The 40,391-nt window shown below is 70.5% G+C and carries 39 protein-coding genes, 1 other RNA gene, 1 pseudogene and 1 riboswitch; of the genes and pseudogenes, 11 read left to right on the top strand and 30 right to left on the bottom strand.

Translation table 11 applies throughout. The features are described 5' to 3' along the window. Positions 1-281 precede the first annotated feature (281 nt). Both OXS49_RS18295 and OXS49_RS18300 read right to left on the bottom strand, forming a co-directional pair. On the bottom strand, positions 282-2,033 hold the full coding sequence (locus OXS49_RS18295) for a bifunctional protein-serine/threonine kinase/phosphatase (protein WP_267426004.1): 1,752 nt from the start codon (positions 2,031-2,033) through the stop codon (positions 282-284). Continuing rightward, the gene (locus OXS49_RS18300) at positions 2,030-3,568 is read right to left on the bottom strand and encodes a YifB family Mg chelatase-like AAA ATPase (RefSeq protein ID WP_267426006.1); all 1,539 of its coding nucleotides are present in this window, start codon (positions 3,566-3,568) and stop codon (positions 2,030-2,032) included. The genes OXS49_RS18295 and OXS49_RS18300 overlap by 4 nt, the downstream gene beginning before the upstream one ends. Before the next feature lie 138 nt (positions 3,569-3,706). Here OXS49_RS18300 and OXS49_RS18305 point away from each other — a divergent pair, with 138 nt between their 5' ends. The 4 genes from OXS49_RS18305 to OXS49_RS18320 all read left to right on the top strand — a co-directional run bounded on the left by OXS49_RS18305 (position 3,707) and on the right by OXS49_RS18320 (position 6,420). Then, on the top strand, positions 3,707-3,967 hold the full coding sequence (locus tag OXS49_RS18305) for a PepSY domain-containing protein (protein WP_267426008.1): 261 nt from the start codon (positions 3,707-3,709) through the stop codon (positions 3,965-3,967). 55 nt (positions 3,968-4,022) lie between these two features. Next, positions 4,023-4,121: signal recognition particle sRNA small type (ffs, locus tag OXS49_RS18310), an RNA gene on the top strand. 34 nt (positions 4,122-4,155) lie between these two features. Continuing rightward, on the top strand, positions 4,156-6,018 hold the full coding sequence (locus OXS49_RS18315) for a DNA polymerase III subunit gamma/tau (RefSeq protein ID WP_267426009.1): 1,863 nt from the start codon (positions 4,156-4,158) through the stop codon (positions 6,016-6,018). A 78-nt stretch (positions 6,019-6,096) separates the two neighbouring features. Next, a complete protein-coding gene (locus OXS49_RS18320; RefSeq protein ID WP_244003261.1) occupies positions 6,097-6,420 on the top strand; it encodes a YbaB/EbfC family nucleoid-associated protein in 324 nt (107 codons plus the stop codon). A 368-nt stretch (positions 6,421-6,788) separates the two neighbouring features. Here the strand turns inward: OXS49_RS18320 and OXS49_RS18325 are convergent, their stop codons facing one another. From OXS49_RS18325 to OXS49_RS18340, 4 genes are all read right to left on the bottom strand, one after another. Further along, complete coding sequence (locus tag OXS49_RS18325; RefSeq protein ID WP_244003263.1) at positions 6,789-7,508, bottom strand: glutathione S-transferase; 720 nt, start codon at positions 7,506-7,508, stop codon at positions 6,789-6,791. Positions 7,509-7,541: 33 nt separating this feature from the next. Continuing rightward, positions 7,542-7,988, bottom strand: a complete 447-nt coding sequence (locus tag OXS49_RS18330) for a hypothetical protein (protein ID WP_267426011.1) — start codon at positions 7,986-7,988, stop codon at positions 7,542-7,544. A 239-nt stretch (positions 7,989-8,227) separates the two neighbouring features. Continuing rightward, the gene (locus OXS49_RS18335) at positions 8,228-10,111 is read right to left on the bottom strand and encodes a methylmalonyl-CoA mutase family protein (RefSeq protein ID WP_267426012.1); all 1,884 of its coding nucleotides are present in this window, start codon (positions 10,109-10,111) and stop codon (positions 8,228-8,230) included. Between the two features lie 423 nt (positions 10,112-10,534). Next, a complete protein-coding gene (locus OXS49_RS18340) occupies positions 10,535-11,338 on the bottom strand; it encodes an undecaprenyl-diphosphate phosphatase (protein ID WP_244003270.1) in 804 nt (267 codons plus the stop codon). Between the two features lie 252 nt (positions 11,339-11,590). Between OXS49_RS18340 and OXS49_RS18345 the strand changes: the two genes are divergently transcribed. The 3 genes from OXS49_RS18345 (at position 11,591) to OXS49_RS18355 (ending at position 14,595) form a co-directional block, all read left to right on the top strand. After that, a complete protein-coding gene (locus OXS49_RS18345) occupies positions 11,591-12,283 on the top strand; it encodes a glutathione S-transferase family protein (protein WP_244003272.1) in 693 nt (230 codons plus the stop codon). A gap of 29 nt (positions 12,284-12,312) precedes the next feature. Beyond that, positions 12,313-13,530, top strand: a complete 1,218-nt coding sequence (gene queG / locus OXS49_RS18350; protein WP_267426039.1) for a tRNA epoxyqueuosine(34) reductase QueG — start codon at positions 12,313-12,315, stop codon at positions 13,528-13,530. A 201-nt stretch (positions 13,531-13,731) separates the two neighbouring features. After that, positions 13,732-14,595, top strand: a complete 864-nt coding sequence (locus OXS49_RS18355) for an SDR family oxidoreductase (protein WP_267426013.1) — start codon at positions 13,732-13,734, stop codon at positions 14,593-14,595. Here OXS49_RS18355 and OXS49_RS18360 read toward each other — a convergent pair whose 3' ends face one another. The 3 genes from OXS49_RS18360 to OXS49_RS18370 are packed head-to-tail and all read right to left on the bottom strand — an operon-like array spanning position 14,596 to position 16,414. Further along, positions 14,596-15,420: a metal ABC transporter permease gene (locus tag OXS49_RS18360; RefSeq protein ID WP_244003348.1), complete on the bottom strand. Its 825-nt coding sequence runs from the start codon at positions 15,418-15,420 to the stop codon at positions 14,596-14,598. A 47-nt stretch (positions 15,421-15,467) separates the two neighbouring features. Next, on the bottom strand, positions 15,468-16,283 hold the full coding sequence (locus tag OXS49_RS18365; protein WP_244003276.1) for an ABC transporter ATP-binding protein: 816 nt from the start codon (positions 16,281-16,283) through the stop codon (positions 15,468-15,470). After that, entirely contained in the window at positions 16,280-16,414 is a 135-nt protein-coding gene (locus tag OXS49_RS18370) for a hypothetical protein (RefSeq protein WP_267426014.1), read from the bottom strand. The genes OXS49_RS18365 and OXS49_RS18370 overlap by 4 nt, the downstream gene beginning before the upstream one ends. A gap of 133 nt (positions 16,415-16,547) precedes the next feature. Here OXS49_RS18370 and OXS49_RS18375 point away from each other — a divergent pair, with 133 nt between their 5' ends. Further along, a complete protein-coding gene (locus OXS49_RS18375) occupies positions 16,548-17,033 on the top strand; it encodes a transcriptional repressor (RefSeq protein WP_244003278.1) in 486 nt (161 codons plus the stop codon). A 16-nt stretch (positions 17,034-17,049) separates the two neighbouring features. Here the strand turns inward: OXS49_RS18375 and OXS49_RS18380 are convergent, their stop codons facing one another. Continuing rightward, a complete protein-coding gene (locus OXS49_RS18380; RefSeq protein ID WP_267426015.1) occupies positions 17,050-18,555 on the bottom strand; it encodes an exopolysaccharide biosynthesis polyprenyl glycosylphosphotransferase in 1,506 nt (501 codons plus the stop codon). 462 nt (positions 18,556-19,017) lie between these two features. After that, the gene (locus tag OXS49_RS18385; protein ID WP_244003284.1) at positions 19,018-19,368 is read right to left on the bottom strand and encodes an antibiotic biosynthesis monooxygenase; all 351 of its coding nucleotides are present in this window, start codon (positions 19,366-19,368) and stop codon (positions 19,018-19,020) included. Positions 19,369-19,746: 378 nt separating this feature from the next. Between OXS49_RS18385 and OXS49_RS18390 the strand changes: the two genes are divergently transcribed. Then, positions 19,747-20,154, top strand: a complete 408-nt coding sequence (locus OXS49_RS18390) for a helix-turn-helix transcriptional regulator (RefSeq protein WP_267426042.1) — start codon at positions 19,747-19,749, stop codon at positions 20,152-20,154. A 39-nt stretch (positions 20,155-20,193) separates the two neighbouring features. Here the strand turns inward: OXS49_RS18390 and OXS49_RS18395 are convergent, their stop codons facing one another. From OXS49_RS18395 to cbiE, 4 genes are read right to left on the bottom strand one after another with little or no spacing between them, the layout of a single operon-like run. Further along, positions 20,194-21,513, bottom strand: a complete 1,320-nt coding sequence (locus tag OXS49_RS18395) for a cobyrinate a,c-diamide synthase (RefSeq protein ID WP_267426016.1) — start codon at positions 21,511-21,513, stop codon at positions 20,194-20,196. Continuing rightward, a complete protein-coding gene (gene cobM / locus OXS49_RS18400) occupies positions 21,510-22,286 on the bottom strand; it encodes a precorrin-4 C(11)-methyltransferase (RefSeq protein WP_267426017.1) in 777 nt (258 codons plus the stop codon). Before cobM ends, OXS49_RS18395 begins: the two co-directional genes overlap by 4 nt. Then, a complete protein-coding gene (locus OXS49_RS18405; RefSeq protein WP_267426019.1) occupies positions 22,283-22,687 on the bottom strand; it encodes a cobalamin biosynthesis protein in 405 nt (134 codons plus the stop codon). Before OXS49_RS18405 ends, cobM begins: the two co-directional genes overlap by 4 nt. Beyond that, positions 22,684-23,916 (bottom strand): precorrin-6y C5,15-methyltransferase (decarboxylating) subunit CbiE, encoded by a 1,233-nt coding sequence (cbiE, locus tag OXS49_RS18410; RefSeq protein ID WP_267426021.1) that lies wholly within the window; start codon positions 23,914-23,916, stop codon positions 22,684-22,686. The genes OXS49_RS18405 and cbiE overlap by 4 nt, the downstream gene beginning before the upstream one ends. Before the next feature lie 13 nt (positions 23,917-23,929). Between cbiE and OXS49_RS18415 the strand changes: the two genes are divergently transcribed. Beyond that, entirely contained in the window at positions 23,930-24,709 is a 780-nt protein-coding gene (locus OXS49_RS18415) for a cobalt-precorrin-6A reductase (protein WP_267426023.1), read from the top strand. Here the strand turns inward: OXS49_RS18415 and cobJ are convergent. The 11 genes from cobJ to OXS49_RS18470 all read right to left on the bottom strand — a co-directional run bounded on the left by cobJ (position 24,679) and on the right by OXS49_RS18470 (position 34,783). Then, the gene (gene cobJ, locus OXS49_RS18420) at positions 24,679-25,449 is read right to left on the bottom strand and encodes a precorrin-3B C(17)-methyltransferase (protein ID WP_267426024.1); all 771 of its coding nucleotides are present in this window, start codon (positions 25,447-25,449) and stop codon (positions 24,679-24,681) included. The two genes, OXS49_RS18415 and cobJ, sit on opposite strands and share 31 nt — an antisense overlap. Next, positions 25,446-25,862: a type II toxin-antitoxin system VapC family toxin gene (locus OXS49_RS18425; protein WP_244003298.1), complete on the bottom strand. Its 417-nt coding sequence runs from the start codon at positions 25,860-25,862 to the stop codon at positions 25,446-25,448. The genes cobJ and OXS49_RS18425 overlap by 4 nt, the downstream gene beginning before the upstream one ends. Next, positions 25,859-26,134, bottom strand: coding sequence for a transcriptional regulator (locus tag OXS49_RS18430; protein WP_267426025.1), 276 nt, complete (start codon positions 26,132-26,134; stop codon positions 25,859-25,861). Before OXS49_RS18430 ends, OXS49_RS18425 begins: the two co-directional genes overlap by 4 nt. Before the next feature lie 55 nt (positions 26,135-26,189). Next, on the bottom strand, positions 26,190-26,969 hold the full coding sequence (locus OXS49_RS18435) for a precorrin-2 C(20)-methyltransferase (RefSeq protein WP_267426026.1): 780 nt from the start codon (positions 26,967-26,969) through the stop codon (positions 26,190-26,192). Beyond that, a complete protein-coding gene (locus OXS49_RS18440; protein WP_267426027.1) occupies positions 26,969-27,694 on the bottom strand; it encodes a precorrin-8X methylmutase in 726 nt (241 codons plus the stop codon). The genes OXS49_RS18435 and OXS49_RS18440 overlap by 1 nt, the downstream gene beginning before the upstream one ends. Continuing rightward, complete coding sequence (locus OXS49_RS18445) at positions 27,691-28,953, bottom strand: precorrin-3B synthase (RefSeq protein ID WP_267426029.1); 1,263 nt, start codon at positions 28,951-28,953, stop codon at positions 27,691-27,693. The genes OXS49_RS18440 and OXS49_RS18445 overlap by 4 nt, the downstream gene beginning before the upstream one ends. A 74-nt stretch (positions 28,954-29,027) precedes the next feature. Then, a complete protein-coding gene (gene cobN / locus OXS49_RS18450; RefSeq protein WP_267426031.1) occupies positions 29,028-32,375 on the bottom strand; it encodes a cobaltochelatase subunit CobN in 3,348 nt (1,115 codons plus the stop codon). A gap of 46 nt (positions 32,376-32,421) precedes the next feature. Beyond that, positions 32,422-33,456 (bottom strand): cobalamin biosynthesis protein CobW, encoded by a 1,035-nt coding sequence (gene cobW, locus OXS49_RS18455; RefSeq protein WP_244003308.1) that lies wholly within the window; start codon positions 33,454-33,456, stop codon positions 32,422-32,424. Next, complete coding sequence (locus OXS49_RS18460) at positions 33,453-33,854, bottom strand: DUF1636 domain-containing protein (RefSeq protein ID WP_267426034.1); 402 nt, start codon at positions 33,852-33,854, stop codon at positions 33,453-33,455. The genes cobW and OXS49_RS18460 overlap by 4 nt, the downstream gene beginning before the upstream one ends. Then, entirely contained in the window at positions 33,847-34,584 is a 738-nt protein-coding gene (locus OXS49_RS18465; RefSeq protein ID WP_244003313.1) for a CbtA family protein, read from the bottom strand. The genes OXS49_RS18460 and OXS49_RS18465 overlap by 8 nt, the downstream gene beginning before the upstream one ends. A gap of 16 nt (positions 34,585-34,600) precedes the next feature. Then, complete coding sequence (locus OXS49_RS18470; RefSeq protein ID WP_244003315.1) at positions 34,601-34,783, bottom strand: CbtB domain-containing protein; 183 nt, start codon at positions 34,781-34,783, stop codon at positions 34,601-34,603. 33 nt (positions 34,784-34,816) lie between these two features. Then, positions 34,817-35,011, bottom strand: a riboswitch (cobalamin riboswitch). Between the two features lie 148 nt (positions 35,012-35,159). Here OXS49_RS18470 and OXS49_RS18475 point away from each other — a divergent pair. Next, positions 35,160-36,182, top strand: coding sequence for a DUF4424 family protein (locus OXS49_RS18475; protein WP_267426044.1), 1,023 nt, complete (start codon positions 35,160-35,162; stop codon positions 36,180-36,182). A gap of 84 nt (positions 36,183-36,266) precedes the next feature. Here the strand turns inward: OXS49_RS18475 and OXS49_RS18480 are convergent, their stop codons facing one another. The 4 genes and pseudogenes from OXS49_RS18480 to OXS49_RS18495 form a co-directional block, all read right to left on the bottom strand. Beyond that, positions 36,267-37,847, bottom strand: coding sequence for a peptidase S10 (locus tag OXS49_RS18480; protein WP_267426046.1), 1,581 nt, complete (start codon positions 37,845-37,847; stop codon positions 36,267-36,269). After that, positions 37,844-38,296, bottom strand: coding sequence for a DNA polymerase III subunit chi (locus OXS49_RS18485; protein WP_267426047.1), 453 nt, complete (start codon positions 38,294-38,296; stop codon positions 37,844-37,846). Before OXS49_RS18485 ends, OXS49_RS18480 begins: the two co-directional genes overlap by 4 nt. 58 nt (positions 38,297-38,354) lie before the next feature. Further along, positions 38,355-39,983: a CTP synthase gene (locus OXS49_RS18490; protein WP_267426037.1), complete on the bottom strand. Its 1,629-nt coding sequence runs from the start codon at positions 39,981-39,983 to the stop codon at positions 38,355-38,357. Between the two features lie 134 nt (positions 39,984-40,117). Beyond that, a pseudogene (locus OXS49_RS18495) lies at positions 40,118-40,391 on the bottom strand (preprotein translocase subunit SecG); the annotation flags it as partial.

Here is a 40,391-nt window from a genome sequence, read left to right on the forward strand (position 1 = left end):
CAAAATAGGAACATTGTCAAGTCTTGGCGTGTGGTGGTCCGCTTTGCGCGCACGGTGTTCACGCCCGTCGACTCGACGCGCTCTCCTCCTCTGGCGACCCCGGGCTTGCCCGGGATCGCTCAAGCTTGCGGGGAGGAGCCGGAGGTGGGGGTGGTGCAGACGGCACCGTCACGCTCGATCCTGAACCACCCCCACCCCTAACCCCTCTCCGCAAGGGGGAGGGGAAACGCGCTTCTCTTGAAGGGCGTTGAGCTCCGGCTGAGAGGTCTAAATCCCTGCACTCATCTCGGCGCATGCGCGATCAGGACGCCCGCCAGCGTCAGCGCGACAATCCCCAAAACCAGCGACAGCAGCCGCCAGAACAGGAGCGGATCGCGCTCCAGCAGGGCCGGCCGGCGGGTTTCGGTGAAGGCCGGGTTCGGATGCCGTAGGTCATGCACGAATTCCGACAGCGTCGCGTAGCGCTTGAGCGGATCGGGATGCACCGCCTTGCGCAGCGCGCCATCGACCCAGAGCGGGAGCAGCGGCCGTACAGGGAGCGCCGAAGCGTAGCGCAGCCGGCGCTGGGCCGCGGCCGTGCGCGCCCGCGGCACCGCATCGCCGTAGGGCAACCGTCCGGTCAGCATCTGATAGGCGATGACGCCCACCGAGAACACGTCGGAAGCGGCCGTGGATGCGACACCCAAAAAACATTCCGGTGCCGTGTACTGCACCGTCCCGAGGATCTCGGCGGGATCGATCCGCGGATCGCCCTCGACGACGCCGGCGACCTGGGTGGCGCCGAAATCGATCACCTGCACGATCCCGTTTGAGTCGATCAGGACGTTGTCGGGCCGGAGGTCCTGATGGACCATCTCCTTCCGGTGGAAAGCCTGCACGCCCTTGACGAGTTGCTCCACGAGGCCGCGCACATTCTCCAACTCCGGCAACGCGTGGTCCCGCATCCACTGGGTCAGCGTCTGACCCTCGACGTAGCGCATCACCGTGTAGAGGTGGCTGCGGCGGCGCGCCGGCGGATGGGCCTTGAGCACATGCGGGTTGTCGATCCGCCGGGCGATCCACTCCTCCAGAGCGAAGCGTTTGCGCTGGGCCGGATCGTCGCGCAGATCGAGGGACAGCACCTTCAGGGCGACCCGACCCCCGGTCTCTCCGTCCTCCGCGAGATAGACGCGGCTGCGCGCACCGGAATGGAGGATCCGCAGGAGCCGGTAGCCGTCGAATTCGGCCGGCGGATCGAGCAGCGGTGCCGGATCGAGCCCCTCGACATCCCCGAGGAGGTCGGTGGCCTCGCCCTCCGGCACGGCATCGACCCGGACGATCTGGATCGTCAGGTTGTCCGGGCTGCCGGCCGCGAGCGCCGCCTCGACGATGGTCCGGGCTGCCGCGTAGAGATCGTCCGCCGCCGTGATCGCGGCCACGATCTCCCGGGGACGGACGTGCTCGTGGACCCCGTCCGTTGTGAGCACGAAGATGTCGCCGGCCGCGATGGCAAGGTTTTGGTAGTCGATCTCCGCCCGGCCGGTCACGCCGAGGGCCCGGCCGAGATAGGATTCCGCCGCCGAGACCACCACGCGGTGATCCTCGGTGAGCTGTTCGAGGGACCGGCCCGAGACCCGGCAGATCCGGGCATCGCCGACATGGAAGATGTGGGCGCTCCGCCCCTTCAGGATCAGCGCGTCGAAGGTGGTGACGTAGCCGCGGTCGGCATCGTTGGGATCGAGGCCGCGCCGGGTCTGGGCGTAGAGCCAGGAATCGGCCGCCGCGATCACCCGCTGCGCGGCATTCTTCACCGACCACGTGTCGGGGGTGGCGTAATAGTCGCCGAGGAAGCTCTTGACCGCGGTCTCGCTCGCCGCCGCGCCGGCCGCGCTGCTGCTGATCCCGTCGGCGAGCGCCACCGCGATGCCTTTGAGGCCGAGGGCCGGCGGCGACGGCACCAGGGTGCCGTGGAAATCCTGGTTCTCGGCCTTGCGGCCGGCGGCGCTGTGCTGGCCGATCGTGACCGTGAGGGCGCTGTCCGGTTCCGCGCTCAAGCCGCCGCCGCCGCGCTGTCACCCCGGCCCCGGTAGGACAGGGCCTCGGCAAGGTGCAGCCGGCGGACCCGCGCCTCGCCGTCGAGGTCGGCCAGCGTCCGTGCGACGCGCAACGTGCGGTGGAAGCCGCGGGCCGAGAGGCGCATGCTCTCGGCCGCCTGCCGGATCAGCGCCGTCCCATCCGCGTCTGGGCTCGCGACCTGTTCGATCAGGTTCGCCGGGCAGGTGGCGTTGGTGGTGGCCGCCGGCAGCCCGCGCTCGCCGAAGCGCGCTGTCTGGAGGGCGCGGGCCGCGGCGACGCGGGCGGCCGCTTCACGGGATCCCTCCGCAGGCGGAGGCAGGATCAGGTCGGCCGCGGTCACCGTCGGCACCTCGATGCGCAGGTCGATCCGGTCGAGCAGCGGGCCGGAAATCCGCGCCTGATACTGGGCCATGCAGCGATCGTTCGGCCCGCGCCGACAGGCATAGCCCGGCTCCAGGCCCTGCCCGCAGCGGCACGGGTTCATGGCGGCGACCAGCTGGAAGCGGGCCGGATACGTCACCCGGTGATTGGCCCGGGCGATCATGATTTCACCCGTCTCCATGGGCTGGCGCAGGCTGTCGAGCACCTGCGGGGTGAATTCGGGCAGCTCGTCCAGGAACAGCACGCCGCCATGGGCCAGCGAGACCTCGCCGGGACGCGCACCGAGGCCGCCGCCGACGAGCGCCGCCATCGAAGCCGAATGATGCGGCTGCCGGAACGGCCGGCGGTTCGAGAGGGCGCCGTCCTTCAACGCGCCCGCCACCGACTGGATCATCGAGATGTCGAGCAGCTCGCGCGGCCCGAGCGGCGGCAGGATCGAGGGCAGGCGGGCGGCCAGCATCGACTTGCCCGAGCCCGGCGGCCCGTTCATCAGCAGGTTGTGTCCCCCCGCCGCGGCGATCTCCAGGGCGCGCTTGGCGCCCTCCTGGCCCTTGATGTCGGCGAGATCCGGCAGGGGACCGGCCTGACCCGCCACCGAGGGTTCCGGCCGGGCCATGATCTGGCTGCCCTTGAAGTGGTTGGCGAGCTGGATCAGCGAGCGCGGGGCCAGCACGTCGAGATCGCCCCCGGCCCAGGCGGCCTCCGGGCCGGTCGCCGCCGGGCAGATCAGCCCGAGCCCGCGCGCCGCCGCCGCGATGGCCGCCGGGAGCACGCCGTTCACCGCCGTGATGCTGCCGTCCAGCGCGAGTTCGCCGAGCACGCAATAGCCGCCGAGCGCGTCCGCCGGGATCGCGCCGATCGCCGCCATCACGCCGAGCGCGATCGGCAGGTCGTAATGCGAGCCTTCCTTGGGCAGGTCGGCCGGGGCGAGGTTGACGGTGATGCGCTTGGCCGGCAGCGCGAGGCCGGAGGCGATCAGTGCGCCGCGCACCCGCTCGCGGGATTCGCCCACCGCCTTGTCGGGCAGGCCGACCACGTTGAACACCACCGAGCCCGGGATGATCTGGACCTGCACGTCCACCGCCCGCGCCTCGATGCCTTCGAAGGCCACGGTGGCGACGCGGGTGACCATAGGTGACGAATCCCCGACGCACGCAATGGCCTAGCTGTGCGGGAGAATCGCAAGGCGCTCAAGAGGATGTCCGGCCAAGCGGAACAGGACTGCCGCATTCCTGTTCAAACTCGACGATCAACCCGATGGAGAACGCCCATGCATCGCGCCACGCCCTTTCTCGCCCTCGCGATTCTGGCCGGCCTCGGCGTCGCCGCCCGGGCCGACGAAAAGCTGCCGCCCGATCAGCAGGCCAAGGTCGAGGCCATGCTCCGCCAGGAAGGCTTCACCAAGTGGGACGAGATCGAGCTCGACGACGGTATGATCGAGGTGGACGACGCCATCGATGCCAACGGCAAGAAGTTCGACCTGAAGCTCGATCCGAAGACCCTCGCCATCGTGAAGCGCAAGGCCGAGTAGCCGGCGCAGAGAGGCGGCGCTTGCGTTCGGGCCGAGGCCCGGCCATATAGCCGGCCGGGGGGTTGGCGAGGGACGTTTCACTCGCCAACCGGGTCAGGTCCGGAAGGAAGCAGCCCTAACGAGACCGAGCGGGTCTTCGTCCAGCCTCCCACCTCATTCTCGCGCGCGGCAGCTCGATTCCGACCGGCATGGACGCTTCGACCGGCACGCCTGACGACGAGCCGGGCCTGCCCGGGTTTGCAGCGCCCGCCGCCGCGGCGGCGCCCTATCGGGTCCTCGCGCGCAAATACCGCCCCACCCATTTCGGCGACCTGATCGGCCAGGAGGCGATGGTCCGCACCCTCGCCAACGGGTTCGCGGCCAACCGCATCCCGCAGGCCTGGATGCTGACCGGCGTGCGCGGCGTCGGCAAGACCACGACGGCCCGCATCCTCGCCCGCGGCCTCAATTACGCGCTCGCCGGCCAGCCCGAGACCGGCCCGACCGTGTCGATGCCGGAACTCGGCCTGCACTGCGCGGCCATCATGGAATCCCGGCACATGGACGTGCTGGAGATGGATGCCGCCTCGCATACCGGCATCGACGACGTACGCGCGATCATCGACGGCATCCGCTACGGACCGGTCTCGGCGCGCTACAAGGTCTACATCGTCGACGAGGTCCACATGCTCTCCGAGAAGGCGTTCAACGCCTTCCTGAAGACGCTGGAGGAGCCGCCGCCCCACGCGAAATTCGTGTTCGCCACCACCGAGATCCGCAAGGTCCCGGTGACGATCCTGTCCCGCTGCCAGCGGTTCGACCTGCGCCGGGTCGAGGCGCCGGTGCTCCACGCCCACCTCGCCAAGGTCTGCGCCGCCGAGCGGGTCGAGGCGGAGGAGGAGGCTTTGGGGGCGATCGTGCGCGCCGCGGAAGGCTCCGTGCGCGATGCGCTCTCGCTCCTCGATCAGGCCATCGCGCACGGGGCCGGCTCGGTCACCGCCCAGAGCGTGCGCGACATGCTGGGGCTGGCCGACCGTGCCCGCATCCTCGACCTGTTCGAGGCTGTGATGCGCGGCTCCGTGCCGGCGGCTTTCTCGGAGCTGCGCGCGCAGTACGATGCCGGAGCCGACCCGTCGGTGGTGCTCTCGGACCTCGCGGCCTTCACGCATCTCGTGACCCGCCTGAAGGTGGTGCCCGAAACCGCCCAGGATCCCACGCTCAGCGAGACCGAGCGCGTCCGCGGCGGCGCGTTCGCCGAAAAGCTCTCGATCCGCGCCCTGTCGCGGGCGTGGCAGATCCTGCTCAAGGCGATCCCCGAGGTGCAGGCCGCGCCGCGCCCCCTGGCGGCGGCCGAGATGGCGATCGTGCGCCTCGCCTACGCGGCCGACCTGCCGACACCGGACGAGGCCCTGCGCCAGCTCAAGGCCGACGCCGCCGCAGCGCCCGCCGACGAGCCGCCGGCTTTGGCGCGCCCGGCGCTGCCGCCGATCCCGGACCTGCGCGGCGGCGGTTCGGCGGCTCTGGCGGCCTCCCCCCGGACGATAGCGGCGGAACCGATCCTCGAGGCTGCTCCGGTTGCGATGGCCGCGCCCGTCGCGCCACCCGCCCCCGTCGCGCCGCCGCCGCCGCGGCTCGGCCAGTTCGAGGATCTGATCGCGCTGGCGGATGCCAATCGGGATATCCTGCTGCGGACGGCGCTTGAGCGGGATGTCCATCTGGTGCGCTTCGAGGAGGGGCGGATCGAGTTCCGCCTCGCTCAAGGGGGGCGGGCGAGCCTCGCCACCGACCTCGCGGCCGCGATCGAGCGTTGGACCGGCCGGCGCTGGGTCGTCGCGCTCTCGAAGGAGGCGGGCGAGCCGACCCGCGATGCGGCGGCCCGGGCCGTGGTCGAGACCCGCCGGGAGAACGCCGCCGCCGATCCGTTCGTGCGCGAGGTGCTGACGCGCTTTCCCGGCGCCGAGATCGTCGACGTGCGCGACACCGCCGCCGAGGCTTTGCCCACCCCCGAGCAGGAGATCCTCGGCGAGGGCGACGCCGCCCAGGTGGATGAGGTCGAGGACGACGAAAGCTGATGCTCCAGCCCGGCCATCGCTGGCGGGCCGGGCGGCGCGTACCCAGATCAGACGACGACAGAACGGGGAGGGATCCGCATGCGTGACCTAATGGGCATCATGAAGCAGGCCCAGGCCATGCAGGAGAAGATGGCCAACCTGCAGGCCGAGATGGATCAGATCGAAGTCACCGGCGCCTCTGGCGGTGGCTCGGTCCGGGTCACCATGACGGCCAAGGGCCAGATGAAGGGGATCACGATCGATCCGTCCCTGATGGTGCCCGACGAGCGCGAGATCCTGGAGGATCTGGTGGTGGCGGCCTGCAACGATGCCCGCGGCAAGGCGGAAGCGACGATGCAGGAGCACATGGCCGAGCTGACCAAGGGTCTGCCCCTGCCGCCCGGGATGAAGCTGCCGTTCTGAGCGGTGTCTGTTCGGTCGATAAATGGCGCCATGGGCGACGCATCTCCATCACCATAATGGGCGATGGGGCGACACAGATTTGAGGTTCCAGCGGGCTCACGCGTCGGTTTGAACAGGCGCGTATCCCCTCTCGCGAGCGCGAGAGGGACAGGGTCCAGAACTTTCAGGAAAAGACAGCACCTGAACGCGCGTCGATGACGTGCCCTATGCAGAGCGTTCTCGTCCCTCACCCCAACGCTTTCCCGCACGGGAGAGGGGGCCTGTCGCGCTCAGCCATGAGCCGTGGGCCTCAAACCTGCTTAGCCAGAGGCAAGGTGCAGGTCACATTCGGATCGCCCTATCCCGCAGACAGTCAGAGCCAGGACGCGCTAGCCGTCGAGTTCGGGATAGCGTCGGAAGATACCGTCCTCGTTGAACGGGATCCGGCGCTCGCTCGCCAGATAGGCGGCGATCCGCGGGCGTTGCGCCACGGTGTCGTGCAGCCGCTCCACAGAGGGCGCAGCCTGTAGCGCCGCCGATGTCGCTCTCGGGAAGGCGTAGTGCAGCCCATCGACGAGCTGAAACAGCGACAGGTCGGCATAGGTCAGATCCGCGCCGACCAAGTGCGCACCGCCATTGGCGGCCAGAACGCGCTCGAAATAACTGAAGAACTTCGGCATCCGGGTCGTCCGGAACCCGGCCGCCCGGCGCAGGGCCTCGGGCTTCTGATCGGTGTAATAGAGATCGACGCCGAGCGGATGGTGTGTGTCGTGCACCTCGTCCACGGCATCCGCGATGGTGAGCTGGAGTTGGTGCGTCCAGATCCGGTCCCGCTCGCCGGTGCCCGCCAGCCCGAGGCGCTGGCCAAGATGCAGCAGGATCGCGGCCGTCTGTCCGATGACGCGATCACCGTCGCGCAGGACGGGCGGCGCGAAGGGCGGGCGTGGGTTCGCAGGGTCCGACAGGCGATCCAGCATCGGACCGATTCCACCGGCATCGTCGTCCTGGCGCGCGACGTCGACGTAGTCGGCGCCAGCTTCTTCCAGGGCGAGGCGGACGAACTCGCCGCGCCCCTGGATCATCGGCCAGTAGTGAAGCTCGTAGGGCATCGCCGACTCGCTTCCAACCTGAGAGGTGCCGGCTCAGTTGCCCGCGGCACTGTCCTCGGCGGTCTTATCGACCGGCGGCTCGGCGCTGGCGACGGCCTTGTGCAGGAGCATCGGCTGGAGCCGCTCGGCGAGCTGCTGGTCGAGGTGCTTGACGTAGGCACTCTTGAAGTAGCGTTCGCCGGTCTTCGCTCCATAGAGCCGGTCATGCGCTTGGATCATCGCGGCGACCTCCGGGCGGCACAGGAAGCCCGTGATGCCCACGGCCTCGAACCAGCGGCCGGCCCGCGCCTCGGCGGTGGCCTTGGGGTTCGACAGGACCGTATCGGCGAAGCAAACCGTCGCCGCCTGCCGCAGCGGAGCCAGCGTCTTCTCGGCCTCGGCCTGGTTCAACGTCGGTACGGCCGGGTGTCGATGCGGACGCGCCTGCGCCGTCGAGACGAGCGCGAGGAGGGTGAGGGACGCGAGGATCGAAGTTTTCATGCGGCGGCCTCGTCGGTGATCCGAACCGCGTTCAGCATTCCCTCATGATTGCGTCGGGAACGCGGCTGGCTCGGCATTCGCGCAGCCGCATTTCGGGCCGGAGCGCGATCGTTCCATGACACGAGGTCGCAGCCTCGTCCGAGGCGCCCGCGCTCCGATGGCCGCGGTATTCGCGTGTGCCGGCTTCGAACCCGTCCCAGCCGAGCCGCCTGCGCAGCGTTGTGGGAACGGCGCCGGGATCAGGCAGTCCGCGACGGCGGCCTCATGGCCGTGCGCAAAGCCCCATTCAGCACGGTGAGCAGGTCGCACCCGGCATGCAGGAAGGTCTGCACGCCCGCCTGCTTCAGCGGCTCGGCCAGATCAGCCGGTTTTCCGGCGAGGTAGATCACGCCCGCGCCGGCCCGCGCCAAGGCCTCCGCGGTCTCGACCGCGCGTTCGGCATAGATCGCGTCGGTCGAGCAGATGCAGGCGAGCGGAACTCCGGATTCCCGGAACGCCACCGCTGCGGATTCGGCATCGGGGAAGCCGTCATTCGACAGGGCTTCGATACCGCCGGCCGCGAACGCGTTGGCCGCGAAGGTCGCCCGGGCGTTGAACGCCGCCACCGAACCCAGATTGGCCAGGAACACGGCCGGCCGGCGGCCGGTCGAGGCGTGATAGGCGTCGGAGGCGTCGCGCAAAGCCTCGTAGGGTTCCGCGAGGCGCTGGGACGGCAGGGCATCGCAGGCGACCGCCGAACCGGGCCCGAAATTGGACCCCTGGGGCGGCGCGACCTTCGGCACGTCGAGCACCGTGACCGGCTTCTCGGCGAGGTTCGGAAATTCACTGGCGCCCGTGAGCGCTTCCCGGCGGGTCGCCACGGCTTTCGCGCGCGTCTCGCGGATCGCTTCGATCCGCCGCTGCAGCTTGCCGACGCTGAGGGAGGCGACGATGCCGCCCTCGGCCTCGATCGCTTGGAACGCCGCCCAGGCGGCCTCGGCGATCTCCGCGGTCAGCGCCTCGAACCCACCGGCGCCCGCCGCAGGATCGCTGACGCGGGCGAGGTGCGATTCTTCGAGCAACACGATCTGGCTGTTGCGCCCCACGCGCCGGGCGAAGGCATCCGGCAGCCCGAGCGCCTGCGTGTAGGGCAGGACCGCGACGCTGTCGGCTCCACCCATCCCGGCTGAGGCCGCCGCCATTCCGGTGCGCAGGATGTTCACGAACGGATCGCGCTTGGTCATCATCCGCCACGCGGTCTCTGCGTGGAGACGCAGCGGCTTCGGCGCAAGCCCGCAGGCCTGCTCGACCCGCGCCCAGAGGCGCCGCAGCGCGCGGAACTTCGCGACCGTGACGAACTCGTCGGCATCGGCCGCCAGCAGGACCGCGATGCGCGAACGGGCCGTGTCGAGGTCGTGTCCGGCCGCTTCGAGGGCGCGGAGATACGTCACCGCGGTGGCGAGCACGGCCCCCAGCTCCGCCGCCTCGCCGGCCCCGGCCTCGTGATACGGGCGCCCATCGGCCAGGAAGGCCCGGCCGCGGAAACCCGCCGTCTCCAGCTCCGCCGCGATCCCGGCCAGCCGCGGAGCGATCTCGCTCCAGACGGCGCCCAGGCCGCCGGTTGCCGCCAGCACGCCGACGGGATCGATCCCGAGATCGACATCGTAGGTCGACAAATCCTCGCCACGCCGCTCGGCCAGCGCCTTGACGAGGTGGGCCGCTTCGAGCCCCCGGCCGCCGGCATCCACGCGCAGGTTGATCAGGGGCAGCATCACGCCCGTCAGCGCGGCGTCGAGGTCGTCGACGTTCGCAACCGTCAGTCCATAGCCGCGTGCGCCTGGGGCGCCCGCAAAGGCCAGGACAAGCGCGTCCGCGCCGCCTTCGAGATCGGTCAGCGCCTGGGCGTTGGCGGCGGCGATAGCCGGATGATCCATCCGCTGGGCGATCCGCCACGGACCGGGCTCGCGCACCGGTTGGGCGATCGGCGCCGCCGGGCTGTAGAGCGGCTCGATCCGGAGCCCATCCGCCGTCCGGGAGACCAGCCGTTTCTCGAAATCGGCGCCCTTCAGGACGCCTTCGACGAGGCCGAGCCAGCGCGCCCGGTCTGCGGGCTCGAAGAGATCGGCGAGCGGTCTGTCTTCCATCGGATCGTCCCAGAACGCGGCGTCTTGTGCGCCGCTTCCAGGGGTTTGCCTCGCATGCCGCCTCGCCGGTGGCAATCGCCCGATGGTTGAGGAAAGCTTGAGCCCGGCGTGAGCGGGTTTTGAAGTGCGCGGAGACTAGCCGCCGAGGCGACGAGACTCACACTGACGCGTCTGCGTCCAATATCCTGAAAAAGGCGTGCTTTACATCCCCGCCGGGACTGCACGGGTTTGAGCCGCGGCTTGTCACAGAGCGTGACTTTCCCCCTCTCCCGCTCGGGAGAGAGGGGACCCGCGCCCTTTCAAGCCGACGTGTGAGCTCCCCGAGATCGCACATCGATCACGCCTGACACAGCAAGGGGCCGGAGAGAGCAGTCCGGCCGACAATTTGCGGGCATCGGCCGAAGCAAGGCACGCGAAGAACGATCAACCGAAAATGATCAATCCCGCAAAACCCAGTGCGCCGACGATGATCCGCCACCATGCGAACAGCCAGAAGCCGTGCCGGGAGACGTAATCGAGCAGCAGCCGCACCACGAGCAGCGCCGAGACGAACGAGACGACGAAGCCGATCGCAATCAGGCCGACATCGTCGCTCGACAGGTATTTGTAATTGTCCAGCAGATCCTTGGCGAAGGCGCCCGCCATGGTGGGCATGGCGAGGTAGAACGAGAACTCGGTGGCCGAGCGCTTGTCGGCCCCCATCAGCATCGCCCCCACGATGGTGGCGCCGGAGCGCGACACGCCGGGGATCATCGCGAGGCACTGGAAGATGCCGATCTTCAGATCCATCGGCAGCGAGAAGTCGTAGACGTCGGTCTTGCGCACCTTCAGGTCGGTGTCGTCGATGACGAGCAGCACGAGGCCGCCCGCCACCAGGGTCGCGCAGACGATCCAGGGGTTGAACAGATACGCCTTGATCACCTTCGAGAAGAGGCCGCCGATAATCGCCGCCGGCAGGAACGCCACCAGGATGCCCAGCACGAAGCGGCGGGCCTTGGGATCGTTCGGCAGCGCGGTGGCGATGCCCAGCAGGCGGCGGAAATAGACCAGCAGGATCGCCAGGATCGCGCCGAGCTGGATCAGCACCTCGAAGGTGTTGTTGGGCGAGTGGAACCCGATGAAATGGCCGACCAGCAGCTGGTGCCCCGTGGAGGAGACCGGGATGAACTCGGTCGCGCCCTCAACCACCGCGAGCAGGACTGCCTTGCCGATGCTGACCGGATCCATCGTCACGTCCTGCTGCCGCGGGCGCGCGCCGGCCCGTGCCGAGCAGGTCGCGCCATCTAAGGGTTGGCCGGAGGGTTCGCCCATCAGGATTGACGGGCGGTTACCGATACCGGCTGCGCGTGTTAAGGGCTCGGCAACGGTCGGGCAATAACGCTCGGTCCGAAGTCCTGCGCGCCGAAGACCTGCGCTTCAGGACCCTCGCCGAGCGCGGGACCGACCGCGCTGCCCGACCGAACGTCCCAAACGGCCTCGATGGCGACCCTCTACCACTTCCCCTTCTGCGCGAATTCCCGGTTCATCCGTCTCGTCCTCGCCGAGATGGGCATGGAGCCGACTCTGTTCGAGGAACGGCCCTGGGAGCGCCGGGATGACTTCCTGCTGATCAATCCGGCGGGCGTGACGCCCGTGCTGCTGGAGCAGAACGGCCTCGTGGTGCCCGGCGCGGGCGTGATCGCCGAATACCTCGATGAGACCCGCGGGCTCGGCCTCACCGGGCGTCGCCTGTTGCCGGACGATACCGTGGAGCGGGTCGAGGTGCGGCGGCTGCTCGACTGGTTCCTGGTGAAGTTCGAATCGGAGGTGACGGGTTACCTCGTCAACGAGAAGATCTCGAAGCGCTTCATGGCGTCCAACCAGGGCGGCGGTCCGCCCGACATGAACGCGATCCGGGCCGCACGGGCCAATGTCCGCTATCATCTCAAATATATCGGCTACCTGATCGCTCGCCGCCGCTGGATCGCGGGCGACAACCTGACCTATGCCGACCTCGCGGCGGCTGCCCATCTCTCCTGCGTCGATTATCTCGGCGACGTGCCCTGGGACGAGGACGAGATGGCCCGGAACTGGTACGCCCGGGTGAAGTCGCGGCCCTCGTTCCGGGGCCTGCTCGCCGACCGGGTCGCCGGCATGCCGCCCGCCGCCCACTACGCGGATCTGGATTTCTGAGCCCCAGGCGGACTTATATCGGCGCCGACCTGCGCCGCCTCGTCGAGACCCGGGCCCGGTCGCTGGGCTTCTGCGGCCTGCGCGTCACCCGGCCCGACCGCCTGCCGGATATGCCCGATCGCCTCGCGACCTGGCTCGCCGCGGGCGCCCACGGCACCATGGACTGGATGGCCGAGCGGGCCGACCAGCGCGCCCGTCCGACCGGCCTGTGGCCGGGCCTGCGCAGCATCCTGATCCTGGCCATGAGCTACCGGCCCGAGCACGATCCGCTGGCCCTGGTGGCGCAAACGGAGCGCGGCGCGGTCGCCGCTTATGCCCAGCGACGGGATTATCACGAGGTTTTGAAGGGCAAGCTCAAAGAACTCGGCGGGTATCTGTCCGCCAAGGGCGATGTCCGGGTGAAGGTCTTCTGCGACACCGCACCGGTCATGGAGAAGACGCTGGCCGAGGCCGCCGGGCTCGGCTGGCAGGGCAAGCACACGGTGCTGATCTCCCGCGAGCACGGCAACTGGCTCCTGCTCGGGGCGATCTACACGAGTGCGGAGTTCGAACCCGACACGCCCGGCCGCGACCATTGCGGCTCCTGCCGCGCCTGTCTCGATATCTGCCCGACGGACGCGTTTCCCGCGCCCTACCGCCTCGATGCGCGGCGCTGCATCTCGTACCTGACCATCGAGCATGCCGGCCCGATCCCCGCGGCGCTCCGCCCGGCCATCGGCAACCGGGTGTTCGGCTGCGACGATTGCCTCGCGGTCTGCCCGTGGAACAAGTTCGCCCGCACGGCCGCCGAGACCCGTCTTTCCGCCCGGGCCGACCTCGCCGCGCCGCGTCTTGCGGATCTCGCGGGCCTCGACGATGCGGCGTTCCGGAGCCTGTTCGCCGGCACGCCGGTCAAGCGGACCGGCCGCGACCGCTTTCTGCGCAACGTGATGATCGCGATCGGCAATGCCGGGTCGCCCGAGCTGGCCGAGATGGCGATCGCACGGCTTGCCGATGCTTCGCCCTTGGTGCGCGGCATGGCAGTCTGGGCCTGCGGGCAGTTGCTGGAGCCGGGGGCGGTCCGGGCCCTGCATCGCCTGTACGGGCTTGGCGAGTCGGATGCCCATGTCCGTGAGGAGTGGGAGGCCGTAATCGGCGCGACCGAGGACGGCTTCGGTTCGATGCGCGACGATCATGACCGAGCGCGGCGCGCCCCCTCTCCCGTGCGGGAGAGGGCTGGGGTGAGGGACGAGAAGGTGCAGGATTGATCGCGCCTGCGAGGCGCGGTTGGGGCGTGCCTCATTCGGACAGTTCTCATCCCTCACCCTGCTTTCTGCGAAAGCAGACCTCTCCCGCACGGGAGAGGGAACCCGCGCCCTTCCAAGCCGACGGATCGGAGCGCCATCTCATCAAGACAGAGTCGCCATTCGCGGCTTGACGGGAGCCGGCCCCGGCGAGACATCCGGCGCATGAATCTCTTCGTCTTCGGCCTGGGCTTCACCGGTGGACGCTTCGCCGAGCGCGCGCGCGACCGGTTCGACACCGTCCGCGCCACCGTTACCGAACCCGCAGCGGCCGAGCGCCTCGCGGCGGAGACCGGTTTCGCCATGCGCGCCTTCGGACCCCGGGCCGACGATCCGCGCATCGCCGCCGATCTCGCCGAGACCGACGTGCTCCTCGTCTCGGCGCCCCCCAGCGAGCACGGCGACCCCGTGCTCAACCGCTACGAAGAGGCGATCAAGGCGAGCCGGATCGGCTGGATCGGCTACCTGTCGACCATCGGTGTCTATGGCGATCAGCAGGGCGCCTGGATCGACGAGGCCACCCCCGCCGACCCACGCAGCACCCGCTCGAAGGTTCGGCTCGACGCCGAGGCCGCGTGGCTGGCGCTCGGTGCCGCCACCGGCAAGGCTGTGCAGATCTTCCGCCTGTCGGGCATCTACGGGCCGGGGCGCAACCCGATCGTCAAGCTGCGCGAGGGGCGGTCCCAGCGAATCGTGAAGGCCGGCCAAGTCTTCAACCGTGTCCACGTCGACGATATCGCCACGACGCTGCTGGCCTCGATCGACCGGCCCCGGGCCGGGGCGATCTACAACGTCACCGATGACGAGCCGACCGCGCCCCAGACGGTCACCGAGCATGCCGCCGCCCTGACCGGGCTGCCGCTGCCCCCGGTAATCGATTTCGAGACCGCCGACCTCTCGCCGATGGCGCGAAGCTTCTACGGCGAGAACAAGCGCGTGCGGAACCGGCTGATCCGCGCGGAACTCGGCGTCGATCTCGCCTTTCCGACCTACCGCGAGGGTCTTGCGGCGCTGAAGGACCAGTCCTGATCAGGCTTCGAGGTGGCGCGGCCGGATGAGGCGGCGGAGCAGCCCGCCGCGCGGACCGGCCAGCATCGAGGCCAGGTAGAGCGCCCCGGCGGCCAGCACGATGGCCGGACCACTCGGCAGGTCGTATTGATACGACAGGCTGAGCCCTGAGACGCTCGCGAGCGCCGCGATCAGCATCGAGACCGGGATGAGCCCGCCGAGATCGCGAGCCCAGAACCGGGCCGCCACCGCCGGGAGCAGCATCAGCCCGACCGCCAGCAGGGTCCCCAGGGCTTGGAACCCGCCCACGAGGTTGATCACCACCAGGGCCAGGAAGGCGAGATGGACCGGGCCGCCACTGCGGCTCACCGTGCGCAGGAACAGCGGATCGACGCATTCCATCACCAGCGGCCGATAGATCACCGCGAGCGCCACCAGGGTCAGGGTGCTAATGCCGCCGAGCAGCCACAGGGCAGCATCGTCCAACGCCAGGACCGAGCCGAACAGGAAATGCATCAGGTCGATCTGCGAGCCGCGCAGCGAGACCAGCAGCACGCCGCCCGCCAGGGAGATCAGGTAGAAGGCCGCGAGGTTGGCGTCCTCCCGCACCGTCGTGACGCGGGTAACGGCGCCCGCGAGCAGCGCCACCGCAAGGCCTGCGACGAGGCCGCCGAGCGTCATCGCCGGGAGCGACAGCCCGGCGACCAGGAAGCCCGCGGCGGCACCCGGCAGGATGGCGTGGCTCATGGCGTCGCTCATCAGGCTCATCCGGCGCAGCGTCAGGAAGACGCCCACGGGCGGCGCCGAGACGGACAGCGCAAGGCAGCCCGCCAGCGCTCGGCGCATGAAGCCGAATTCCACGAAGGGCGCGACCAGGGACCCGAACGGATCGATCACGCGGCGTCCTCGTGGTGATGATGGCCGTGCGTGCCGTGATCATGCGCCGCATGGTCGTGGGCAGCTTCGGCCCGCGGCCCGGCGCAGATCGGAGCGCCCTCGTCCCACGCCTCGGAGAGGTTGCGGGCGCGGGCGAGGTTCTCGGATGTCAGCACCCGGGCCGTGGGCCCCCAAGCGATGGGCTCGCGCGCCAGGAGCAGCGTCGCCGGGAAATGCGCGCGCACCTGCGCGAGGTCGTGCAGCGCCGCGACGATCGTGCGGCCCTCCGCGTGCCAGGTTCGGATCAGCACCAGCAGATCGTCCACGGTTCGGTTGTCGATCCCGGTGAACGGTTCGTCGAGGAGGATCACGGAGCAATCCTGGAGGATCAGCCGGGCGAACAGGGCGCGGCGGAACTGCCCGCCCGAGAGCGTGCCGATCGGCCGTGCCTCGAACCCGGCGAGGCCGACCGCCGCGAGCGCGGCCTCGACGGCGCCCCGCTGCCGGATGAGGCTTCGCCACGCGCCGGCGCGCCGCCAGAGGCCCATCCCGGCCAGGTCCAGCACGCTCAGCGGGAAGCTGCGGTCGATCTCGTCGGCCTGCGGCATATAGGCGACGGCGGCGCTGCGCTCGATGCGCCCGTCGAGGCAGGGGATCTCCCCGGCCATACCCTTGAGCAGCGTCGACTTGCCGGCCCCGTTCGGCCCGACCAGGGCCAGCAGGTCGCCGGCGCGCACGGTCCCGTCGAGGTGGTGGATGGCCGGATGCCGATCGTAGCCGAGGGTCAGGCCGACGAGGCGAATGGGATCCTGGATTTGCGACCCGGAACTCATGTCGCCAGCGCCCAGGCGATCGTCAGCCAGACCAGAGCGGAGAGGCCGCCGGCGAGCGCCAGGCGCGGGCCGATCCCGCTCTGGAACAGGGATCGCCGGGCCGCGCGTCTGATACGGGAACTGGTGGGCAAGGCGTCCTCGTCGCGCGCGGGCCGGCGCGGGGCGGGTGCGCGGAATGTGCGGGAAACTGGTGCGGTCCGGTCTGGCGGTGATACACTGTAACAAACCCGCGGGACAACCTGCGGATCTGTGATGGGAGCTATCATGCACCGCCACGAGGGGCACGACGCGTGTCGGTCCGACGCCCCCGATATGCTCGCCCGGGCGGAGGCCCTCTGCCGCGAACGCGGGCTGCAGTTCACGCCGCTGCGCCGCGACGTGCTGGAAGCGGTGGCCGAGTCCGACAAGGCGCAGGGCGCCTACGACATCGCCGAGCGCCTCAGCGTACCGGGCAAGCGCGTGGCGCCGGTCTCGGTCTATCGCGCCCTCGATTTCCTGATGGAGCAGGGGCTGGTTCACCGGATCGCCAGCCGCAACGCCTTCATCCCCTGCGCGCACGGCCACGCCCCCGGGGAGGGGGTCATCTTCCTGATCTGCCGCAGCTGCGGCGCGGTCGACGAGGCCTCCTCGGCGGATGTGGAAGGCGGCCTCGAGCGGACGCTGGAGCGGGCCGGCTTCACCCCGACCCACAGTATCCTGGAGGTCGAGGGCGATTGCGGCGCCTGCCGAAAGCGGGCGCGCACGCCCTGACCGTGCCCCCGGCGCCTTAGAACGCGTTCCGGTAGGCCCGGCGCGAGATCAGCGTCTGGATCATGATCTGGATGTCGAACCAGATCGACCAGTTGTCGATGTAGTGGAGGTCGCAGGCGACGCGGCGCTCCATGTCGAGATCGGTCAGCGTCTCGCCGCGGAAGCCGTTGACCTGCGCCCAGCCGGTGATCCCCGGCCGGACGTTGTGGCGGCGGGCGTAGAGGGCGATCCGCCGCTCGAAGCTCCGGTCATGCGCGAGCGCATGGGGACGCGGCCCGACCAGCGACATCTCTCCCAGCAGGACGTTGAGGAGCTGGGGCAGCTCGTCGAGATTGGTCCGGCGGAGGATCGCGCCGGTCCGGGTGATCCGGCTGTCGTTGCGCGTGGCCTGCCGGAACACGGTGTTCGCCTCCGTCCGCATCGAGCGGAACTTGAACACGCCGAAGGGCTGCTGATTGAAGCCGTAGCGCTTCTGGCGGAAGAAGACCGGCCCGGGGCTGTCGAACTTGATCGCCAGCGCGATCACGGCGAGCAGCGGCGAGAGCGCCACCAGGGCGATCGTCGCCACCGTGAGGTCGAGCGCCCGCTTCAGCACGATCTCGCCGAGGTTGAGCGGACGGCGGCCGATATTGATGCCGGAGACGCCGCCGACCCGGGCGACCTGCAGGTCGGGGAAGCGGTCGAGCATCGCGCCGGGCCGCAGGTGCAGAGCCGAGGGCACCCGCAGGAACGCGTCGATGCAGCGCTCGACTTCGGCGTTGTCGGTCCACGGCACGAGGACGAACACGTCGTCCGGCCGCAGGAAGCGCACCACCGAGACGGCGAGGTCGAGATCCTCCTGCAATTGATCGTGCCGGGCGGCATTGTCCGCACCCGAATCGACGCGGCGCAGGTAGCTCGTGCCGACGATCCGCAGGCCGAGCTGGTCGATCGCGTTGCTGGCGTAGAAGCGGGTGATGTCCTCCTCGTAGCCGACGAGATGAACCCGGCTGACCGAGGCCGAGCTGGCCGTCAGGCGCTGCCGCACGAGGCGCGTCATCGCTACGCGGCTCAGGATCAGGACCGGCAACCCGGCGAAGAAGGAGCCGAACGAGACGAGGCGCGAATACTCGCCGGTGGTCTTGGTCATGAACCCGACGACCAGCACGGCGGCCCAGGCCACCAGCCACAGGGAGGCCACCCGCTGAACGAACGGCTTCTGCGCGATCACGGTGTCGAGGCTGTATTCCGCACGCAGGGCATTCGTGGCCACGACGATGAGGCCGAGGAGGGCGGCGAGTTGCAGGCCGCGGATGCTGCCGGCGCCGAATTTCCCCTCTTGGTAGGCGATCTCGTAGGTGGCCTGCATGAACAGGGTGACCGCCAGGATTGCCGCGAAATCAGTGGCGGCGAGGGCCGACGACAGGGCGGCCCGCGCCGCAGCCCGCCCGCGGCGGGGCAGCAGACCGGACCAGACGCTGCGACGGCGCTCGGCCGGGCTCGGGAGGGGCTGGAACGCTTCTGGGATCCGTTGATGAAACATCTGGCGCGCCACGTCCCGTCATGATCGGACTTTGTGCCAGTCTGAAACGAACGCACGTTCCAGTGCCGGCCTGTGCCGGTGGCGGAGCAAGCGGCGAGCCGCATGCGTGAAGAACCTAGCCCTACTACGATGGCCGACCTAGTCCGCTTCATATGAAGCGGTAATGAACGATGAACTGAAATGCGGTATTCGCCTCTCTGGAGGCTTAAAGAAGTTGTTTCCGTACTACGCCCGCGGCGGCATCACAATTTCAGCGCGTTACTTTAGCAAGGGAGCACAACCGAGGGAGATGGCGAACAGCCGTCCGGTCTGATCTTGGGACGCAGTCTCGACAGGGCCGCCTGGGCCACGGAATGGGCTTCGGATCGCCGTGCGGTCTTCCGGCCGTGCCGTCGACGCACAGGGCGTGGACCGGCCGCCGCAGCGGCGGCCGGTGTCGTGGAGACGGCCCGACTCGCTCGGTCAGACGGCGTCCGCGTGTTGCGGGGTGGTGCTGCTCGATCCGCCCACAGTCTGGATCGCCTCGAAGCCTTCGAACTGCGGATGGCCGAGATAAAGCGGCTTGGTCGAGGGGACGCGGCCATGAGCCTTCCGGAACTGCTCCGAACGGGTCCAGGCCTCGAAATCGTCCCGCGATCGCCAGATCGTGTGCGATGCGTAGAGCACGTGATCCTCATGCTCCGGCCCACGCAGGAGATGAAATTCGACGAAGCCGGCCATCTCGCCGAGATGGCTGTCGCGTCCAAGCCAGACGGCCTCGAAATCCGCAGTCGCGTCCTTGACGACCTTGAAGCGGTTCATCGCGATGAACATGTCATTCTCCTCTGCCTGCAGAGTCTACTAGGGTTTCGGCGGCTTTAGCGAGCCCCGGCGCGGCTACAGGGCGCACCGAGAAACGCTCCTGAGATATCCGTCGGCATTTGAGCAACAATGTAGCAAAGTTGTGTGTACTTAAACTAGAAGATGTAAACTAAGACTTGCGAAGCCTGATAACTTGGTGTCTTACTGCGGCGCGGTTGGTAAGTGCCGCAGAACGGCTGTTCGCGCTCTGCGCAGGTCACACCGTACGAACGAACTCTACGGTCTAGGAAGGTGGGTCGGACGGTGAAGCGGCGCGACGGCGAGGCGAACACAGCGCATCCGGAGCAGGACGCAGCCGCCTCCGGCGAGAAGGATACGACCAGTCAGCCGATGCCAAAGCAGACCACGGATGTCGATCGTCTGGTCGGTGTCCGGATAACGGCCCTGCGGAAAGCGCGGGGCATGAGCCAGACCGCCCTGGGCAACGCAGTGGGCGTGACCTTCCAGCAAGTGCAGAAATACGAGAAGGGTCAGAACCGGGTCGGTGCCGGGCGGCTCCGCGAGATCGCGCGCCTGCTCGACGTCCCGGTCTCGGCCTTCTTCGAAGAGAGCGAGCCGCGCCCCAACGCGCAGGAAGACGTGTTCGGCTTTCTGAGCGGCCAGGGCGCCATCGAATTGCTGCGCGCCTACGCGCAGATCGACGACGAGCAGATGCGGCGCGACGTCCTGGCGCTGGTCCGCAGCGCCGCGCGCCTCGCGCAGGTTCGCGAGACCGCACCGCCGCGTGACCCAGCCTGAACGGCTGACTGGATTACGATCTTCCGCGGCGCGGAAGATTCAATCCGAATCTCCGGCGACGAAGTGGAAGAAGCTCCCGCTCACGGGGCCGATCCGATGCCCCGCGAAGCCGAGCTCGGAGCCTCCCGCGTCGGTGACACGGGCCAGGGCGTCCGGTTCCGGAGCGGCCGGCGAGAGCTCGCTGGCATAGTGGAATTCATGGCCGATCAGGCGGGCGCCGCGCTGGCCGAGCAAGCTATCTCCGCACAGGTGCGCCACGCGGTAGCCGAGATGGAGCTTGCGGCGCCGGTACGAAGTTTCCACCGGCAGGAGGCCGGCCATGGCGTGCGTGACGCCTTCGGCATCCTCCAGGGTGCGTCCGAGAACCATGTAGCCGCCGCACTCGCCATGGACCGGGCGGCTGCGCGCGAAGGCGCGCAGCCCGTCCAGGAACCGGCTGGCGCCCGCGAGACGGCCCGCATGCAACTCAGGGTAGCCGCCCGGTAGCCAGCAAACGTCGCATGCGTCCGGCGGTGGCGCGTCCGCGAGCGGCGAGAACGGGACCAGTTCCGCCCCCGCCATGCGCCAACCGGCTTCGAGATGCGGGTAGAGGAAGCTGAACGCCGCATCCCGGGCCACCGCGATCCGCTGGCCCGGCGGCGGGGGCAGGGCGCCCCCCGTTTCCGGCACACCGCCGCCGGCCGCCGCGACGACGGCGTCGAGATCGATACCCGCCACCGCGAGTTCGGCGAGCCGATCGAGGCGCGCCTGGAGATCGGCGGTCTCGCCGGCTTGGACGAGGCCGAGATGCCGCTCGGGTAGGACGAGCTGCGCGTCGCGCATGAGCGCGCCGAGCACCGGGAGCCCCGCGCGCTCCATGCCGGCCTCGACGAGCCGGCGGTGGCGGGCGCTCGCCACCTTGTTCAGGATCACCCCGGCGATCGTGACCCGCGGGTCGTAGAGCCGGCAGCCCAGCGCGACCGCGGCGGCCGATTGGGCCGCTCCGGAGACATCCACCACCAGCACCACGGGCCAGCCGTAGCGTGCGGCGATATCGGCATTGGCGCCGGTCCGGTTTTCCGCCGCACGGACCCCGTCGAACAGCCCCATGGATCCTTCGGCGATCACGATGTCGGCATCCGTGACCGTGTCGCGGGCCAGGGCGTCGAGCAGGGGCGGCGCCATGGCGAAACTGTCGAGATTGAAGCTCGGTCGCCCCGTGGCCGCCTGATGGAAGGCCGGATCGATATAGTCGGGCCCGCATTTGGCGGCGCGCACCCGCAGGCCCCGCTGGGACAGGGCCCGCATCAGCGCGAGGGTCACGGTCGTCTTGCCGGAACTCGATCGCGGCGCCGCGATGAGGAGGCCGGGGGCGCTCACGTCCGCCCTCCGACCGTGCCGCCGGGTCGGTAGCGCCGGTCGTAATCGGTGGCGTAGAGCGCGCTCTCGCGGAAATGCTCGGCGGCGAGCGCCGGGCCGACGAGGATCAGCGCCGTGCGTTCGAGGCCGGCCTGCGCCACCTGGGCCGGCAGGGTGGCGAGATCGGTTTTCAGCACCCGCTCGTCCGGCCAGGAGGCGCGAAACACGGCTGCGGCCGGGCAGGACGGCCCGTAGAACGGGATCAGCTCGGACGCGACCCGCTCGACCACGTGGATCGAGAGGTGGATCGCCAGCGTGGCCCCGGTCGCCGCGAAGGCCGCCAGGGTCTCGCGCTCCGGCATGGCGCTCGCCCGGCCGGACGTGCGGGTCAGGACCACCGACTGCGCCAGCCCGGGCACGGTCAGCTCCCGCCGCAGCACGGCCGCCGCCGCCGCGAAGGCCGGAACGCCGGGCGTCACCGTGTAGGGGATGCCGAGCCCATCGAGCCGGCGCATCTGCTCGGCCAGCGCGCTCCAGATCGACAGGTCGCCCGAATGCAGCCGCGCCACGTCGTGGCCGGCGGCATGGGCCGCCGCGATCTCCGCCATGATGGCGTCGAGGTCGAGGGGCGCGGTGTCGACGATCCGGGCGCCCGGCGGGCACCATCCCAGGATCTCGGGCGCCACCAGGGAGCCTGCGTAGAGGCAGACCGGGCAGGACGCGACGCGGTCGCGGCCCCGGACCGTGATGAGGTCGGCCGCGCCAGGGCCGGCGCCGATGAAGTGGACGGTCATGCTGTGGGTATCGTGGTCTGGCCGACGGCGAGCGCGCAGGTGGCGCCGCCGCTCGCGATCCGGGGGAGGGCGAGGCGGCTGCCGGGTCCGGCCGCCGCGAGGGCGGCGGCCTCGGCGACGGAACCGACGCCGCGCAGGCGCTCGACCCGTGCCGAGCGGGTGACGAGTTCGGCGTCGCGGGCCGCCAGCGCGTCCGCGGCGACCGGGCGCGGCGACAGGCCGAACCGCGCCGCTGCGCCGGCAATCGCCGGCTCGACCGCCCGGTCGGCGGCGGTCGCGATAACCGTCAGGTCGGCCCGCGCGACGCCGATCTGCCCGAGCGCCCGAGTGATCAGCGCCGCGATCTCGTCGGCTCCGGTGCCGCGCCGAAAGCCGATCCCGGCAACGAGGCGTTCGGTCATGGCTTGGTCCAGGCCCATTGGGTCACCGGCATGGCCGGCCGCCAGCCGTGCAGTCCGCCCACGGGACTGGCCCGGTCGACGGAAAAGCGCCGCAGGCTGCCGCCCTGGGCCGCGAAGACCGTGAGCAGCGCCGCTTCGCCTTCCAGCGTGACCGCGTTGGCGACGCAGCGTCCGCCCGGCTTGAGGGCGGCCAGGGCCGCCGGCAGAACGCCGGGCTCCGACACGCCGCCGCCGATGAAGATCGCATCCGGCTCGGGCAGCCCGACCAGCGCATCCGGCGCGGCACCGGTCACCACGGCGAGGTCCGGCGTGCCGAGGGCTTCGGCATTCCGGCGGATGCGCGCGGCCCGCTCCGGCCGCGCCTCGATCGCGGTGGCGCGCAGGCTCGGATGGCGCAGCATCCATTCGATCGCCACCGAACCTGCGCCGGCCCCGATGTCCCACAGGTGCAGTCCCGGATGGGGCCGCAGAGCCGCGAGCGTCAGCGCCCGGATCTCGGCCTTGGTGAGCTGCCCGTCATTCTCGAACAGCGCGTCGTCGAGGCCGGGCGCGAGGGTCAGCGCGCGGCCGGCACCCGCCACGGTGATCGCGACGGTGTTGAGCGGATCGATGGCGCCGATATCGAAGCCCTCGGCGCGTGCTGCGCGGATCCGCTCGCGCGGGCCGCCCATCGCTTCCAGCACCGTCAGGGTGGACGCGCCGAAGCCGCGCTCGGTCAGCAAAACCGCCAGAGCCGCTGGCGTCGAACCGTCCCAAGACAGGACCAGCAGCCGGGCCCCCGGCTGCAGATACGGCACGATCCGGGCCAGCGCTCGACCGTGGAGGGTGACGAGGCCGCATTCGGCCAGCGGCCAGCCGAGGCGCGCACAGGCCAGGCTGAACGCCGAGGGTTGCGGGAAGGTGCGGATCTCGGCCGGTGGGATCAGCCGGGCGATCTCGGCGCCGATCCCGTAATGGAAGGGATCGCCGGTCGCGAGGATGCCGGTGGGCTCGCCCCGGCGGGCTAGGATAGCCGGATAGGCTTCGTGGATCGGGCTCGGCCAGGGGCGGGTCTCGGCCGCCAGGGGGCCGGCCAGCGCGAAGTGGCGGCGGCCGCCGTAGACGACGCGGGCGGCATCGAGCGCAGCCGCCGCTGCAGGCGCGAGGCCGGACCGCCCGTCCTCGCCGATGCCGATGATCGACAGCCAGCAACTGGCAACGGGCCGGCTCGACAGGGCCTCACCGCTCATGGACAAGGCGCCCATGACGGAGGGTGTGATGCGGATCCTGATCCTCGGCGGGACCGGGGAGGCGAGCACCCTGGTGCGCGCGTTGGCCGGACGGGACGACCTGTCCGTCGTGCTCTCCCTGGCCGGCCGGACCGCCGCGCCGAAGCCCGAGCCGGTCCCGACGCGGAGCGGCGGGTTCGGGGGCGCCGAAGGACTCGCGCGCTACCTGCAGTCGGAAAGGATCGACCGCCTGATCGACGCCACGCATCCCTTCGCCGCACGGATCGCGGACAACGCCGTCCGCGCGGCCGCCCTGGCGGGCATCCCGTTGCTGGCGATCCGCCGTCCGGCCTGGAACCCGGCGCCGGGCGATCGCTGGATGGAGGTCGAGACTGTCCCGGCCGCCGTGGCGGCGCTCGGCCCCGAGCCCCGGCGCGTGTTCCTGACGGTCGGTCGGCAGGAGGCCGGCGCCTTCGCGGCGGCCCCGCAGCACGCCTACTGGGTGCGCACGGTCGAGCCCCTCGGCGACGCGCTGCCCGTGCCCCGTCTCACGGCGATCGAGGCCCGAGGCCCCTTCGACCCGGATTCGGAGGCCGCGCTGATGCGGGCGGCCGGCATCGAGATCCTGGTCAGCAAGAATTCCGGCGGGGCGGCGACCTACGGCAAGATCGCGGCGGCGCGCGCCCTCGCGATCCCGGTGGTCATGGTCCGCCGGCCGGACAAGCCCGATGTGTCGCGCGTGGCAGACGCCGCCGGAGCGCTCCGCTGGCTGAAGACCGACGCTCACGCCGCCTCGACCTTGCGCGCGGTGTAGACGAAGGGCGGACGGCCGGTCCGCGGGATCAGCCGCGTGGTCGAGGCGCCGAGGATCACCATCGTCGCCATGTCGGCGGGCGCCGTGGGCGCCTCAGCCAGCGTCGTCACCCGGATCGCCTCGTCGGGCCGGCTGATCGCGCGGGCGAACATCACCGGCGTCCCGGGTGCGCGGATCCCGGCCGCGATCTCCAGGGCGGCGCCGAGCTGCCAGGGCCGGGCGGTCGAGATCGGGTTGTAGAGGGCCACGACCAGATCGGCGCGCAGCACCGCTTCCAGCCGCGCCGTCACCACCGGCCAGGGCTTGAGGTTGTCCGAGAGCGACAGGGCGCAGAAATCGCCGCCGAGCGGCGCGCCGAGACGGGCCGCGGCCGCCAGCATCGCGGTGATCCCGGGCTCGACCGTGATGGCGAGGTCGCGCCATCCGGGCGCGCCGTGCTCCACCGCCTCGAACACCGCCGCCGCCATGGCGAAGACGCCCGGATCGCCACCGGAGACGACCGCGACCCGGCGTCCGGCGGCGGCGAGTTCCAGGGCGTGGCGCGCCCGGTCGACCTCGACACGGTTGTCGCTGGCATGCCGGGTCAGGCCCGGCCGCTCGGGGATGCGGGCAACGTAGGGGTGGTAGCCGATGAGGTCCTCGGCTGCGTCCAGCGCCCGGCGTGCGGATTCGGTCAGCAGGCTCTCGTCGCCCGGGCCGAGACCGATAACCGTGAGAGTTCCGCCTGCACCCGGATTCAACGCGCGTCCGCCTCTGAGGTCAGCAATCGTGCAGAAAATCCCTGCACGCCCAGCCGTTTAATAGCCGTCCTATCGGACGACACGAAGGTCTCGCCGCCGAGGCGGCGCCCTTCGAACGCGATGATAGCGTCCGCGAAATCGCCGCCTGCTTCCAACACCGCCAAGCCGGCTTGGATGGCTGGCCGGTCGGCCACGACAGTGCGGGCCGCGATCAAGCTTCGGATCGCCGTGGTGATCTCCCCGCGGGGCATGCCGTATCGGCTTCGAAGCTTCCAAACCAACTCGCAAAGGGCATGGATACTGATCGCAACCTGTGCCGCCCCTTCCAGTGCTCGAACGGCCGCCAGCCCCTGGGCCGGGTCGTCATTGACGATTAGTCGCACCGAGACATTGGTGTCGGGCGTGACCCTCACGACCTGCCGAGTCCGGACGTCCCGGCTTCTGCTCCTGCTTCCGCTATGGCGTCGCCGATCTCATCGATCGAGCAGCAGGCGCCATTACCTTTGCCTGCAAGTATTCCGTACACCTGACGCCAGGAGTGCTCAGGATGGTCGGCCATCAGTTCCGCTCGACCGTCGGGCAGGAGTTTGAGCCGGATCCTGCCGCCTGGCAGAATGCCGAGATGCTTGAGGATATCCTCGCGGAGCGTCACACGGCCCCGGGCCGTCACCGTCAACGTCGTCATGAGCCGTCCCCGTCAGCCCAACGTAATGGGGCGGAGCGTGACCAGCAAGCATCGGTCACGGCCGACGCCCCTCGCCGGGGAGCAGCACCATCGAGAAGTACGGGGCGGCATCGTCCGCCTTGTCGGCCAGCATGACGACGCGCTCGCCTGCCATCGTGCCGCGCTCGACATAAACTGCACGCGCGAGGAGCCCGGCTTCGGCCAAAGCCGCGCGCACCTTGGGCAGGTGGCGGCCGAGCTTCATCACCACGGCGGCGTCGGTGCCGCGCAGCCGCTCGGTGAGGATATCGAGCGACAGGGTCGCGGGCAAAACCGTCAGGACGTCGTCGCCCCAGGTGATCGGCGTCCCGGCCCGGGTCCAGCAGCCCGACATGCCGGTGACGCCCGGAATCACCTCAACGGGGAAGCGGTCCTTCAGACGCCGCCACAGGTGCATGAACGAGCCGTAGAAGAACGGATCGCCCTCCGAGAGGATCGCCACGTCGCGCCCGGCGCCGAGATGATCGGCGAGCCGGCCCGCCGCGTCGTCGTAGAAGCCGGCGAGCGCCGCCACGTAATCCGGGTGCTCCGGGTGAATCTCGGTGGTGTAGGGATAGGCCAGCGCCAGTTCGCGGTCTGGATCGCGCAGGATCGCATCCGCGATCGTGCGGGCGTTGCCGCGCTTGCCTCGCTTGCAGAAGTGGACGAGCACCGGTGCCCGCATCAGGATGCGCTGCGCCTTGACGGTCAGCAGGTCGGGATCGCCCGGACCCATCCCGACCCCGTAGACTGTGCCGGTCACCGCGGCGGCCGGCAGCGCCTCCGCGGGCGCGTCGAGCCGTTCGAACCCGTCCATCACTCGGCCTCGCTGGCGAGCGCGTTCACGGCGGCGGCCGTCATGGCGCTGCCGCCGCGCCGCCCGTGGACGACCACGAACGGCACCCGGCCGTCCCTGGCCAGAGCGTCCTTCGATTCCGCGGCGCCGACGAAACCCACCGGGATGCCGATCACCGCGGCCGGCGGTGCCACGCCCGCGTCGAGCAGTTCCAGCAGGCGGAACAGGGCGGTCGGCGCGTTGCCCACCGCCACCACGCTGCCCGGAAGGTGCGCGCGCCACAACTCCATGGCGGCGGCCGAGCGGGTGGTGCCGAGGTCCCGCGCCAGATCCGGCACGCGGGGATCGCCGAGCGTGCAGATCACGGGGTTGCCGGCCGGCAGGCGCGCCCGGGTGACGCCGTCGGCGACCATGCGAACGTCGCACAGGATCGGTGCCCCGGCTTGCAGCGCGGCGACACCGGCCTCGGCGAAATCGTCCGACATCTCCACGTCGGCCGGGAGGTCGGTCATGCCGCAGGCGTGGATCATGCGCACCACGACGCGCTCGGCGGCCCCGGTCCAGCGGGCGAGATCGGCCTCGGCGCGGATCATCGCGAAGGAGCGCGCGTAGATGGCGCTGCCGTCGCGGATATAGTCGTAGCGGGAGGCGGGCTCCTGGCGGGTGGCAGGCTCCTGGCGGGAGACAGGCTCCTGGGCCACCGGTTCCGACCCCGCCTGGCGCAGGGCATTCTGGCTCGCGCTCATGCCGGTCTTCCATCCCCCCCATTGTCCGGCCGAGCCATATTGGGCGCGAACGCCGCGGCAAGGCCGACAGTCTTGGCCCTTCCTAACCGGTCCAGTACGGCCTCGATAGGGAGGTGTATCGCCGGCTCATCGCCGGGTGCGCCGCCGATGACGATGCCGTAGCGGCCCTGTGTGCCCACCAGCGTCAGGTCGGCAGGGCCCGGCCGCGCACAGCCCTTGGCGCAGCCGGAGACGTGCGCGGCCCGTCCCTGTTGCGCGAGCGGGCGGAACATCTCGGCGACGCGCGCCGCATCGGCCAGCGTCGGCGTCGAGCCGGAGGCGCAACCTGGGGCGCCCGTACAGGCATCGACGCTGCGGCGGGGATCGTCGGGTGCGACGATGAAATCGCAGGCGAGCTCCGCCATGACCGCGGCCGCCGGCGCACCGGTCGGAGCGAGCAGGACAAAACCGCGCGCCGGCGAGAGGCGGATCGCGTCGGCGCCGACGGCTTCCGCGGCAGAAACGACGCGATCGAGGGTATCCGCCGTGCAGCGGCCGAAGGGCGCATCCAGAGCGAGGATCTGGAGATCGGGCCGTGTCCGGAGACCGGCGGCGGGCGCGAACGGCACCACGCTCCGTCCTCCTGGAGGGCGGGGCGACCCCGCCGATCCGGACGCGCGAAGGGCCGTGCCGAGCCTTGCGCGTTCGTCCTCAGAAAGATCGCGCATCCGGCGCCGGCCGGTGCGCACGAAGGCTTCGAGCAGCGCGGTCAGGATAACGGGTGCATCCTCGAGTCCGCAGGCGAGAACGGTCTGCCAATCCTCGGCGGCAGCGATCGCGATCTCGACCCGCGCCCTCTCGCGGGCGACGATGACACAATCGGCGTCCGGCAGGGCCGCATCCGGGCGCCCCTCGATCAGGACCAGCGTCTTGGCCGGCAGCCCGGGAATGTCGCGCGCAGCCGCCTCGATCGCCCGGGCGAGCGCCGGCACGTCGATCCGCTCCGCAGGATCGTGTCCGGCGAGGGGCTGGGTGAGCGTCAGGCGCTGCGGGCCGCCATCGGCACGCCGGTCGCCGAGGCCGGCTTCGGTGAGCAGCCGGGCCAGCGGCGCGCGCGTCGATTCGGTGACGCCGCGGATTTGGAGGTTGGCCCGGGCGGTGAGGTCGAGATGGCCATTGCCGAAAAGCAGCGCGCCCTGCGCCACCGCGCGGGCCTGCTCCAGCGCGAGTATCCCCAGCGGCGGGTGGACCCGCGCCAGCAGCCCGTCGCCCGTGGGCATCGGGCGGGCGAGTCCGGGACACCAGCCCCGGCGGCCCGGCGCCTCGGGAAGAGCGCGGCGATGCACCGGCGCGTTCACTCCGCGGCCTCGCGCAGCAGCGCGTCGGCCGGCAGGGCGTTGCGCCGGCTGTGCCAGAGGCCCCGGTCGCGGGCCTCGTCGAAACGCTCCAGGATCGCCCGGGTCGCCGCCGGGTTGGCGTCGCGCAGCTGCTCGAACACCTCCGCGTCGCCGATCCAGGCCGCGTACAACCGGTCGAAACCGGCATCGCTCACGGCGTCGCTCGAAGCGGCGAGCACGAACACCGCGTCGAGCCCTTGCGCCAGTTCCTGCGCCCCCCGGTAGCCGTGGCGCAGCTGCGCCGCGATCCAGCGGGGATCGGAGAGGCGACCGCCGATCAGGCGCGCGGCATCCTCCCGGGCGGTGCGGGCCTTCGGGCGCTCCGGCACCGAGACGTCGAGGCTGTAGAGCGCCGGGCGCGCATCCTGCAGCGCCGCCGCGGCCGCGAATCCGCCCATGGCGTCGACGGCGGCATCGCCATCGAACAGATCGCGTTCCGCCGCGTCGAAGGCGTGCAGGTAGGCGTCGGCCGCTGCGACCCGCGCGGTGAAATCCGCGTCCGGCCCCTCGCGGTCGCCGTAGGCATGGGAGCTGGCCGCCATGTAGGCGCGGCCGAGATCGTCCCGGGTGTCCCAGGAGCCGTCGAGGGCGGTGGCGGCCGTGCCGGCGCCGTAGCGGCCGGGCGCCGCACCGTAGACCCGGGCGGCCGTCTCGCCGCGCCTGCGGGCCGCCGCCAGGGGGTTCTCGTCGTCGGCCTCGTCCCGGTCGGCCACCGCCCGGGCGGCGCGGTCGATCAACGCCAGCGTGTCCGGGAACGTGTCGCGGAACGCCCCGGAGATCCGCACCGTCACGTCGATCCGTGGCCGGTCGAGCATGGCCAGCGGCAGCACCTCGAAGCCGGTGACGCGGGTGCTGGCATGGTCCCAGACGGGCCGGACGCCCATCAGGGCCAGGGCATGCGCCACGTCCTCGCCGCCGGTGCGCAGGGTCGGCGAGGCCCAGAGATCCATCACGATCCGGGCCGGATAGGCGCCTTCGTCCTGAAGGTAGCGCGTCACCACCGCCTCGGCGGCCTTCACCCCCAGGAGCGCGGCGGCGCGGCTCGGAATGGCGCGCGGATCGAGCGTGGCGAGGTTTCGCCCGGTGGGGAGCACGTCCGCGCGCCCGCGGGACGGGGACCCGGACGGGCCGGGTTGGACGAACCGGCCGTCCAGGGCGGCGAGTAGTCCCGCCCGTTCGGCGGCCGCGCTCGCCACGACCGGGCCGGGGGCGTCGTCTGCGGCGCGGCCGAAGACGTGGAGGCCATCGCGGAAACACGTCTCGCCGAGATCGCACAGATGGGCGTCGAGCCGCGTCAGCGCCTCGTCCATCGGCGTATCGGGGCCGATCCCGGCGCCGTCGAGCAGCCCGGCGGCCCCGGCCTCTTCCAGGATGGCGCTGGCGATCAGGGTCGCCCGGCGGGGATCGAGGACGCTGGCGGCGCTGTATTCTTCGACGAGCTCACGCAGCCGCGCGGCCTCGGGAGAAAGCTCATGGCCGGCGACCTCGGGTGTCAGATGACCGAGCGCGACCCCGCCGAGCCGGCGCTTCAACGGAGCGGCCTCACCGGGATCGTCCACGATGAACGGGTAGATCACCGGCAGGGCGCCGACACAGAGAGCCGGGAAGCAATCCGGCGACAGGGCCACGGCCTTGCCGGGCAGCCACTCGGTCGTGCCGTGGGTGCCGAGCTGGACCAGCACGTCGAAGCCCTGCCGCAGGCCGAGGTGGAAGGCGAGGTAGGCGTGGGTCGGGACGCGTTCGGCGTCGTGGTAGCCCGCCTTGCGATCGGGATCGCGCCCGCGATCCGGCTGCAGAAACACCGTGAGGCCGCCGCTCTGCGGATTCACGGTTCGGCGGGCCTCCGCCATCCGGAAACGGAACGCGCCCTCCGTGCAGGCGGCATCGGTTTCCGGCTCGCCCCAGGCCTGGGTGATCGTGACGCGGGTCGCCGCGGGCAGGCCGTCGAGCCACGCCAGATAGGCGATCAGCGGCACGCAGAAGTCCGCCGGCCCCTCGGTGAGCGTCGTCATCAGCGCGCCGGCTTCGGGCAGGGCACACCCGGCATAGCCGGAGGCGGCGAGGTCCGCGGCGATGGCCCGGGCGCTCTCCGGCGTATCGAGGCCGACCGCGAAGCCGGCTCGGCCGCCCCGCGCCGGATAATCGGACAGGACCATCGCGATGCGCCGCGCGTCCCGAGGCCGGGTGGCGAGCCGCAGCCAGCCGGCGGTCCGGTCGGCGAGCGCCGCGATTCCGGGTGCGTAGGACACGGCCCGGCGCTCGGCGAAGCCTTCGATCTCGGCCTCTTCTTCCTTGAACGAGATCGGGAAGCCCGAGAGCCGGCCGTCGAATTCCGGCAGCGCCACCTGCATGGCGAGGTCGGCCGCGCCGAGCCCCCGGGCCGAGGCCTCCCAGGCGGCCAGCGGCGACCCGACCGTGAAGGCCTGCAGCACCGGACAATCGGCGCCGTCGAGGACGAAGTCGATCCCGTCCTCGCGCGCCGAGAAGGCGGTCGCCGCGATGACGATGTCGGGCCGGCGCGCCCGCACGGCCGCCGCGACCGCAGTTGCGGCCACGGGTTCCTTCAGGCTCGACACGGCCATCGGCAGCACGCCGATCCCGCGGGCGCGCAGGGCCGCGATCAGGGCGACGAACGGAGCGGTATCACCGCCGAGTACGGCGGAGCGGTAGACGAGGAGTAGGGCAAGCGGTTCGGCCCGGGCGTCCGCGAGCGGGATCGCGGTTTCCGCCGCCGCGACGGCCTGATCCAGGGGCGGCGTCGTGCAGCCTGGGCACCACGCGAAGCCCCGGGGCAACGGGTTGGGTGGCTCGACCGGAAGGTCCGCGCCGATCCGGCTCGCGAGGAGCCGCAGCATCTGGCGCAGGTTCTCGGGGCCGCCGGCGCGGAAATAGGCGTCGAGCCGGTCCGCCAGCGCGGGATCGGTCGAGGAGGCGGCAAGCCGCGGGTCGGGCCGGTCGTCGCCCGGCAGCACCGCCAGCACCACCCCATGCGCCCGCGCTGCCTCGGCGCAGCGCTCGACCCCGTAGCGCCAATAATCGAGCCCCCCGAGGCAGCGGATCACCACGATCTTGGCGCGCGCCACGACGCGCTCCACGTAGAAATCGACCGAGAGCGGATGCCGCAGCTTGGCCATCTTGGCGAGGCGCAGGCTCGGGAGGCCCGGCTCACCGGCATACGCCCGCGCGATCCCGGCGAGGTCGCTGTCGGTGAAGGACAGCACGACGACGTCGCCGGGCTCCTGCCCGAGATCCACCGCCGCCTCGCCCTCGTCGAGGGAGACGGCATCGATGCGCACGAGATGCATCGCCCGCGTCCCTAGGTGCTGAGCGAACGGGCGCGCGCGACGGGTCTCATCCCGCGAGCGCCGTCGCGACGGCGTCCCGATCGAAGCCCTTCAGGCCGATCACCACGAGCGCCCCGTCGCGCGCCTCGCCCGCCCGCCAGGGCCGGTCGAAATGGTGAGCGACGCGCCGGCCGACACCCTGCACCACGAGGCGCATCGCCTTGCCCTCCACCTCGGCGAACCCCTTGATCCGCAGGACGCCTGCGGTCTCGGCCGCCTTCTCGACGCGGGCCGCGAGATCGGCCGCCGTCACCGCCGGGCGGATCGGCAGCGCTACCGTCTCGAAGTCGTCGTGATCGTGGTCCTCACCCGCGCCGTGGTGGGACGGGCGAGCATCCAGATCATCCTCGGCCGCCGCACCGAGGCCCAGAAGAATCCGCGGATCGATGATGCCCTTCTCGGTCTCCACCACCTTCACGGCGCGGGGCAGATGCCCCTCCACCTCGGCCCGGACCCGGGCGCGGGTGTCGGCGTCGATCAGGTCGGCCTTGTTGAGCACCACGAGGTCGGCGCAGAGGAGCTGGTCCTCGAACACCTCCTCCAGGGGATTGTCGTGATCGACCGATTGGTCGGCGGCCCGCTGGGCGGCCAGCGCCGCGGGATCCTCGGCGAACACACCCGCGGCGACCGCAGGTCCGTCCACCACCGCCACCACGCCGTCCACCGTGACCCGCGAGCGGATCGCCGGCCATTGGAAGGCCTGGACCAGGGGCTTCGGCAGGGCGAGGCCCGAGGTCTCGATCAGAATGTGCTCCGGCGGCTCGGCGCGGGCGAGCAGCGTCTCGAGGGCCGGCACGAAATCGTCCGCCACCGTGCAGCAGATGCAGCCGTTCGGCAGCTCGACGATGGAGTCCTCGGTGCAGCCCTCGACCCCGCAGGCGGCCAGGAACGACTTGTCGAAGCCGACATCACCGAACTCGTTGACCAGGATGGCAAGGCGCCGGCCCTTCGCGTTCTCGATCAGGTGACGGACCAGCGTCGTCTTGCCGGCGCCGAGGAAGCCCGTGACGATGGTGCAGGGGATCTTGGCGACAATCGTCATTCGGCGGCCTCCGGGGTGCCGGCCGGAAACAGGCGCGGTGCAGGGAAGGGGGGGATCCGGGCGATCACGCCCGTCTTGAATTCGGTCGGTCGCTCGCGCCACGGCACGATGCCGTCCGGCGTCGCGGCATAAGCAGCGAGCCCGGCGAGGATGATCTCGGCGGAGACTGCCGGATCCATGTCGCCGTACACGTAGGTCCAGCGGTCCGCGGCGGCGACCGCCACCGTGCAAGGGCGCTTGCAGACCGACAGGCACTCCACCGGCTCGACGCGCAGATCGACCGTACCCTCGGCCCGAACGCGCAGGGCGTCGAGGAGGCGGGCGCCGGCCCGGGGACCCTCGGGGTCGTCGCCGTCACGGCGGCAGGTGGTGCAGACGTAGAGGACGGTCTCACCCATGGGCCGTCCCCCGCGCGGTCCCGCGGCCGAACACCAGCCAGGCCCGACTGAACCCGAGGCCCAGCAGCATCCAGAACACGAAGCTGATCGCCAGCGAGCGAGCCGCGAACTGCGCGGCTAAGGCCGCCGGCAACGCCGACGCCCCCTCCGGCGCCTGGGGCGCGCCGACCACGTGCGGTGCGATGAGCAGGACGACCCCGCCCAGGATGGCGATCAGCGATCGGCGCACGGCGATCAGGTAGAGGCCCATGGCGGTGGACGCCGCGGTCATGACCCACCACGCCTGCCGGACGGCCAGCGGTGCCGCCTCGCTGCCCGGCAGCTCCGGTGGCAGGCCGAGGCCGGGCGCCAGGGCGACGCTGGCGAAACCCGCCACCGCGAAGGCCAGGGCGACCTGCGGCGTCGGCTCCCGTCCGCAGGCGAGCATCGCGGCACCGAGCAGGAGCGCGTAGCCGACGGCACCCACCAGGGTCGCGAGTCCGGTGAAGGCCATGCGCGGCAGGCCCGCCCCCGGTTGCCATTCCGGCGCCGTGTCCGGCGCGGCGTGATCGTGGCCGGCATGAGCGAGAACGATCGGCAGTGTGCGGGCGGCCTGATGGCTGGGCTCGGCCTGCTCGAAGCGCTCGGCCGCTACGATCAGCGGCGAGGTCAGCGTGAGTTCGAGGCCCGTCACGACGACGGCCGCGAAGAAGCCGGCGGCCAGTGCCGCCGACAGAAGCCGGATGATCATCCCTGCGACGATGGCGTCAGTGACAGGGAAAGTTCTGGGTATGCCGGAAGTCGTGAGCCGCGTTGTGGAACGCGATCGCCGGCGAGAAGCCGACCATGAACAGCAGGCCGAGGCCGAGGAAAGCCGCGAGCGCGACCGCCACGGGGCGCTCGGACGCGCGGGCACCGACGGCGATAGGAGCGAGGGTCGAGGTCGTCATGGGTCTGTCTCCAGCCGCCCCACCGGCGGCAACGCGGGATCCTGTCGTGACGGCAGGTCTCCTGGCTCGCGGCTCGACGCCCCTGCCGCCTTCCCGGATCGTTCCGGTGGCCCTCGGCAGGCGCTCGCCGCTCACAGTTGCGGGGGCAGCCGCGGAATCGGGGGTCGCACCCCTCACCGCATTCCCTTTTCACCCCGTCACCGGGGCACCGTCACGCAGTCGTTGTAGACGCATGACAGCTCTCACACAACGGAGGCGCGGCGGAATCATTTCCGCCGCTTTGCGAACGGTGGGGATCGGTGAGCAGGCCGGGGATCCACACGGTCGCGATGGCCGCGCCGGCGGTCCATAGCCTCAATCGAGATGCGTGATCGTGATGAGAATCCTGTCGCTGGTCCTTGCCCTCCTCGCGGCGTCATCCCTGCTGGCTCGGGCCGAAGAGACGGATGTTGCGCTCAGGGCGGGAAACCTCGTCCTCGAACAGGGCGGCGCGCTCACGCTTGCGGCGGAAGATCTTTATCTCTCGGAGCAGGAGGTCGGGGCCGATTACCGGTTCCGCAACCCGACCGGAGCCGACATCGAGGCCATTGTCGCGTTCCCGCTGCCCGCCATCGTCGGCGCGCCCGCGACGGCGGTTTCCATTCCCGATCCGACCCAGGCCAATTTCCTCGCCTTCAACGCCACGATCGATGGCCAAGCCGTCCCATGGCAGCTCGATCAGCACGCCTTCCTGGTGCGCAACGGCCAGCCGGTCGAGATCACCGACGAACTCGGCACCCTCGGCATCCCGCTTGTACCGACCGTTGCGGCGACGGAAGTCCCGCTGCGCCGGCTCTCGGAGCCGCGGCGACACGCCCTGATCGAGGCCGGCTTTCTCGATCGGCAGGTCCACAAGGACGGGACGATCTCGGACGTCCCGTTCTGGACGCTGAAATCACGGTCCTGGCGCCGGCAGATCTTTCCGGCGGGGCACGAGGTCGCCATTCGGCAGAGCTTCACGCCGAGCCTCGGCGGCCAGTCCAGCCTTTCGTTCGGCTCGCCGGATCTGGGTCCGTCCCAGATGGCGCGTTACGCGGACCGGTTCTGCACGGATCCCGCCTTCGCGCGCGCGGCCCAAGCCCTGTATCGGCGAGCGAGCGCCGACGGCAGCCGGTCCTTCCAGGCCTACGAACGCTATTTGACGTATCTGTTGCCCGCCGGGACCGGGCCGATCGGCACGTTCAAGCTGATCGTTGACAAAGGTGATCCGTCCACGATGGTCGCGTTCTGTGGCCGCGATCTCAAGAAGACCGGTCCGACCACCGTCGAGTCGGTCGTGAAGGACTATGTGCCAAGCCGCGATATCGATGTGCTCTTCCTGAAGTGTGCCTCGCGCGTATCGGCGTTGCCTCCCCTGTGAGGGGCGTCTCGATGCCGCCTGCGGTGCGGATCGCCATCGGCCAGTCGCTAGGTGGCCCCTTACGCGTCGCGAGGCCGCGAACCGTCACGGTGCGTCTTTCGCCTTCCCGGGCGTCGTATCCCCGTCGCGCGCCTTGAGGGCATCCGCGTAGAGCCGCGCCACATCCCTGTGGAACGAAGCCCGTGAATCCGCACGCGTGTAGAACATGTGCCCCCCGGGATAGACCGCGAGATCCAAGCGCCCGGCCGCGTAGGCGGGAGCCTGGGCGAGCAGGAGCTTCGAGGCGAAATAGGGAGTCACGAGGTCCGTGAAGCCGTGCGCCACCAAGACCCGGAGGTGCCCGTCGAGCGCCAGGGCGCCCTTGAGATTCGAGAACACCTCCGGCGCCTGCCGGCCCGAGCCCCAACTCCAGCCGTGGTTCACGGCGTTGTTCAGGAGTTCGTAGCGCATGTTCGGCACGGGCCACTTGAGCGTGCGGGCGTAGAGGTCGAGCATGGCGCTGGTCAGCGGCGCCTGAATCGCAGTGAGCTGTGGATCGTCGAAGTTCGACTGCGTTGCGTCCGGGTTCGGATCCCATCCGGTGATCCCGGTGTCGTAGGCGCTGGCGACGCGGCCCCCGGCCCGGTCGATCTCGCGCTGGACGCTCCGGGTGGATAGCCGCGCGCCTTGTGAGCGCACGAGCGCGGCGTCGAGCCCGACCAGAGGCGCGACCGTCTCGGTCATGCGGGCGACTGCGCCGGCATCGGACGGTCCTTTGAGCAGATCCGACAGATACGGGCCGGAGGCGTAGGCCTCGGCCTCCCCGAGCAGGGCCGGCGTCGGCACGGTGCCCTTCCGCTCCAGCGCACCGGCCGCAAGGGACGGCAGCTTCAGCACGTAGCCCCATGGATTGGCCCGGGGCGCCTCCAGCCATGCGAAATCGAGCACCGGCGAGAGCAGCACCATCCCGGATAGGCCGACGCCGATATCCTCCTGAAGCTTTTCGGCGATCAGCGGACCCCGGAAGCCGCCGTAGCTCTCACCCACGTAGAATTTCGGGCTCGCCATGCGGTCGTTGACGCGCAGATAGCGGGCGATCACGGCCGACAGGGTCGCGGCGTCCGAATCGATCGACCAATAGGCCTTGCCGTTGCCGTCCGCCGCGCGGCTGTAGCCGGTCCCGACCGGATCGATGAAGACGAGGTCGGTGAAGTCGAGCCACGTGCCGTCATTCGGAGTGAGCGCCACCGGTTGCGAGGGGCTGATGCGATCGCCGCCGGTTGGCAGCCGCCAGGGGCCGATCGCCCCGATGTTCAGATAGGCCGAGGCCGCGCCGGGGCCGCCGTTCACCGCGAAGGTAACAGGGCGCGGACGTCCGGCTTCAGGCGCCATCGTGTAGGCCACGTAGGCGATCTCAGCCTGAAGCTTGCCCGATTCGTCGACCAGCGGCAGGCTTCCGGCGGTGGCGGTGAAGGCGAGCGTCCGGCCATCGGGCAGCGTCAGGCTGTGCTGCGTCGTCGAGTCGGGCGGCAGGCGGCGTCCCTCGGGACCGCGGGGCGCCTGCCGGGCCTCCGGCTGGGGATGGCCGTGCGGCGCCTCCTGGGCGCCGAGAGGCAGGGGCGCGCTGAACGCCAAAGCGAGGCCGAGCGTGGCGCGGGCGAAACCTGGGTTGCGGATCACGGTCAGGCCTTCTTGTTCCAGCGACCCGAATCGTCCTGCTGCCAATAGGCCACCGTATGGCCGGCCTCCTTGGCCTGCTTCCATTGCTCGCGGGCACGCAACAGGGCGTCCTGATCTGTCCCGTCGAACAGGATGCAGATCCGCTCGTAGGCGTTCGCATCCGGCGGCAGGTCGGCGCCTTCCACGAGGAAGCGGATCGAGGCCGTGTTGGGATTCACGTCCCGCAGGGTCAGGACCACCGGCTGGCTCCCCGCGTCGGGCTCGCGGTCGGTGCCGTGCGGCAGGAAGCTTTCGTCCGAATAGGTCCAGAGATGGTCGTCGAGCGCCTGAAGGCGCTCCTCGGTGGCCGCCTGGATCGCGGCCTGCCAGCCCCGGTCGAGGGAACGCTCGACCAGGTTCGGCAGCACATTCTCCAGCGGCTGGCGCTGCATGTGGTAGAACAGGATCTCGGTCACGGCTGCTGAGATATAGGGTCCCACGCTCCGATGCGAGCAGCGGCGCGCCGCCGCGCCTTCAGACCAGGCGGCTTTGCTCGATCGCCGCGCCGACGAAGCCCTTGAACAGGGGGTGCGGCTCGAAGGGCCGCGACTTCAGCTCCGGGTGGAACTGCACGCCGATGAAGAACGGGTGCCCGACATGCTCCACGGTCTCGGGCAGGAGCCCATCCGGCGAGACGCCCGAGAAGCGCAGGCCCTGGGCCTCCAGCCGATCGCGATAGGCCATGTTGACCTCGTAGCGGTGGCGGTGGCGCTCGGAGATCTCCGTGGTGCCGTAGATCTGGGCGATCTTCGATTCGGGATCGAGCTTCGCGTCGTAGGCGCCGAGCCGCATCGTGCCGCCGAGATCGCCGGCGGCCGCGCGTCGCTCCAGCTCGTTGCCGCGCAGCCATTCGGTCAACAGGCCGACCACCGGCTCGGCGGTCTCGCCGAACTCGGTCGAGTTGGCCTCCGGCAAGCCGGCGAGTGCGCGCGCCGCCTCGATCACCGCCATCTGCATGCCGAAGCAGATGCCGAGATAGGGGATGCGCTTCTCCCGGGCGAAGCGCGCCGCGCGGATCTTGCCCTCGGCGCCGCGCTGACCGAACCCGCCTGGGACCAGGATGCCGTTGAGCCCTTCGAGGAACGGCGCGGGATCCTCGCGCTCGAACACCTCGGCCTCGATCCATTCGAGGTTGACCTTCACCCGGTGGCTGATGCCGCCATGGGTCAGCGCCTCGGTCAGCGACTTGTAGGCGTCCTTGAGCCCCGTGTACTTGCCCACGATGGCGATGGAGACCTCGCCCTCCGGGTTGCGCACCCGCTCGGCGATGGTCTTCCAGCGGGCCAGATCCGGCTCCTCGCCGTGCTCCAGGCCGAAATGGCCGAGCACCTCCCGGTCGAGCCCGGCCTGCCGGTAGGAAAGCGGCACCTCGTAGATTGAGGCGACGTCCCGGGCCTCGATCACCGCGGTCTCGCGGACATTGCAGAACAGGGCGAGCTTGCGCCGCTCGTCGACGGGGATGTCCCGGTCGCAACGGCAGAGCAGGATATCGGGCTGGATGCCGATCGAGCGCAACTCCTTCACGGAGTGCTGCGTCGGCTTGGTCTTCAACTCGCCTGCGGACGGGATGTAGGGCAGCAACGTCAGGTGCACGTAGCAGCAGGCACCGCGGGGCAGTTCCTGGCCGAGCTGGCGAATCGCTTCGAAGAACGGCAACCCCTCGATATCGCCGACCGTGCCGCCGATCTCGACGAGCACGAAATCGAACGCGTCGTTGCCTTCGAGAACGAAGTCCTTGATCGCGTTGGTGACGTGCGGGATCACCTGGATAGTCGCGCCGAGATAGTCGCCGCGGCGCTCCTTGGCGATGATGTCCTGGTAGATCCGGCCGGTGGTGATGTTGTCGGCCCGGCTCGCCGGCACGCCGGTGAACCGCTCGTAATGGCCGAGGTCGAGGTCGGTCTCGGCACCGTCGTCGGTGACGAAGACCTCGCCGTGCTGGGTCGGGCTCATCGTGCCCGGATCGACGTTGAGATAGGGGTCGAGCTTGCGCATCCGGACCCGGTAGCCGCGGGCCTGTAGCACCGCCGCCAGGGCCGCCGAGGCCAGCCCCTTGCCCAGGGAGGAAACCACGCCGCCGGTGATGAAAACGTACCGCGTCATGGGCTTCGGTCCATAAAGAAGTGGCCGGCGTTTGCCAAACGCCGAATGCCCCGGCCCGTGTGGGAGCTGGGGATCGCTGGGCGCATTTGACGGTCCGGCACCGGCCGGACCGTCATGATTCGGGCTGGCGCCGTTTAGCGCGACTGCGGCGCGTCCGGGACTCCCGGCTGGGCAGGAGCGGGTTGGGCAGGAGCGGATTGGGCAGGAGCAGGCTGGGAGGGCTGAGCGGGCGCGGCGGCGGGGGCACGGTCCTGCTGCTGGCGCAGCGTGTCGAGCAGGTTGTCGGCGCCGGTCGGCTGCTTGGCGGGCTGACCCGCCTGCGGCGCGCCGGTGTCGAGGATCGATTTCGGCGCCTGCGCGCGATGCGACATCACGGCCAGCAGCAGGCTGGTGGCGAAGAACAGCGCC

It is taken from the genome of Methylobacterium sp. GC_Met_2 (assembly GCF_026540795.1).
Taxonomy (GTDB): domain Bacteria; phylum Pseudomonadota; class Alphaproteobacteria; order Rhizobiales; family Beijerinckiaceae; genus Methylobacterium.

Bases quoted from the DNA above. Each gene is read 5' to 3' on its own strand.
- OXS49_RS18405 (WP_267426019.1), bottom strand. From the start codon at position 22,687: ATGACCGAACGCCTCGTTGCCGGGATCGGCTTTCGGCGCGGCACCGGA.
- OXS49_RS18340 (WP_244003270.1), bottom strand. From the start codon at position 11,338: ATGGATCCGGTCAGCATCGGCAAGGCAGTCCTGCTCGCGGTGGTTGAG.
- OXS49_RS18440 (WP_267426027.1), bottom strand. From the start codon at position 27,694: ATGAGCGCGAGCCAGAATGCCCTGCGCCAGGCGGGGTCGGAACCGGTG.
- OXS49_RS18430 (WP_267426025.1), bottom strand. From the start codon at position 26,134: ATGACGACGTTGACGGTGACGGCCCGGGGCCGTGTGACGCTCCGCGAG.
- cobM (WP_267426017.1), bottom strand. From the start codon at position 22,286: ATGACCGTCCACTTCATCGGCGCCGGCCCTGGCGCGGCCGACCTCATC.
- OXS49_RS18465 (WP_244003313.1), bottom strand. From the start codon at position 34,584: ATGATCATCCGGCTTCTGTCGGCGGCACTGGCCGCCGGCTTCTTCGCG.
- OXS49_RS18375 (WP_244003278.1), top strand. From the start codon at position 16,548: ATGCACCGCCACGAGGGGCACGACGCGTGTCGGTCCGACGCCCCCGAT.
- OXS49_RS18445 (WP_267426029.1), bottom strand. From the start codon at position 28,953: ATGCCCACGGGCGACGGGCTGCTGGCGCGGGTCCACCCGCCGCTGGGG.
- OXS49_RS18330 (WP_267426011.1), bottom strand. From the start codon at position 7,988: ATGAAAACTTCGATCCTCGCGTCCCTCACCCTCCTCGCGCTCGTCTCG.
- cbiE (WP_267426021.1), bottom strand. From the start codon at position 23,916: ATGAGCGGTGAGGCCCTGTCGAGCCGGCCCGTTGCCAGTTGCTGGCTG.
- OXS49_RS18345 (WP_244003272.1), top strand. From the start codon at position 11,591: ATGGCGACCCTCTACCACTTCCCCTTCTGCGCGAATTCCCGGTTCATC.
- OXS49_RS18460 (WP_267426034.1), bottom strand. From the start codon at position 33,854: ATGGGTGAGACCGTCCTCTACGTCTGCACCACCTGCCGCCGTGACGGC.
- OXS49_RS18325 (WP_244003263.1), bottom strand. From the start codon at position 7,508: ATGCCCTACGAGCTTCACTACTGGCCGATGATCCAGGGGCGCGGCGAG.
- cobW (WP_244003308.1), bottom strand. From the start codon at position 33,456: ATGACGATTGTCGCCAAGATCCCCTGCACCATCGTCACGGGCTTCCTC.
- OXS49_RS18305 (WP_267426008.1), top strand. From the start codon at position 3,707: ATGCATCGCGCCACGCCCTTTCTCGCCCTCGCGATTCTGGCCGGCCTC.
- OXS49_RS18415 (WP_267426023.1), top strand. From the start codon at position 23,930: ATGACGGAGGGTGTGATGCGGATCCTGATCCTCGGCGGGACCGGGGAG.
- OXS49_RS18355 (WP_267426013.1), top strand. From the start codon at position 13,732: ATGAATCTCTTCGTCTTCGGCCTGGGCTTCACCGGTGGACGCTTCGCC.
- OXS49_RS18380 (WP_267426015.1), bottom strand. From the start codon at position 18,555: ATGTTTCATCAACGGATCCCAGAAGCGTTCCAGCCCCTCCCGAGCCCG.
- OXS49_RS18490 (WP_267426037.1), bottom strand. From the start codon at position 39,983: ATGACGCGGTACGTTTTCATCACCGGCGGCGTGGTTTCCTCCCTGGGC.
- OXS49_RS18475 (WP_267426044.1), top strand. From the start codon at position 35,160: ATGAGAATCCTGTCGCTGGTCCTTGCCCTCCTCGCGGCGTCATCCCTG.
- OXS49_RS18335 (WP_267426012.1), bottom strand. From the start codon at position 10,111: ATGGAAGACAGACCGCTCGCCGATCTCTTCGAGCCCGCAGACCGGGCG.
- OXS49_RS18470 (WP_244003315.1), bottom strand. From the start codon at position 34,783: ATGACGACCTCGACCCTCGCTCCTATCGCCGTCGGTGCCCGCGCGTCC.
- cobN (WP_267426031.1), bottom strand. From the start codon at position 32,375: ATGCATCTCGTGCGCATCGATGCCGTCTCCCTCGACGAGGGCGAGGCG.
- OXS49_RS18360 (WP_244003348.1), bottom strand. From the start codon at position 15,420: ATGCGCCGAGCGCTGGCGGGCTGCCTTGCGCTGTCCGTCTCGGCGCCG.
- OXS49_RS18320 (WP_244003261.1), top strand. From the start codon at position 6,097: ATGCGTGACCTAATGGGCATCATGAAGCAGGCCCAGGCCATGCAGGAG.
- OXS49_RS18385 (WP_244003284.1), bottom strand. From the start codon at position 19,368: ATGTTCATCGCGATGAACCGCTTCAAGGTCGTCAAGGACGCGACTGCG.
- OXS49_RS18300 (WP_267426006.1), bottom strand. From the start codon at position 3,568: ATGGTCACCCGCGTCGCCACCGTGGCCTTCGAAGGCATCGAGGCGCGG.
- OXS49_RS18390 (WP_267426042.1), top strand. From the start codon at position 19,747: ATGCCAAAGCAGACCACGGATGTCGATCGTCTGGTCGGTGTCCGGATA.
- OXS49_RS18435 (WP_267426026.1), bottom strand. From the start codon at position 26,969: ATGGACGGGTTCGAACGGCTCGACGCGCCCGCGGAGGCGCTGCCGGCC.
- OXS49_RS18315 (WP_267426009.1), top strand. From the start codon at position 4,156: ATGGACGCTTCGACCGGCACGCCTGACGACGAGCCGGGCCTGCCCGGG.
- OXS49_RS18365 (WP_244003276.1), bottom strand. From the start codon at position 16,283: ATGAGTTCCGGGTCGCAAATCCAGGATCCCATTCGCCTCGTCGGCCTG.